Genomic DNA, 49,083 nt, shown 5'->3' with positions numbered 1-49,083 from the left:
GTTCCGCCCCTTCACTGCCCACGCTCAGCGTGCTCGCCGGGTTCGCCCCCGCAAACGCGTAGTCGGTGCCGCGCAGCGTCACCCCTGAGGTGCCCACCGCCGCTTCCGTCAGTGAGCCCGCGCCCAGCGCGATATCCCCGGCGTTGTTCGCCACCGCGCCCGTCCCGATTGCAACAGAGTCCAGCCCCAGCGCCTGCGAGTCAGTCCCCGTTGAATTGGCATGGAAGTACTTCGTGCCGCCGGTATAGACGTTCTCCACCGAATCGCCCAGTGCGCTGATGTTCTGCGTGTTCTGCGCGATATTCGTGGTGTTGGTCGTCACATTCTGGTTGGTGGCGTGCAGCTGGGAGCCGTTCACCGCGTCGGTGCTGGTGCTGCTCAGCTCCCCCGCCCCCACGTGGGTGACTTTCTGGTCGCCCGCGTTAACCCCTGCGGTGGTGATCGCCGGCCCGCCGCTGATCGTCAGCCCGCTGCCGTCCAGGGTGGTGGTGCCGCCGATGATCGCCGAAGTGAATTCCGGGCTGTCCGCCATCTGCACCACCAGGTCGCCGTGCGCATCCACCTCCGTGTTCAGGTTGACGGCCGAGTAGCTTCCCGCCGTGCTTTTATCGCCCCTGATGGTCAGCGTCTCACCCAGCTTTTTGCTCACCGTGCCGCTGTTGCCGGCAAAGTTCAGCGGGGTGCCGGCCAGGTTCGCGATGTCCGTGGTGTTCTGCGTGATATTTGTGGTGTTCTGCGCGATATTCGTGGTGTTGGTCGTCACATTCTGGTTGGTGGCGTACAACTGCGAGCCGTTCACCGCGTCGGTGCTGGTGCCGCTCAGCTCCCCCGCCGCCACGTGGGTGACTTTCAGGTCGCCCGCGTTAACCCCTGCGGTGGTGATCGCCGGCCCGCCGCTGATCGTCAGCCCGCTGCCGTCCAGGGCGGTGGTGGTGCCGATGATCGCCGAGGCGAATTCCGGGTTGTCCGCCATCTGCACCACCAGGTCGCCGTTCTGATCCACCTCTGTGTTCAGGTTGGCGGCCGAGTAGCTCCCCGCCGTGCTTTTATCGCCCCTGATGGTCAGCATCTCACCCAGCTTTTTGCTCACCGTACCGCTGTTGCCGGCAAAGCTCAGCGGGGTGGTCGCCAGGTTCGCGATGTCCGTGGTGTTCTGCGCGATATTCGTGGTGTTGGTCGCCACATTCTGGTTGGTGGCGTGCAGCTGGGAGCCGTTCACCGCGTCGGTGCTGGTGCCGCTCAGCTCCCCCGCCGCCACGTGGGTGATTTTGTTCACCGCCGTATCGCCGTGGCTCGCCGAGAAGGCCCCTTTATCTGCATCCCACAGCAGGGCATCGTTCTGCAGCCCGCCGACGCCGGCGTTCAGGTTCTCCACCGCCGTATTGGTGGCGTGCAGCTGGGAGCCGTTCACCGCGTCGGTGCTGGTGCCGTTCAGCTCCCCGGCCGCCACGTGAGTGACTTTCTGGTCGCCCGCGTTAACCCCTGCGGTGGTGATCGCCGGCCCGCCGCTGATCGTCAGCCCGCTGCCGTCCAGGGTGGTGCCGCCGCCGATGATCGCCGAGGCGAATTCCGGGTTGTCCGCCATCTGCACCACCAGGTCGCCGTTCTGATCCACCTCCGTGTTCAGGTTGCCGGCCGAGTAGCTTCCCGCCGTGCTTTTATCGCCCCTGATGGTCAGCGTCTCACCCAGCTTTTTGCTCACCGTGCCGCTGTTGCCGGCAAAGCTCAGCGGGGTGGTCGCCAGGTTCGCGATGTCCGTGGTGTTCTGCGCGATATTCGTGGTGTTGGTCGTCACATTCTGGTTGGTGGCATGCAACTGGGAGCCGTTCACCGCGTCGGTGCTGGTGCTGCTCAGCTCCCCCGCCCCCACGTGGGTGACTTTCTGGTCGCCCGCGTTAACCCCTGCGGTGGTGATCGCCGGCCCGCCGCTGATCGTCAGCCCGCTGCCGTCCAGGGTGGTGGTGCCGCCGATGATCGCCGAGGCGAATTCCGGGCTGTCCGCCATCTGCACCACCAGGTCGCCGTGCGCATCCACCTCCGTGTTCAGGTTGACGGCCGAGTAGCTTCCCGCCGTGCTTTTATCGCCCCTGATGGTCAGCGTCTCACCCAGCTTTTTGCTCACCGTGCCGCTGTTGCCGGCAAAGTTCAGCGGGGTGCCGGCCAGGTTCGCGATGTCCGTGGTGTTCTGCGTGATATTTGTGGTGTTCTGCGCGATATTCGTGGTGTTGGTCGTCACATTCTGGTTGGTGGCGTACAACTGCGAGCCGTTCACCGCGTCGGTGCTGGTGCTGCTCAGCTCCCCCGCCGCCACGTGAGTGATTTTGTTCACCGCACTGTCGCCATGACTGGCCGAGAAGGCTCCCTGTGTCTCATCCCACAGCAGGGCATCGTTCTGCAGCCCGCCGACGCCGGCGTTCAGGTTCTCCACCGCCGTGTTGGTGGCGTACAGCTGCGAGCCGTTCACCGCGTCGGTGCTGGTCTCTGACAGACGACCTGCTGCGACGTGAGTGATGGTGCGTTCCGCCCCTTCACTGCCCACGCTCAGCGTGCTCGCCGGGTTCGCCCCCGCAAACGCGTAGTCGGTGCCGCGCAGCGTCACCCCTGAGGTGCCCACCGCCGCTTCCGTCAGTGAGCCCGCGCCCAGCGCGATATCCCCGGCGTTGTTCGCCACCGCGCCCGTCCCGATTGCAACAGAGTCCAGCCCCAGCGCCTGCGAGTCAGTCCCCGTTGAATTGGCATGGAAGTACTTCGTGCCGCCGGTATAGACGTTCTCCACCGAATCGCCCAGTGCGCTGATGTTCTGCGTGTTCTGCGCGATATTCGTGGTGTTGGTCGTCACATTCTGGTTGGTGGCGTGCAGCTGGGAGCCGTTCACCGCGTCGGTGCTGGTGCCGCTCAGCTCCCCCGCCGCCACATGAGTGACTTTCTGGTCGCCCGCGTTAACCCCTGCGGTGGTGATCGCCGGCCCGCCGCTGATCGTCAGCCCGCTGCCGTCCAGGGTGGTGCCGCCGCCGATGATCGCCGAGGCGAATTCCGGGCTGTCCGCCATCTGCACCACCAGGTCGCCGTTCTGATCCACCTCCGTGTTCAGGTTGCCGGCCGAGTAGCTTCCCGCCGTGCTTTTATCGCCCCTGATGGTCAGCATCTCACCCAGCTTTTTGCTCACCGTACCGCTGTTGCCGGCAAAGCTCAGCGGGGTGGTCGCCAGGTTCGCGATGTCCGTGGTGTTCTGCGCGATATTCGTGGTGTTGGTCGCCACATTCTGGTTGGTGGCGTGCAGCTGGGAGCCGTTCACCGCGTCGGTGCTGGTGCCGCTCAGCTCCCCCGCCGCCACGTGGGTGATTTTGAGGTCGCCCGCGTTAACCCCTGCGGTGGTGATCGCCGGCCCGCCGCTGATCGTCAGCCCGCTGCCGTCCAGGGTGGTGCCGCCGCCGATGATCGCCGAGGCGAATTCCGGGCTGTCCGCCATCTGCACCACCAGGTCGCCGTTCTGATCCACCTCCGTGTTCAGGTTGCCGGCCGAGTAGCTTCCCGCCGTGCTTTTATCGCCCCTGATGGTCAGCGTCTCACCCAGATTTTTGCTCACCGTGCCGCTGTTGCCGGCAAAGTTCAGCGGGGTGCCGGCCAGGTTCGCGATGTCCGTGGTGTTCTGCGCGATATTCGTGGTGTTGGTCGCCACATTCTGGTTGGTGGCGTGCAGCTGGGAGCCGTTCACCGCGTCGGTGCTGGTGCCGCTCAGCTCGCCCGCGGCCACGTGGGTGACTTTGAGGTCGCCCGCGTTAACCCCTGCGGTGGTGATCGCCGGCCCGCCGCTGATCGTCAGCCCGCTGCCGTCCAGGGTGGTGCCGCCGCCGATGATCGCCGAGGCGAATTCCGGGCTGTCCGCCATCTGCACCACCAGGTCGCCGTTCTGATCCACCTCCGTGTTCAGGTTGCCGGCCGAGTAGCTCCCCGCCGTGCTTTTATCGCCCCTGATGGTCAGCGTCTCACCCAGCTTTTTGCTCACCGTGCCGCTGTTGCCGGCAAAGCTCAGCGGGGTGGTCGCCAGGTTCGCGATGTCCGTGGTGTTCTGCGCGATATTCGTGGTGTTGGTCGTCACATTCTGGTTGGTGGCGTGCAGCTGGGAGCCGTTCACCGCGTCGGTGCTGGTGCTGCTCAGCTCCCCGGCCGCCACGTGAGTGACTTTCTGGTCGCCCGCGTTAACCCCTGCGGTGGTGATCGCCGGCCCGCCGCTGATCGTCAGCCCGCTGCCGTCCAGGGTGGTGCCGCCGCCGATGATCGCCGAAGTGAATTCCGGGTTGTCCGCCATCTGCACCACCAGGTCGCCGTGCGCGTCCACCTCCGTGTTCAGGTTGGCGGCCGAGTAGCTTCCCGCCGTGCTTTTATCGCCCCTGATGGTCAGCGTCTCACCCAGCTTTTTGCTCACCGTACCGCTGTTGCCGGCAAAGCTCAGCGGGGTGCCGGCCAGCACGTCAATGCTCTGGTTGGTGGAATGCAGCTGCGAGCCGTTCACCGCGTCGGTGCTGGTCGCCGACAGGCGCCCCGCCGCCACGTTGGTAATGGTGCGTTCTTTGTCCACATCCCCCACGCTGACCGTACTGGTCGGGTTCGTCCCGGCAAAGGTGTACTGGATACCATTAATTGTGGTACTAATCGTGGCAACAGCTGCCTCTGTAACTGAATCGCCTCCCAGGGCAACAGCATTATCATGGGTTGCTCTGCTCTCAACCCCGATGGCAGTAGATTTTAAGCCTGTTGCTTGAGCACCCACCCCAATAGCAGCTCCCCCCTCACCACTTGCCTGACTATACCCCCCAACGGCAGTAGATTTTAAGCCTGTCGCTTCTGCTGTTACCCCAATAGCTGTCGTACCTTCATCATATGCCTTGCTATAAACCCCGATGGCTGTAGCGTGTAAGCCAGTCGCTTCAGCTACTGCGCCAATAGCCGTCGCCTTCTCATTACTTGCCTTACTGTGCATCCCGACGGCAGTCGCATCCTCATCATCTGCCTTGCTGCTAAACCCGACGGCAGTAGCGTGTATGGCGGTCGCTTCAGCTGCTGCGCCAATAGCAGTAGCCTTCTCATTACTTGCCTTACTGTAAATCCCGACGGCAGTCGCATTCTCATATTCTGCCTTGCTGTAAACCCCGACTGCTGTGGAGTTTGCTGCACTCGCTTCAGCTCCCCCACCGATTGCAGTAGCCTTCTCATCATTAGCCCTACTGCTCACCCCGACGGCTATAGAGTCTATGGCGTTTGCTTCAGCTCCCCTCCCAATAGCCGTCGCATTCTCATTATCTGCCCGGCTATCAAACCCGACTGCTGTAGAATTACTATCTGCATGGCTGTAAACCCCGATGGCAGTAGAGTTTGCGGCACTCGCCCAAGATCCCAGCCCAATAGCAATCGCACTACTATCAGTTGCCCTGCTGTTGGGTCCGACTGCAGTAGCGTTTATGGCGCTCGCTTCAGCCCCCGCACCAATAGCCGTCGCACTACTGCCGCTCGCTCCCGCAAGCCATCCAATAGCAGTCGCATAGTCTGCATTCGCTGCAGCTGATGCACCAATAGCGGCAGATAAGTCGGATATCGCTTCAGCTCTCTGCCCAATAGCTACCGAATACCCACGCACAGTAGTACCTGCCTTGCTGAGAAGCCCGATGGCAACAGAGGTGTAGCCACTCGCTTCAGCTCTGTCCCCAATAGCCGTAGCATACGTTTGACTCGCTGTAGCCTTTCTCCCAATAGCAATCGCATATGGTGCAGTAGCAGAGCTTTGATAGCCAACGGCTGTAGCATACCCGGAGGGATGCGTTGCGCTTGCGCCTTCACCAAGTGCAATATTAGTTGATATTCCGCCATCCGAGGCTGGCAATACTCCTGGGTTAGTAGGGTTCGTCACCAGCCATGCATCCGCCGCCTGAGGGATCCCTGCCAGGGTAACGCCCAGCAGACCTACGGATAGCATGCCCCTCGCTCTTCTTAAACCGGACTTACCTTTACCTTTGGCTTTCGCCAGCTCACTGACCGCGACCCATAGACCCAGGCTCGCGTTCCAGACTAAACGATATACTGTATTCATTGTTCCCTCCTGGTCTTTTTAATAAAAGACGGGTTTATTGCTTATTGAGATACGCGTAGAGACGCCTGCTCTTTCAGAACCAGAATTCGCTCAAGAGAATTTTTATTCAGATGTGATGCATAGTCGTGATATAACTTCTGAGCATTCTGCGGTTGGTGTATTACATACTGGTAATAGCCGCCGACAAAAAATACCGCCTGAGTGACGGCATCCGCCTTCTCCTCTGCATGGCTGAAAGCAATACTATCGATTAGCTGAAACACGGACTTTTCATCACCTTTCCCGGTGTAAATATCAGCAATGGCCGACTCATATGCCGAAAACCACTTATAATTAGCGACCTTATCAGCCAGTGTTTTTTGCAGTGCTGTTGTTCCTCCCTGCCATGTTCTGGCGGTTAACCATAAATCCCAGAGCAGGCCATAATCCCGCTCACGCCCGTTGCCGTTTTGGCGTAATAAAGTAAATGCGCTACGAGCCTCGTCGTAGCGTTCCAGAGCGGCCAGATTAACCGCTGAGGGTAAAACGATGACACTTGCCAGCATACCGCCATTCAAAGCATCATATTTTTTCCGGGCGTCACTGTGCCGACCGGACAAATGATCATTAATGGCTTTCTGGAAAGTAGCCTCTGAAGTTTCCCTTGCCGAAAGAATAGCCTGAGATGGCTTTATTGAAATGCTTTCAGCAATGGCAAAAACGCTTTTAGCACATATAAAAAGCAGGAGAATGGTTAAGCTTTTTTTCACAGAAAAGATATCAATTAACTTTCTCATAATATTTTTAACTTAAAATAGAAAAACAAAAAACCCATTAAACATAAAAACCACCACTCATAACTTCTGAATGGTTCTTATTATTGTGGGAAATGTAATCCGATATGCACCCCATGCTTTTATAACCTCCCCCTCCAAGCTGCATCTTTGCTGGCTGCCTGCACTTACTTCGGTCACATACCGTTTGTACGCTCCCGGGAATGCATTTAGTTGCCGCCTTCCTGCAACTCGAATTATTCATGGTATATATTAAAAAAGTACACGGTACATCTACAGTTCAGATTTTTAATCAGCGAATGGATGTCTATTCATATATTTGACTCATTGATATGATGTCCCTGCATGCCATAACGGTTATAGCATGGTGGCCTGCGAGTTGCTGCCCGCGAACTATTTTTCGTTTTAATGAATAAACCAAATTTTCTGTAAAGCCAATGCTGGGCGTCTTTACCAGTTGCGGTAAAGAAATCCCCTTACCCAGATAGCTGAAAAGAATCTGCTCGACTCTCTTAAAAGACTTTTGCAAAAGAGGACTGTCATTCGCCTTCATCAGGTATAACCAGAACTCATCTGGCCTGATATTGATAGGGATCAACCAAGGGAAAGGTCTTTGATAACTATTTAAATATCTTTCATTTTTTGGTTTATACATACTCAACAGAATGATGACCCGGCAACAGGTATTGCTCAATCCGGGCTGGCAGGCTATCGTCTCGCGTTCATGGATATCTAAAATATTCAGAACAACAATATCCTCTCTCTCAGGATAAAAATCAGAACTTATTTCATCTGGTGAATATGTGTATAAACGCACGTAATCGGTAGGCGTCTGAGCGGTTATACCAGCAAGGAAAAAACGATTATCAGATATTACGTGTATTTTATTCATGGTCTGCTCGCGATTAATTATTATAACCGCACAATATATTTTCCTGAAAACATCCCCTGTATTTAACCCGTAGATTATTAACCATGCGCAAGAAAAATTGACAATCGTTTAAAACGATCGAAATCAAAATATTAATAGCTGCGTTCTATTGTTTGATGTTGATCGATCGTTATTATCGATCAAAAGAATAATTTCCAAATTAACCGAACCCAATAAACCGTACAATAAATATAATCATTTCCCCAGCCCCTTGCTGTTGATTGCATTGAAACTTCAGATTATTAATCTGAAAACAACAAGAAACCGCAAGACACATAGATTAATCACACAAAGTTATACGAAGCACCAGAACAAACACGCATTTTTCAATTTCGTTTAACAAGCATTGAACTCAAGGAAAACCTTACATTGATAATATTCATTGCGTTTTAATTTTCCGAACTAACGTTGTATTGATGGGAATTATATAAGAAAAAGAAAAGAGTTACAGAGGAAAAAATCAGAATTTTATGTCTCGTTTTAGAGGTGCTTACTATATTGCAACCCACAGATTAAATGTGCGAACGCCAAAAAACATACGATTCCGGCATACCGAATCCCAATCACTCTCTGTACTGTTTCAGGAAATATCAGGCATCCGTGAACGCCTTCATCAACCCCGAGTGACGGGGCTGGGTTTTCATCTTTTCACGCAGCCAGCTTTCCGGGATTCAGCGGCGGTTTCGTTTTCCGCTGACGTTCAGCACGCCGTTGCTCTGTTAGCATTCCCCTGACATCCGCCTGGATAGCGTACCGTTTTGCATTCCGTCTCAGCGCTTCCTCCGTCAGAGCTGACGGAGTGCGAACAGTAAGCTTGCAGCGGCCACCAGAGAAGGACTCAGGGGCAGTTCAGCGTGGCATCATACACCCGGCTGTATGCACCCGGTTCTGCGTCCGGCGCCGCCACCATGGATATCGATGTGGATTGCCCCTGCTGGATAGTCAGACGCTCTGGCTCTTCCCCGGCATCGTTGAAACGTACAGTCATACCGCTCGTCGCCGCATCAGATACCCGCCGCAGCGTGCCGCTCCCCCCGGAAGGCGGAGGAATCAGTTGTGCTTCCGTTGTTTCGCCTGCGCTAATGGCCGGAAACATGTAGTTAACCCCGGTGTTCCAGGTTGCGGTTGTGATTTCCATCGAAGGTATATCACCAAGGGAGACCGAGAAAACATGTGAATAGGAGTCTTCTATTAATATACGATAAGGCGGGTTAGACGGTACCTGCCTGCTCTCATCAAACTGCAGACGCAGATGAGCCGTTTGTTCAGCAGATCCTCCTGGCTGCAGGTTATTGCTGCGGGTATAGGTTAAATGATGATGCTGATCGTCAAAAAATGCACTTCCTGTAATATGCGCACATCGCAGGTTCGTCGTTTCACTTGTACAAATTTTTGAGTCAGCTGCGATGCGCCAGGCATCCGCAGGCACTGCAGATGATGAGTTATCATAGACAACCGCCCGCAGATAAGCCGTATCGCGCAAGTTCAGCCAAGGAGTATCAGTATCAGTGTATGTCGCGTAAGCCTCTGAGACGCCACTCAGAACAAGCTTACTGCACGCCATATCAGCGAGAGCGTAATGCGGTGTACTCATTAGACACATTAGTAAAATACGGTTCACGGGAAGCCTTTATATCATTTGTTTATTCATAAGGCAGAGAGCGCTTCATCCTGCCCCCCGGCACTGACTGCACTGTCCGGCACTCAGTTATAGTTAAAATTCAACGTCACCTGGGACAAAAAACGCCCCCCGGTCACCGTACCCGGCGCTGTCGCCACATACCCGACCCTGAACGTGTAACTGCCCTTGCCCGAAGACGGGATCACACTGACATTCGTGCTGCCGGATGGCAGCATCGTTGTGCCCGACAGATCCTGCAGACGCAGCGCCACCCCCGTGGAGTCACCCGTGTTGCTGAACAGGGTGTCGTTCTGCTCGTCCGGCGTCCCTGATGGCACTATCTTTACCGACGTCACCCCCGCCCCACAGGTAATACTCACCGGCACATCCTTCAGTTTCTTCACCGCCGTATCCGTGAACTCACGCGTGCCAATGTCATCCAGCACCACCGTTGATGTCACATCATCAAACGTACAAGTCTTATTGACCACCATTCCTGTGAAGGCGACTATCTGAGTGGGATCGGCGGCCACCGCGTCAGTCTGTGATATCAGACTGACCAGCAGGCCTGCTGTCATCACTGACGCCATGTGTGCAGCGATATTCATCATCATTCTGTCTGTCCTCCCTTCTCTCACCGGCAGACGCCACTGGTCCGGATAACCGCATTCGCCCTGTCCGCTTCAGTCAGCTGATACTCAGCGCGGCACTGCTGCCCGGCACCGTCGCCCCAGCGAACCGTCACTTCACCTTTCTCTTCCAGCCCCGACAGATACACCTGACCGCCGTCTGCCACGATTCCGCTGCTCTCGCCGGCCGTGACCATCGTCCCGAACGGTAACGGTTTTCCGTTGTGGGTCATCGTCATCAGTACGCGGTAGCCCCGACGGGCCTTAAACTCTGCCCGCACCACCGCGCCCTTTGTCGGCACAATCCGGGCGACGCTGTTATCCACATCCGTATGCTCATCCAGTGATTCGGTATCCACCTGTATCCGGTTTTCCCGGTACGCCGACGCATAAGGCTTGATGGTGTATCCCCGCCAGTCGGTGAAGACGCCCGGCTCATTTTTCACCCCAACATTCGGGACGCCCGGCGTGGCGATCAGGACAGTGGTGTCCCCCAAAGGCTGGCCAATGGTCAGCCCGTTACGGTGCAGCAGGGCGCCCCCGGCCAGACCATAACTGATCTGCCGCCAGTCACGGCTGTGGCTGTAGCCCAGGTTCCCGTTACCGTAGATCCCCCGGTAATTCAGGCTGACGTTGCCGCTGGTTCCCTGGCTCCGGGAATATCCCTGCGAGACGTTCCAGTCCAGATTACCGTCCCTCAAAAACTTGCCGCTCAGCCCAGACTGCTGACTGACCTGATTGTTGCTGTCACGACGACTGCTGAACGTGGCGTACACCGGGTTTGCAGATTGCCTGCCCAGCAGCCTGTCAAACGGCACCGACAGAGAAAGGCTGATACTGCGGTCCGTATAAGACGGGGCGTTGTCGTTTTTGTAACGGGTGAGGCCGTAGTTCAGCGAGTAGTTCACCGGTCCGAGGCTGTTACTGTAACCGATGCGCAGTGACGCGTTGCCAGCAGAGGTGTTCCAGTAGGTCTGGCGCATCCCGGTCAGCCAGACTGAACCGTAATCCCCCAGAGACTGCGAGATATCCGCCTCAATACGCGCACGTTTGCTGTTGTTCAGGTTGTAATAGTCCGAACGGGTGTCTGTCACCGGGTTACCGTCATTATCCAGTCCCGTATGATCATACAAACGGCCGGACATCGTCTTCAGCGCCGTCTCATCCAGAGTGTGGAATCCCCGGGTGGAGTAGCGGTAACCGGTCAGACGGAAGGTGGTGCCCGTCGGGTTAAAGCCGAAGGCATACAGAAAGCGCAGAGACTGCCCCTGATGCCCGCTGCCGTCAGCCAAGGTGCTGTCTGCGTGGGTGATATCCACAGATACCCCCCCCGTTCGCCCCATATTGACGCCGACGCCGGACTGTACCGCCAGATAGTCTGATGAGAACTGCGCGCCGCCGTAGAGCGTCGTATCATGAGGCAGGCCCCATATCAGGGTGCCCTGGGCAAATGACGGTTTGTCATAATGGTCACTGCTGCCGCGATAGTTGCCCGCTGTCAGGCTGTATTTTATCCGTCCTTCACGCTGCAGCGTCGGCAGGGAGGTATACGGCACCGTAAACACCCGGACGCTGCCGCCAGCCTCCCGGATACTTACTTCCAGGTCACCGCTGGAGTTTACCGGGCTGAGGTCGGTTATCTCAAACGCCCCTGGCGCGATGGTGGTGCGGTAGATGATGTATCCATTCTGCCGAATGCTAACTTCCGCATTGCTTTCCGCCATGCCGCGCACTATCGGTGCAAACCCACGGAGGGTTTCCGGGTACATATTATCGTTGCTGGAAAGCTGCACGCCCGTGAAGCCCAGGGAATCAAATACCTCACTCCCGGTGGTGCTCTCGCCCAGTACCAGGGTGCTTCTCAACGGTGCAACGGTCCGCTCCGCGTAGGTCCTTATACGCTGCCAGCGATGGCGGTTGCCGTCATTACTGTCATAGTAGTTCCAGTTCCTGTCGTCACGCAGACGCCAGGCCCCCAGATTCAGCCCGCTGCCCAGACTAAGAAAATAACTCCGGTTGTCGCGGCGACTGCCGGAACGGTCGGTGCCGCTGAAACGGTAACTGAGCAGCGCGGCGTTAATCCCCTCGTCCCACTGTTCCGGATCAATATCACCGCGGGCCCGATTACGGGTTGCCCGTTGCGGCACGCTGAGGTCAAGGCGCAGTCGGGAAAAATCGAACTGACTGAAAGCGCCGGGGACATATTCAGCCGGGTTGACGCACTGTTCCTCATCGAGCGCCATCAGCGCCGGGAACATCTCCACCTTTACGCCAGCACTGCCCAGAAACTTTCGGCTCAGGCAGGGCGCCAGACCGGTGTCATCCCGGATGACACCGGTCGTCTCACCCGGTTTTATCGCATCAAAGCGCACGGACTGGCGTCGGGCAAAGGTCTGGTTCAGGTAAATATCAACGTCATACACACCGGGCAACTGGGAGCCGTCCGCCCGGAACTGCGACAAATCAGCAATTCCGTCACCGTCTGCAGAAATCATCTCAGGCGGGAAAAAAAGTTCAGCGCAGGCAGATGAGGTACACAGACCGGACAATAAAAATGCCAGCGGTGTTTTTTTTGGTAATAACATTATTTATCCACTGAATTCACAGAAAAACAGGCAATGACAACCTCATGACGCGCAAGGCTGCGCGGTTAAAAATGCCGGATTTGTTCATCCGTGATGCCGCCAAAGTCATTAATGGTACGAAAACTCAGGGTTCCGGCGCCGCCTGAAGGCAGGGTAAGGCTCGCCGTTCCGAAAGGCGGCGTCATCACCGTCTTTTTCACCGCCTTATTCCCGGCTTTTATTTGCGTGATGGTGATGTAGTAAGGGGTCGGATTGCGGATGACCAGTTGAGCCCCGCTGCGGCTGACTTTCAGTTGCGACGGCGCTTCTGCCGGAGAGGGCTTCAGGCCAGACGGGCGGACAAACAGCTTGATGCGGGTGGATGCAGACAGCATCAGGACGTTTTTGCCGCTGATTTCCGCTTTATCAACGGCCGGAATAGCTTTGGACGTCAGGTAATACAGGGACTCGCGGTCGGTTGGCAGGGTCGGACCGGCATACATCAAACGCAGAGTGTTCTCGCTGCCGGGATTACTGACGTAAAGGGGCGGCGTGACAATAAAATCGGAGGTTTTGTTGCCGTGCTGGTTTTCAGCCCAGGACTGCACCATAAAGCGCGAGGCACTCGAGGTGTTACGCACGGAAATGCTGGCCTCTTTCTGACCAGCCGGGTAGATAATGCGGGTCCCCCCCAGCACAATCCCCCCGGCGTGGACAGTAACAGAGAGAAAACAGGCCACCAGTAAAGCTGACGCAGCCAGGGCTCGGGTAAAAAAAGACATTGAAATCTCCTCGCAGGCTGATGATCTCCCCTGACCAGAGTCAGGGGAACGTTTCTGTTACTGATAGCTCACAGTAAAGTTCGCCGTGGCGTTGGCAGAACCAGCCTTCACTTTCTCTCCCATCGCCACATAACGGGCGGCGAATTCCAGTTCATTGGTGCCTTCTGTCAGAGTTTTAACGACTGTACCGCTCAACGACACTGGGACACTGTCGTCCAGGATTTGAACACCGACACCAGTGGTATCAATGTCGTCAGTAGACATCGCCGTATTGCCGAAACCCGCGATATTGCCGGTGAAAGAGATGACCGCGTCATTAGTGCCCAGAGGACAATCTTCCAGAGTAATCGTGAACGGTGCTTCCGTGCTGACGGAACCAGATCCGGTGAACGTGCTGGCCGCCACGTCTCCCAGAATGACGGTCTGGTCTTTGGAGATATCAGCCAGGCTGCAGGTTTGTTCCACGATATTACCGGTGAAATTAATTGTGCTGCCATCACCTTCAGCAGCCAGTACGGAAGACGCCATAAAAAGAGCCGGAACAGCAATAGCCAATAATTTCATTTTCATAAATAGACACTCTCTGTTGATTTACACAAAAATAAGCGCAACGACACGCCTATCTGAACTTCAGGCTCGCCTGAAGCATATTCCATAATTAATCCCCCAATAGTCACCATCATGTAACAAGAGGGTTACGTTGATAGATAGAAAACGTCAACCCTGATTATTTTCAGGCTCCTCCATGACCACTTTCCGCAATCAGGCTCACCACCGGAGAATATTAAGCTACAGCCATTCTCCTAATCGCCATAAAATAACACCAAAGTTATACCCCAGACATTTATCCACGACATAACCAGTTAACAATGAAAGGCCAGACAGAAGCAAAAAAACAAGCCTGTATTTTAAGGCTACAAAAATCTCCTTATTTTTACGCCCAACTTACCCTCCAGTCTCTGCCTGATGTTATATACAGCTTTCGTATCAACGACTAATTCTCTCGATATATCCGACACGCTATAATTACTCAGCGTCAGATAAAGAATTTCTTTTTCACTCTTCGTTAAGGGCCTTGCAGTTTGCCTGACCAGAGGTTGACCAATGAATACTTTTCGTAATGCTGTTTTTAAATTGCTGATATCATCAGAGAGATATATAACCCCCGACACCCTGGGCTCATTCAGGCTGTAATAAGCTGCCAGAGGCGTCATTTTTCTATCTGACAGCAAAATGATCTTCATCTCTGCACAACCCAGATAGTCAATCCATCGTTCATCCATAAAGAAACGGATACTTCTCCACGAAAAATCGACAAAAATAAACCCGGAAACAGGAAAAATAACATCAACAGAGTTGATTAACGATTTTAGTCCTGTTTCAAAAAAGAAGTTAACCGCAGGCCAAATACAAACTTGCCGATTAAGACACTGGGTGGAACTGAATTCTTTTGAGGGGAGTATCTCACACCTTATATTACACCCCAGACAATGCATTTCTCCATATTGCATAGTAAAGTCTCATCATATTACATATTAAAACCCCAGTTCTAAAACATTTCCCGTATAAATTAAGAAATTTCCCATATGATAATGATGTAATGGCTTATTACAACATTTTTTTTAGCCATTTACACTCCACTAAAAAAGAATAAAAATCCTAATAAAAAAATAAATATTAAGTCCTTAATTCGATTATGAATGAGAAAATTATCAGGTAATTAAGAATTTTACTCAGCCATTATCTTCGCAGTGGATTCATTATGCTTATTTTTTAGTAAAAAATAATAAAATTTAGATATATAAACCAATAAAAACAAATATTTCAGTATAATTATCCACTTTACTACTTATTAATGGCATTAAATAATTTAATTTAACATTAAAATTAGAATTTTTAACCATGAAAAATATCAAAACGCTGTGCCATTTACGCAAAAGGCAATATAAATACGAACTAAAATAACTATTTTCATTATCTATCGATCATACAGTTAACAAATTAGCAAAAAGAATTAATCACGCACCCAATGCGAATACTTCAATCTCAGTAGACTACTGATTCAACATGAGCTTGCCGTTCCGACATCAGCGACATCAGCAATTGGCTATTCCCGGTGTCATAAAAGGGGCTAACGACTTCTGGCATTATTTTGCGATAACGCAGGTGAAAATAGCCACGTGTTAGCCAGCATGCATCCGCGTCAATGGCATTAATATCGACAACAACCCGCGCGATTGCTGAACAATACTGACAGCGGCCCCTTTAAAGCGCGTGGAAAGTCCTTGTACCGCTCTCCCGTCACGCCGTCATGCAAAGCAACTTATGATAATGATTCTCATCTTTATTGTCGTACTGCCCGCGCAATGATAAGGTTGCATAACCCGATGACACCCCATCTCCAGTGCAGAAAACCGCATGAACAAGACGACGACGCAGGATGAACCCGCCCACCCGGCGCTGAGAAAAACATTCTCCGTCCGTGAGTTTATGGATTTTGGTGAACGGTACGGTATCGACTACCATTTTCCCGGGCTGATGAAAACGCAGGAGTCGCCGCACGCTATTCCTGTACTGCTGGGCGAAGTGGAAGAGATGAGGCTACCTTGCGGCATGTGTGTGACGCATTCCGATGTTCATGTGTTACAACCTTATGAGACAACGTCTCGTCATAGCAGCCCCCTGTATATGCTGGTGGTGATGGAAGGTTGCGTCAGCCTGAGCCTGAACGGCAAGCAGTATCTCGTATGCGCCGGAATGGCTTTTACGTCCCGGCTTAGCGAACAGCAGGCGATGTACGCCCGCCACGATGTGGACAGCAGATTACGCACGCTATCCCTGGGCCTCTACCCGGATGGCACATGGCGCAATGGTCTGCTTGATTCATTAATGCACGAATGGGAAAGATGCCAGACGCCAACGCTTATCTGGCAGGTACCGAACTTCCTGCTGGACGGATTACAGTTCGCGCAACAACGCGCGCTCGGGCGAGTGTCCCGGCAATTGATGCTGGAAGGCCTTATCCTGCAATTGTTCGGTCATGGTCTGAGCGTGTGTCAGGATGAAAGCACCAGGCAGGTTGTCCGGGCAAGCGGCGAGCAACAACGACTGGAGAGAGTTCGCCGCCTGCTGGAGCAATTCCCGGAAAATAACTATACCCTCGGTGAACTGGCTCAGAGAGCGGCGATGAGCTCCAGTAGCCTGCGCAGCAAGTTTCGCGACGCTTATGGCTGTTCGGTCTTCGATTATCTGCGTGACTGCCGCCTGGCGCGGGCGAGACGCTATTTGCTTGAAGGCTATAGCGTGCAGCAGGCGGCCTGGATGTCCGGCTACCAGCACGCGACCAACTTCTCCACCGCCTTTCGTCGGCGCTACGGCATCTCCCCCTGCAACGTGCAAAAATCGGGCTAATCAGATTGCTGACAACGGGCGCTGTTGTGCAATTTCCCGGCGGCGCGTCGCTTGCGCGGGCCTGTGCAAAATAATACCGCTGAGGTTGTAAGCCGGGCCAGACGGTAGCCTCCACCCGACAGAAATACGAGCGTCATGCCTAATACAGGTTTGTCATCAACCTCGTTAATACATTTTTTTCATTTTCGCGAAAAATAGATCGACGCTTTGGCAGCGTGCATACACATCCTGGCATTCTGCATAGCGAGATAAGACATCAAAAAGGTAATAATTCTTATTAACAATTAGAAACACCTTTGGAGATGCTCATGTTTGCGAAAACGCGTCTGGCGCTACTGACAGGATGGGTGACCAGCAGCGTCGCCTTCCCGCTGCTGGCTCAGGAAACAACACAAAACGAAACCATCGTGGTTACTCCACAGATGCAAAGCGGCGCCACCAAAATTGCCACGCCGGATCTGGAAACCCCACAGTCAGTGTCCATTATCACTCGCCAGCAGTTTGAAGAGCAGGGAGCCGTCAACGTCCGCCAGGCGGTTAGCTATACCCCTGGGGTTTATAGTAACCAGATTGGTGCGTCAAACCGTTTCGACTACATCGTCCTGCGTGGATTTTCCGATGGCAGCCTGGATAATGTCTATCTCGACGGTCTGAAGATGATGGGCGATACCAACTCGCACAGTTCTCTGGTGGTCGATCCCTGGTTTCTGGAAAATATCGAAGTCGTTCGCGGCCCGGCCTCGGTCCTGTATGGTCGTTCTTCACCGGGCGGCATCGTCGCCCTCACCTCGCGTAAACCCGCATTCGATCCCGGTGGTGAAATCAAACTCTTCGCCGGTAATAACAATCAGCGCGGCGCGGCATTTGATGTCACTGGCGCACTGGACGATAACGACCGGGTCGCTGGACGGTTAAGCGGGATGACCCGCTACGCGGATTCCCAGTTCGATACGTTGAAAGAGCAACGCTATGCGATTATGCCGAGTCTGACCTGGCGCATCACCGATAGGACACGCCTTGATTTAATGGCTTATCTGCATCGCGATCCGGAGGGCGGTAGCCACTCAGGACTCCCTTATGAAGGCACCGTGGTTCCGCATTATGGCAAGAAAATCGCGAAGACTTTCTTCGAGGGTGAAGATGATTACGATAAGTATGACCGTCGCGAAAATATGGTCGGCTACCATTTCGAACACCTGTTTGATAACGGCTGGTCAGTACGACAGAAACTGCGCTATCTGCATACCAACGTCAAACTGAATCAGGTCTACGCCGCTGGCTGGTTGAACGAAACCGAGCTGAATCGCGGTTATTCCGGCTCAGACGAAAAGATGAACGCTATTACGCTTGATAACCAGCTTGATGGCAGCATTGATACCGGGGCCGTTAACCATCGACTATTGGTGGGGATTGATTACCAGAATCGTAGCAACAATATCACCGGCTACTACGGTTCATTCCCGGCGATTGACGCCTTTAATCCACACTACGGCGCGCAGCCGGATAACATTACCCTGTACAGCCGCGAAAAACATAAGCTACGTCAGACGGGCTACTATCTGCAGGATCAGATGTCCTGGAACCGCTGGCGCTTCACCCTGGGCGGACGTTACGACCAGGTAAGTGTTTCAAATATCGATAAATTCAATAATTCACGCAGCGATCTGGATAAGAATAACTTCAGCTCTCGCGTCGCGCTGCTGTATCTGTTTGATAACGGTTTTGCGCCGTATGTTAGCTACTCTACGGCCTTTACGCCCACCAGCTTCGCCGATGAAAACGGCAACGTGCTGGACCCGATGAAAGGCAAACAGTGGGAAGCCGGGGTAAAGTATGAACCGGAGGGACTGAACAGCCAGTTCAGCGCCTCAGTATTCCGCATCAATCAGACCAATATCGCCACCAAAGAAGAGCCGACCGACCCTTACCGTTCAATTGGCGAGATTGAGTCAAAAGGCGTGGAACTGGAAGCGATCAGCCAGCTTACGGACAGTTTCCGCCTGCAGGCGGCGTATACCTACACCGATATCCGCTATAAAAAAAGCAGCCCGGAAGAACAGGGCAAACGGGCCGTTTATGCCCCGCGTAATCAGGCCAGCGCCTGGCTGAACTACGATGTGAAAAACGGTCCTCTGGATGGCCTGACGCTCGGTTCCGGTGTGCGTTACGTCAACGGTATTGTCAGCGATCGCCTGAATACGCATACCCTGCCATCCTATACGCTAGTGGATATGACCATCGGTTATGATCTGTCTAAAGTGGGAATCAATGGTCTCAGCGCCCAGTTGAACGTGAACAATCTGACCGATAAGCGCTATATTGCCGCCTGTAACTCGCTCTCTTATTGCTACTTTGGCGCGGAACGCAGCATCGTCGGCAGCGTCTCCTGGAGGTTCTGATACTGTTAAAAGTCCCCGGAGCCTTTTGCTCCGGGTAACGGGTTAATCTTCTACTTTATGGGTTTTCCGGGGTGTTATCGTCAAATTGCGCACGGCCAGCTTTCATCATGACTCCGGTACTCTCCTTAATGCTTCACCGCTCAAATAACCCTAAATAATTAACCGTTATGATCATATCAGCCAGCGCCGCACCCGCCTCCCTGAACCGCATTCGTCTACACTAAACAGAGACTGGTGTTTGATGCCGCAGCGTTTGCCGGGTACATCCATAAATTACAGACATGGCCGAATCGCGCGGCAAGCGAGAGAATCCTGAATCATTTACGTAAGTAAGTGATTCGGGCAAACACGCGTAACCCATACACCCGCAACCTGAAGTCTGACGGGTATCAACATTGAGACAGGACGCAACCATGCAACTTAACGATTCCACCCTTTTTCGCCAACAGGCATTGATTAACGGACGCTGGCGCGATGCCAGCAATGGCGAAACACTCGCGGTGACTAACCCCGCAAACGGCCAATTGCTGGGCAACGTACCCAAAATGGGCGCAGAAGAAACCCGCGAAGCTATCGACGCGGCCAGTCGTGCGTTGCCGGCCTGGCGCGCGCTTACCGCCAAAGCGCGCGCCACTCTCCTGCGCCGCTGGTTCGATTTAATGATGGAGCATCAGGACGATTTGGCGCGGCTAATGACCCTGGAACAGGGGAAACCGCTGGCGGAAGCAAAAGGCGAAATCAGCTACGCCGCCTCTTTTCTTGAGTGGTTTGCCGAAGAGGGTAAACGCGTCTATGGCGACACGATCCCCGGTCATCAGGCAGATAAGCGCCTGTTGGTGATTAAACAGCCGATTGGCGTGACTGCCGCCATCACGCCGTGGAATTTTCCCTCGGCGATGATCACCCGCAAAGCAGGCCCGGCGCTGGCCGCAGGCTGCACCATGGTCCTCAAACCCGCCAGCCAGACGCCGTTCTCCGCGCTGGCGCTGGCGGAGCTGGCTAATCGCGCCGGGCTCCCGGAGGGCGTATTTAACGTGGTCACGGGGTCTGCCAGCGCAATCGGCAATGAACTTACCAGCAATCCGCTGGTACGCAAACTCTCCTTTACCGGCTCAACGGAAATTGGTCGCCAGCTAATGGAACAGTGCGCGAAAGATATCAAGAAAGTATCGCTGGAGCTGGGCGGCAACGCGCCGTTTATCGTTTTCGACGACGCTGATTTAGATAAAGCCGTGGAAGGCGCGATGGCCTCCAAGTTTCGTAACGCAGGACAGACCTGCGTCTGCGCCAATCGCCTGTACGTCCAGGATGGTGTCTACGATCGCTTCGCTGAAAAACTTCAACAGGCGGTCAGTAAACTGCAAATCGGTGATGGCCTGCAGCCGAACGTCACCATCGGGCCGCTGATTGACGAGAAAGCGATCGCCAAAGTACAGGAGCATATCGCGGATGCTATTGACAAAGGCGCACGGGCAATGACAGGCGATAAAACCCACCCGTTGGGCGGTAATTTCTTCCAGCCGACGATTCTGGTGAATGTTCCCGCCAACGCGAAAGTAGCGAAAGAAGAGACCTTTGGCCCCCTCGCCCCGCTGTTCCGCTTCAAAGATGAGGCCGACGTTATTCATCAGGCGAACGACACCGAGTTTGGCCTGGCGGCCTATTTCTACGCTCGCGATCTGAGCCGCGTTTTTCGCGTTGGCGAAGCGCTGGAGTACGGCATTATTGGTATTAACACCGGGATTATTTCTACCGAAGTGGCTCCCTTTGGCGGCGTGAAATCCTCCGGACTGGGCCGTGAAGGGTCGAAGTATGGCATAGAGGATTATTTAGAAATCAAATACATGTGTATTGGGATTTAGCAGATTCAATGCGCAATAATATAATTTAACTATAGGGATGTTGTAACTATAGTATGAATTAAAAAATCCACGCTACTGAGGCGCAATGCCGTTCACTTAAGCAAATCATCGGTGTTGTCTTTTGTTTTATTTGCCTGTGGCAATCGTATTATCGGTGGTTCTGGCGAAAATGGCATTTTTCGTTTTCACCTGGTTTGGCTTAGTGGCCTGTTCCGTTCACTATAAATACGCGGATATTCGTTATATCCACAGCGTGTGAACGGGCAGGGGGACGTTTCGCCCGTCCCCCTGCACCCCCGGCATGGCGCTGAAAACCTGCCGCTGCGCGGTCCGCTCCACTCCGGCTTCATCTGGCGGACCGGGCGGGACTCGACGTCCCTGTCTCGACCCGCCCTCTGGCCGCCGTCCTGGCGGCCAGTCCTGGATGCGCGCCTGCGTTCTCGCCAGGTTTCCTTGATGCGCCCACCCCCCATGCGGTGAGTCCGTTATTCGTCAGTGGCTTTTCAGAGGCTGAAAATTATAAAAAAAGTTATATCCTTTATATTTCAGCCCGTATCAGCTCAGTAAGCGAATCAACCGAATCAGATTTTCGTTTAAACCACCGATCGACAGAACCGCTCTGCCAGCCATAAACACAACTGACACCCCTTAACTGACCAGCATTACGCTATTGAGGCGTGGATTTATCTACTGGCGATAAAATTGATAATTCAGATTAAGATTAGGCCCGAAGCTTAACCGGTTCGCTAAAATCGTCGGCTGGCTCAAGTTTAAGGCTAAATGTCGCCAGCAGCGCCTCGGCTCGTTCGTGAAAATCGCGTAGCGTCTTTGCGAGTTTTTCACTGACTTCAGGATCGTCGATGGCAACCGGGCGCCATTTCCCCTCTTTATCAAATAAACCAAACTGATAGCTATAAGTGAAACGAGAAGCTTGTGCTTCCATTTCCATCCACCATCCCCAGAACTCACGCTTTTCCGGCACGGGTTTAACATTGACGCAAACTGCCAGGCAATCGAAAAAGAAGCGGTTATCTTCACACTGCTCTTCACGGATATAAGGGCCAAGAGCCGTGAATTTCTTAATCAGCTTACTCTTCAGGTGTCCACTCGGTAACGTCATTGCGATCTCCTTTAGTGATACAATGACGTTATCAAATCAATAGAATTTCGCAATATATTAACTGAATCTATAACTAATCCAGCGAGCAATCTGCCGCAGAGCGTGATCGAAATTACGATAAACCGGATTAAACGGAATCTCCAGTAGCTTGCCATCTGTCGATGAAGAGGTAATTAAACGCGACTCTTCTTCCGGACTAAACGGATCGTCTTTCCAAAAACCTGAAAGCATCGGGGTTGGACAACGGCGCCCCAGCAATCCCTGGATCTTTAACGAATAGCGGTTCAGTTCCACACGCAGCGCCTCGTCAGAGGCATCATGCATTCCCAGACGCGAAGCAAAAACATCAAGATACATTTCCGGCACCCGCCCCTGATGCAGCGGGTCAACCAACAGCTCATGCACCACCGGCCCCAGACAGGCGACGGCCTTCAGACGCCGGGATTCAAGATAGCCCAGCCGTACGGCAATATTCGCCCCAAAGCGGAAACCAAATGCAGCGACTCGTGTATGATCGATCCAGGGGACATTTGACAGATGCTGCAGGACATACTGATGCAGCATACTGGTATCCTGAGTCAGCTTACATTTTGATGAGAAGCCAATTGAGGGCATATCCACGGTCAGCATGGCAATACCCAGTGGCGCAAAGTAGTGCTCATACAGGTTGTAATAATCCGTCTGGAGTGCGTCAAGCCCACCGCACATCAATACCGTCGGGAAAGGCCCCTCGCCAGGAGGCATATGCAAGAACCCCGTGATCGGCGCGCCGCCGGGGATGGAGAATTCCAGCTCGCGCAGCTTGCCCGGCAATCGTTGAGCCGCTTCCTCATATGCCCGGTATGCCAGCACCTGCGCCTGTTCAGCCAGTTCATCGCCTTTAATGTGCGGATAGGCGGCAATACTGTACAGGTTTGCCGCATGCAGCCAGTGACGCCCGCTCATCAGGAGATCCTCTTCCTGACCTGCCTTCTGTTGCCAGTCCATCGCCTGTCTGGACCACTCAAAGATCCAGTTGCCGCCGCGGTAGCCGATCACCGTATCGTAAAGCTCCGGATCGGTGCGTTCCGCATCGCTCATCACGATACGCGCCTGCACATCAAGGATCTCCTGTGGCGTAACGCCACGCCAGATCCACATCAAGCGGTTAATCAACCGATACCAGCGATCAACATTATTACCGCTCAACGCGGACTGGACAGGCTGCTGCAGCCCTGTATTAAACCGACGTACCAGCGTAGAGGTTTCCGGATGTTTGAATCGGGGTTTAAACAGCGTTTCGCTAAGGTTATCCTGGGACATGCGCAGTCTCCATCATGTTGCCACTGAAGCTATTGTAACCTGCACAAAGGTAAAAAAAACCACGCCCGGCAAAACCGGGCGTGGTCATTAGCATGTATTGAAAAATTAACGGCCTGCAATAGGCGGTACAAACACGACGCCCATATCCCACGGCTGTTCAATCCAGGTATCTTGTGGAATATCAACAATATAATCATCAACCAGAGGACGACCCGCCGGTTTTGCAAAGATGGTAACAAAATGCGCTTTAGGGTACATTTCACGGATGGCCACAGCGGTGCCTCCGGTATCGACCAGGTCATCAATAACGATGAAGCCTTCTCCGTCGCCTTCTGCACGTTTCAGTACTTTCAGTTCACGCTGGTTATCATGGTCATAGCTTGAAATGCAAACGGTATCAACATGACGAATACCCAGCTCACGCGCCAACAGGGCTCCCGGTACCAGACCTCCACGGCTAACGGCAATAATGCCTTTCCACTGTTCAACCGGCAGCAGACGGGTTGCCAGTTTGCGGGCGTGAATCTGCAACATGTCCCAGGTGACGACGTATTTTTCGCTCATGTGAAGTGTCCCAGCCTGTGTAATACGGCTTAAATAATGTTCGATGGGGAAATGGTTGCGCGAGATTATAGAGATCTGACGCGCTAAAAACCAGCGTTAAGCGGATACGGCAACGCTTTTTACGTGGTTTACGCTACCAGAGTACACGGAAAGTGGTATTCTCAACCGCATCGCGCAAGCCTGAGCTTGTAGTGTATTTAATTGCTAACCCCCGATCTGCAAATGACTTTTGCAGATGATTGTAAGGAGACTTACTCGTGTCTGAACTGTCTCAATTATCCCCACAACCGTTATGGGATATTTTTGCCAAAATATGCTCCATTCCCCACCCTTCCTACCACGAAGAACAGCTTGCTGAGCACATTATGGGCTGGGCAAAAGAAAAAGGCATACACGCGGAACGCGACAAGGTTGGCAACATACTACTTCGTAAAGGCGCCACTGCCGGTATGGAAAACCGCAAGCCGGTCGTACTGCAGGCGCACCTTGATATGGTGCCGCAAAAAAATAACGATACTGTTCATGACTTTACTAAAGACCCGATTCAACCCTATATCGACGGTGAATGGGTCAAAGCACGCGGCACCACGCTCGGCGCGGATAACGGTATCGGCATGGCGTCCGCGCTGGCGGTACTGGCTGACGACAACGTGGCTCACGGTCCGCTGGAAGTGCTGCTGACCATGACGGAAGAAGCCGGTATGGATGGTGCGTTTGGTCTGCAGGCTAACTGGTTGCAGGCGGATATTCTGATTAATACCGACTCCGAAGAAGAAGGTGAAATCTACATGGGCTGTGCGGGAGGGATCGATTTCACCTCCGATCTGCCGCTGACCCGCGAGGCCATTCCGGCCGGTTTCCAGAGCGTTAAGCTGACGCTAAAAGGCCTGAAGGGTGGCCACTCAGGCGGTGAAATTCATCTCGGTTTAGGTAATGCCAACAAACTGCTGGCACGCTTCCTGGCAGATCATGCTGCGGATCTGGATCTGCGTCTGGTCGATTTCAACGGTGGTACGCTGCGTAACGCGATCCCACGTGAAGCCTTTGCCAGCCTGGCTGTAGCCGCGGATAAAACAGAGGCCCTGAAAGCACGGGTCAATGATTATCAGCAGGTCCTGAAAAACGAACTGGCGGCCAAAGAGAAAAATCTGCTGGTGCTGCTGGAACCGGTCGCTAACGACCAGGCTGCGCTGACGACACAATCCCGCGATAGCTTTGTCCGCCTTCTTAATGCGACGCCGAACGGCGTCATCCGTAACTCTGACGTGGCAAAAGGCGTGGTAGAAACCTCTCTGAACGTCGGCGTCGTCACGATGACCAGCGACAACGTACAGATTCATTGCCTGATTCGTTCGTTGATCGATAGCGGTAAAGATTATGTCGTGAGCATGCTGGATTCTCTGGGCAAGCTGGCTGGGGCGAAAACCGAAGCCAAAGGCGCCTATCCGGGCTGGCAACCGGATGCCAACTCTCCGGTAATGCATCTGGTGCGTGAAACCTATCAGCGTCTGTTCAACAAGACGCCGAACATCCAGATAATCCACGCAGGCCTGGAATGCGGCTTGTTCAAAAAACCGTATCCGGAGATGGATATGGTGTCTATCGGCCCAACCATTACCGGCCCTCACTCCCCGGACGAACAGGTTCATATCGAAAGCGTTGGTCAGTACTGGACGCTGCTGACAGAACTGCTGAAAGCCATTCCGGCTAAGTAAGCGATAATCCGGCGGTTACACGCCGCCGGATCTCTTCCGCGCGAATCTACCGTTCCCGTCCCACATTTTTTCCATACGAAAGTGGGTAATCCATTCACCGCGTGGAAAAATATCGCGCACAGCACCGGGAAATCCTCTTCTGTGTAAAGCCTGATGGTTGGCATCATTACAGTCCCAGCACCAGTTGTCTCTCAAGCTGCGGATCAAGTAACGTCACGTGCAGCCCCACCAGCCTGACTCCTCTCCCTCCCCGCCGCTCATGCCAGGTTTTATAGGCGGTAGCGATCAAATCATCTTTATTTAACCGGGGCCAGACATGTTCCTGCGTGGTGAGCTGGAAATCGTTAAATTTTAGTTTGATCCCTTGACGAGCGATCAGCAAATCGGGTTTTACCTTCGCCAGACGTCGTTCCAGTTCCGGATAGAGACTCTCAATAATCGACTGGCACAGATCCCACTGATGGATATCCTCCGCCAGAGTACGTTCCACACCAATCGATTTACGCTGCCGCTCGCTGCTGATTTCTCGTTCATCGATCCCATGGCTGCGCTCCCATAATATCCGACCGAATTTACCAAAACGCTTAAGCAACATCGCCAGATCGCTCTTCTGCACATCTTCGCAGGTTCGTAACCCCATGCTTTCCAGCTTCGCTGCTGAAACTCTACCAACACCCGGGATCTTCGATAACGGCAATGTTTTGACAAATTCTGCGACCTGATGTGGTGCGATGACAAACTGACCGTTGGGTTTGTTCAGATCCGAGGCGATTTTGGCAAGAAATTTTACTGGTGCAACCCCGGCGGAAGCGGTCAAATTTAACTCGCGCTGAATTGTCTCACGGATCTCCTGCGCCATCCGTGTCGCGGATCCCTGGCAATGAACGCTGTCGCTAACATCAAGATAGGCTTCGTCCAGCGATAACGGTTCAATTAACGAGGTATAGCGGGAAAAAATCTCCCGGATATGATTCGATGCCTCTTTGTAAGCGTCAAAACGGCCGGGCAGCAAGGTCAAATGCGGGCAAAGCTTGAGGGCGGTGGCGGTCGGCATGGCGCTGCGCACGCCGTATTTACGCGCCGGATAGTTGGCCGTACTGATGACGCCGCGCTGCACCCGGCTACCGCCAATAGCAACAGGAATATCGCGCAGGGTCGGGTTGTCACGCATTTCAACCGCCGCGAAGAAACAGTCCATATCAACATGGATGATTTTGCGCATAGTTAACCCTCACTCACAACTGTATAAGTATACAGCATAAATCAGGTCATTGAGAAGGGAGGCATTGTAAGAGGCGAGGGATATCATGGGGTGAATAACCCGGCGTCGCTATGACTGACCGGGTTAAGGGAACGGAAGAGACTAGAGAATGCGCTTTTGCTGACGCTGCGACTCAAGAGCAATGCGTTTTTTACGCGCATCACAGGGCTCAGGGCAGTCGCAGACTTTTTCCATCCCCAGCGAGGCGATCCCGCCACAGCTCCCCTGAATGCTCTTGCGCTTGATCAGGTATCCCAGCGACATTCCCAGAATAACCAGCGCAAAAATAACAAAGGTCGCCACAAAAATCGTCAGCATCATCAGCCTCCAAAATCGTCCAGCATGATGTTTTCATCCTCAACGCCCAGATCTTTGAGCATTTTAATCACCGCGGCGTTCATAACCGGTGGGCCACACATATAAAATTCACAGTCTTCCGGCGCCGGATGATCGCGAAGGTAATTTTCATACAGGACGTTATGGATAAAACCGGTATACCCGGTCCAGTTATCTTCCTCCAGCGGATCGGAGAGTGCCACATGGAAGGTAAAATTTGGATTATCCCGCGCCAGCTGTTCAAATTCTTCGCCGTAGAACATCTCGCGCAGGGAGCGCGCACCATACCAGAAACTAATTTTACGCGTGCTGCGCAGTCGTTTGAGCTGATCAAAAATATGTGAGCGCATTGGTGCCATCCCTGCCCCACCGCCGATAAACACCATCTCTGCATTGGTCTCTTTGGCAAAAAATTCGCCAAACGGCCCGGAAATCGTAACTTTATCGCCAGCTTTCAGTGACCAGATATAGGAAGACATAATACCCGGCGGTGCGTCCGGCACTTGCGGCGGCGGCGTCGCAATACGCACGTTGAGCATAATGATGCCTTTCTCTTGCGGATAGTTGGCCATCGAATAGGCGCGCAACGTGGGTTCTTTCACCTCGGAAACGTAGCGGAAAAGATTAAACTTTTCCCAGTCATCCCGGTATTCGTTCGGGATATCAAAATCGGCATACGCCACCTTATGTGACGGACACTCAATCTGAATATAGCCGCCTGCGCGGAATGGCACCTCATCACCGTCCGGTACACGCAGCTTCAGCTCTTTGATAAAAGTGGCTTTGTTATCGTTGGAGATTACCTCGCACTGCCACTTTTTAACCCCAAAAATCTCTTCCGGCAGCTCGATTTTCATATTTTGCTTTACCGCGACCTGGCAAGCCAGGCGGCAACCTTCTCTCGCCTCACGTTTGGAGATATGAGAGAGTTCGGTTGGCAGTATATCGCCGCCGCCTTCTTTCACCATCACCCGACACTGACCGCATGAACCGCCGCCACCGCAGGCTGATGAGACGAAAATACCGTTGCTGGAGAGCGTATTCAGGAGCTTATCCCCCGCAGGAGTACGAATCTGCTTATCCGCTTCGTTGTTGATTTCAATGACCACATCGCCCGCATTCACCAGCTTTGCACGCGCAGCAAGTATCAGCCCCGATAGCACCAGGACGATCAGCGTGAACATCACTACGCCAAGAATAATTTCCATACTTTCCGCCCTTATAGCTGCACACCGGAAAATGACATAAAGCCCAGCGCCATCAGACCCGTGGTAATAAAGGTGATCCCTAACCCACGCAAACCAGCAGGCACGTTCGCGTACTTCATTTTTTCACGGATGCCCGCCATCGCCACAATCGCCAGCATCCAGCCAATGCCTGAGCCGAAGCCGTAAACGATGGATTCAGTGAAGTTATAGTCACGCTGGACCATGAAAGAAACGCCGCCAAAAATCGCACAGTTAACGGCAATTAACGGTAAGAAGATCCCCAACGCGTTATAGAGCGCCGGGAAATACTTATCGAGGATCATCTCCAGGATCTGTACCAGCGCCGCAATAACACCAATAAAAGTGATAAAGTTAAGGAAACTTAAGTCGACGCCTTCCACCAGTGCGCCGTCGCGCAGCACCAGGTTATACACCAGATTATTAATCGGTACCGACAATCCAAGCACCACGGTAACCGTCAGCCCAAGGCCAAACGCGGTCGAGACCTTTTTCGATACCGCAAGAAACGTACACATTCCCAGAAAGAAGGCCAGAGCCATGTTTTCCACAAACACAGCGCGGACAAACAGGCTAATGTAATGAGCCATAATCGGTTACTCCTTTTCCTGCTGCTCAGGCTTCCAGCTGCGCACGGCCCAGATCAACAAACCGATAATGAAGAACGCGCTCGGCGCCAAAAGAAACAGGCCATTTGGCTGATACCAGCCGCCGTTCTGCACCGTCTCCATAACCGTTATTCCAAACAGCTTGCCAGTACCAATAAGTTCACGCAGGAAACCGACAATCATCAGAATCGCGCCATACCCCAGGCCATTGCCAATACCGTCCAGAAAGCTCGCTAACGGCGGTGACTTCATGGCATAGGCTTCCGCTCGCCCCATCACAATACAGTTAGTGATAATAAGCCCGACAAATACAGACAGTTGTTTGGAGATCTCATAAGCAAAAGCGCGCAGCAACTGGTCAACCACAATGACCAGCGAGGCGATAATCGCCATCTGCACAATAATGCGCACACTATTCGGTATGTGATGACGGATCATCGAGATAAACATGCTGGAAAATGCCGTAACCAGCGTCACCGCGACAGTCATAACGAAAGCAGTTTCCAGTTTGGTGGTCACCGCCAGCGCAGAACAAACGCCAAGAACCTGCAGCGTGATAGGGTTATTCGCGAGAAGCGGCCCCACCAGCACACGCTTCATTTCTTTCGTATCGACCAAATCAGCCATTATTCAGCTCCCCCTCGCGCACTTTATGCAGGAATGGCCCAAAGCCCAGTTCCCCCATCCAGAAATCAAAACTATGCTGTACACCATTCGAGGTGAGTGTTGCGCCTGACAACCCATCAACCGCGTGTATATCGCCAGGGCGCGCCCCGCCTTTTACGATTCTCAGCGCAGGCATACCTTTATCATTGAGTACCTGCTTACCAACAAACTGCTGACGCCAGTTCGGGTTTTCTATTTCTCCCCCCAAACCTGGGGTTTCGCCATGATCGTACCAGGTAACCCCTTTGAGCGTACGTCCATCTGTTTCCAGTGCCACGAAGGCATACATTACCGACCACAGACCGTTACCGTAAATCGGCAGCACTATTTCCTGGATCCGCTGCTTTTCATCGCGCACCAGATAAATTTCGACAATATTACTGCGGCGTTTGATGCCGGCAGGATCCTGGCTGGCCGCCAGTTGGATGCTCTGCTGTGGATCTTTCAGCGCCAGGGACTGATTGAACTTGCCCGGATCTTTATCCAGCAATTCACCGGTGGATAAATCGACTAATCGCGGAGAAATTCGGGCGTTAAAGACGTCAGCGATGTTATCTTCATCCATCCCCGGCGTCATCAGACCAGCAACCGACAGAATATTTCGCTGTTTATCCAGAGCGCGCTGTTCTTGCTGGCGCGATTTCAACCCCACGGCAGAACCGGCAACCACGATGGAGCAGACCAGGCAAAGCACCAGCACCACCAGCAGCGTTTTGCCGATGCTATCGTTACTTTTATGCTCAGCCACGCAACTTCCTCCGCTTAATATTGGCCCGCACCACCAGGTAATCGAATAGCGGCGCAAAGAGGTTGGCGAAAAGGATCGCCAGCATCATCCCTTCCGGATAAGCCGGATTGACCACCCGAATCAGTACGCACATCACGCCAATCAGCAGGCCATAGCTCCATTTACCTTTATCCGTAAACGACGCCGATACCGGATCTGTCGCCATAAACATCATGCCGAAAGCAAAACCGCCGAGCACCAGATGCCAGTACCACGGCATAGCAAACAGCGGATTGGTATCAGAACCAATGAAATTAAACAGCGTCGCGGTAGCAACCATACCGATCAGGACCCCGGCGACAATGCGCCAGGAGGCCACGCGACCAAAGATAATGATTGCACCGCCAATCAGAATCATCAGCGTCGAAACTTCGCCAATCGAGCCCGGTATATTCCCCAGAAAGGCGTCCATCCAGCTCACCGGCTGACCGGTAGCAGCGTTAACCAGCGATTCACCACCGCCACTCGCCCACTGAGATAGCGGTGTCGCGCCGGAAAAGCCATCAGCAGCGGTCCACACCAGATCGCCGGAAATCTGTGCCGGATAAGCGAAGAACAAAAACGCACGTCCCGCAAGAGCAGGGTTAAGGAAATTACGTCCGGTTCCCCCAAAGATTTCCTTTGCAATGACAACCCCAAATGAAATTCCAAGTGCGGCCTGCCAGAGCGGCAACGATGGCGGAACAATCAGAGCAAACAGAATTGAGGTAACAAAAAAGCCTTCATTGACTTCGTGTTTACGCACGATAGCGAAGAGAACTTCCCAGAATCCGCCGACAACAAACACGGTGATGTAGATAGGCAGGAAGAATATCGCTCCCAGCGCCATCATACTGAGCCAACCGGCATCAGCGGTGAAGCTAACCCCCAGCCACTGCGCAATGCTGTAGTGCCAGTTCCCGGCGATAACCTGCGGTAGTTGTTCGGCGCCATATAGCTTATACAGCGCCGGAATGGTCTGCTGGCCAACGTTATACATTCCCCAGAACATCGCCGGGAACACCGCGAACCAGACCAGAATCATCATCCGCTTCAAATCGATGGCATCTCTGACATGCGCCGCACCGCGCGTCACCTGCCCCGGAGTGTAAAACAACGTCGCCGTCGCTTCGAACAGCGGGTAGTATTTCTCCAGCTTGCCACCCGGCATAAAGTGCGGCTCAAGTTTTTCGAACAGTTTCTTTAAGCCCATCCTTATCCTTCCTGCTCAATTCGGGTTAACACACTGCGCAATACCGGGCCATATTCATACTTGCCGGGGCAGACATAGGTGCAAAGCGCCAGGTCTTCTTCATCCAGCTCCAGACAACCCAGCGCTTGAGCGCTATCGGTATCGCCTGCCAGCAAATCACGCAGCAACATTGTTGGCAGGATATCCAGCGGCATCACGCGCTCATAGTTGCCAATTGGCACCATCGCGCGCTCTCCACCGTGAGTATTGGTCGAGAAGTTGAACAGTTTATGCCTGAGGAAATGGCCAAAGGTGGTGCGGGTGATGGAGAATTTATCTTTCCCCGGCATCACCCAGCCGAACAGCTCCTTCTCACGCCCCTCTTTCACCACGCTGACCTGTAAATGAAAGCGCCCAAGAAAAGCATGAGGCCCACACGCGTGAGTTCCGCTAAGGACTGAACCGGAAATGACGCGGTTTTCATCATTCAGCAATTCATCTGCCAGTAGTTCATCAAGGCAGGCGCCTAAGCAGGTTCGCACCAGACGAGGTTCTTTGACCTGTGGGCCGCCGAGAGAGATGATGCGTTCGCTGTACAATTCCCCTTCGAGGAATAATTTCCCAATGGCGATAACATCCTGATAGTTGAGATGCCAGACCTGTTTTTTCAGGCTGACAGGCTCGATAAAATGGATATGCGTCCCCACCAGTCCGGCCGGATGCGGCCCGGCAAACTGGTTGAATGCCACTTGCCCGCTGGGATGCCCGCCAAGCTTGCCGCCGCTGGCCTGACACACATGGACTTTACCGTCAGTCAGCCGCGTCAGCAGAGTCAGACCGGCATCAAAAGCCTCACGCTGCAGCAATATGATTGGCTGAGGTTCGGCCGCCAGTGGGTTCGTATCCATCGCGTTAACGAAAATAGCCGCCGGCACGCTGCCCGGTACGGGGGTTTTACTGAAAGGACGGGTACGGAACGCCGTCCACTGTCCGGACTCCAGCAGTTGTCTCTGCACGCTCTCACGGGTTAATCCAGCAAGTTCGGCTAAGTCAAAACGGGGGAAATGGACGGCATCATCGCCATTTACTTCGATAACCACCGATTGCAGAACCCGCCGCTCGCCGCGATGTATAGCGCTGACGATACCGCTGGCGGGGGCAGTAAAGCGCACCCCAGGTGCCTTTTTATCTTCAAACAGGAGTTGCCCTTTCTGGACCCGATCGCCCTCTTGCACAGCCATAGAGGGACGCATGCCGACATACTCTTCCCCTAACAGAGCAACATGTCTGGCAGCGCTCTTCGAAAAAATTTGCTGTGATGGCATGCCAGCTATGGGCAAATTCAGCCCTTTCGTGATTTTAATCATATCGTTAGCAGGTATCCCGTAACCTAAACTCCGACATCGTGCCAGAGCCAACATCAGTGATGGAAAATAAGAGAAAAAAGAACACCATAGTCCAGGTGATTCATATGACGGGAGAGAAGCATCCCTTCTTACCCTGATGGTTTAGCGGGTCAAGTGTAACATTTTATGAGCGAAGCCTGTAGACAAACTGCCATTAAGTCATTCTAAAATGCGAGCTATTACGCAAAGTTCAGGCTGTGTTTTACCGTGAAATGGGCTGTAACGAAAAACTAAAATGTAAACGTAGCATATCGTGCTTGCGAAAAACTGCCGTGATGCTAATGTGAGCGTTCTAACTCCAGAAAACTCTGATTTCGGGTCTCTTTTGCCGTCCTGGCAATGTGGTTGTTTGTTTTATCAAGGAACAAGTAGTATGCGCAAAATCGCATTTTTTATTGCGATGCTCCTGTTGCCATGCGTGTCATTCGCAGGGCTACTCAGCAGTAATAGCTCGACAACGCCGATGAGCAAAGAATATAAGCAGCAATTAATGGGCTCACCGGTCTACATTGAGATCTTTAAAGAAGAGCGCACGCTCGATCTTTACGTCAAAATGGGCGAAACCTGGCAGCTTCTTGATAGCTACCGAATCTGTAACTACTCCGGCGGTCTTGGTCCCAAACAGCGTCAGGGCGATTTTAAGAGCCCCGAAGGGTTCTATACCGTTACCCGCAGCCAGCTAAAACCTGACAGCCGTTTCTATAAAGCTATCAATATCGGCTTCCCAAACGCTTACGACCGCGCACATGGTTATGAAGGTAAATACCTGATGATCCACGGAGCTTGCGTATCCGTCGGCTGTTATGCCATGACGGATGCCAGCATTGATGAGATTTTCCAGTTCGTCACCGGCGCGTTAGTCTTCGGCCAGCCCAGCGTTCAGGTGAGCATATATCCTTTCCGCATGACCGATGCCAACATGGCGCGTCACAAGTACTCCTATTTTGCCGATTTCTGGAAACAGCTGAAACCCGGGTATGACTACTTCCAGCAGACGCATAAGCCGCCTGTGGTTTCCGTCGTCAATGGCCGCTACGTGGTGAGCAAACCGCTCAGCCACGACGTTGTTCAGCCGCAACTTGCCTCAAACTACACGCTCTCCGAGGCGAAATAACGCCCATTCGCCCGGCATAATTTTATGCCAGGTTTCATTGCCGGTGAGCGGCTGAGTAGCGATAACGGAGACCACATCATTCGGCGTGGTCTCGCGTTGAAAGTCAATTTCTACATCCTGATCCAGCAATGTCGCTACGCCGAATGGTGCCCGTCGCGTAATCCAGTACAAATTAGTTGAGCAAAACGCCATAATGTAGCGGCCATCGGATAGCAGCATATTAAATACGCCTTTCTCACGCAGCTCGCCCGCCAGGGTGGCAATAAACCTGAAAACCTCAACCCTATCATCCGGCATTTTTGGATAACGCTCGGTTATGCTGTGCAACAACCAGCAAAAGGCTTTTTCGCTGTCAGTCTCACCAATCGGATGCAGATTTCCCGTCTCCAGGGACTCATAGCCTGTCAGTTGACCGTTATGCGCATAAGTCCAGTTGCGCCCCCACAGTTCGCGGGTAAAGGGATGGGTATTTTCAAGCGCAACGACACCGCGGTTAGCCTGGCGAATATGGGCGATGACCGAGCAAGACTTGATAGGATACTCCTGCACCAGCTTCGCAATCGGCGACTGAAAGCTAGGCTGCGGATCTTTAAATGTGCGACAACCTTTACCTTCATAGAAGGTAATGCCCCAGCCATCTTTATGCGGTCCGGTTCCGCCACCACGCTGAACCAGTCCAGTAAAACTAAAGCAAATATCTGTTGGCACATTCGCGCTCATCCCGAGCAATTCGCACATACATCACCTCATACAACACAACTGAAACAGAAAAGGCGTTATTGGTGCAGTCAGTCTGAACACCGACCAGCGCGCAAAAACCGGGCGAACTTAATATACCGGAGGATTTGACTCGCTACGCTCGCCTTCTCCGGGCCACCGCAAGCGGCCCCCAAAATGCGGCAACGCTTTGGGAGGCCCGCTGGCGTACAAAATGGCTAACAAGATAGCCTTTTACGCCTTAACCATCTCTTTTTCGATTAGCATAATCAGGATATGAATCACTTTAATATGGATTTCCTGAATGCGATCGGCGTAGCCAAAATGCGGTACGCGTATTTCAACATCGGCAGTTCCCGCCATTTTACCGCCATCCTTACCGGTCAGAGTAATTACTTTCATCCCCTGAGCACGGGCAGCTTCAATCGCTTTAATAACGTTACCGGAGTTACCGGAAGTGGAAATCCCCAGTAACACGTCGCCCATACGGCCAACCGATTCGACATAGCGAGAGAAAACATATTCATAACCAAAATCATTGCTCACACAAGAGAGATGGCTTACATCTGAAATCGCAATGGCCGGATAGCCCGGGCGATTTTCCCGATAGCGCCCGGTCAGTTCTTCCGCAAAATGCATCGCATCGCAGTGCGAACCGCCGTTCCCGCAGGAAAGCACTTTACCGCCAGCCTTAAAGCTATCCGCCAGCAGCACCGCTGCACGCTGAATCGCATGAATATTAGCTTCATCCTGCAGAAAATTAGCCAGCGTTTCGGCGGCTTCGTTCAGTTCGTTACGAATAAGATCCTGGTACATGAGGATAATCCTTCAGTATTTGTGGGATAACCCAGGCAGTTTACCGGATAGCCGTCGCAGCGAGAAGCAGCAGACACTCTGATCCCTTGTCCCTTTGATTTTATGTGCCGCTTTTACATACAACAATGTGAGCACCGTTGTAATTATTTTGTAAACACATTGCTAAATCAAATGACATCCACTACAACCATATCATTACAAGTGGTCAGACCTCCTACAAGACAGGGAGCCTTTTCTATGATGATTTTGAGTATTGTTGCAACCGTTGTTTTACTCGGCGCGCTCTTCTATCACCGAATCACTCTGCTGCTCAGTAGTACAATTTTGCTTGTCTGGACCGCTGCACTCAGCGTCGCCGGGTTATGGAATATCTGGCTGTTGATCCCACTGGCCATCATTCTGTTGCCGTTCAACCTGGCACCAATGCGCAAGTCGATGATTTCAGCCCCGGCTTTCCGCGCTTTCCGCAAAGTCATGCCACCCATGTCGCGTACAGAGAAAGAAGCCATCGATGCCGGAACCACATGGTGGGAGGGCGACCTGTTTCGTGGTAACCCCGACTGGCAAAAGTTGCACAATTATCCGCAACCGCGCCTGACCGCCGAAGAACAGGCCTTTATTGATGGTCCTGTAGAAGAAGCCTGCCGGATGGCGAATGATTTCGCCATTACCCATGAAATGGCCGATCTGCCGCCGGAACTTTGGGCTTATCTGAAAAAGCATCGTTTCTTCGCGATGATCATAAAAAAAGAGTACGGCGGCCTGGCGTTTTCCGCTTATGCCCAGGCTCGCGTGCTGCAAAAACTGTCGGGCGTCTCAGGGATTCTGGCGATTACCGTTGGTGTGCCTAATTCATTAGGCCCCGGAGAGCTGCTGCAACATTACGGTACTGAAGAACAGAAGAATCACTATTTGCCTCGTCTGGCAAGCGGTCAGGAAATTCCGTGTTTCGCGCTAACCAGTCCGGAAGCAGGCTCCGATGCAGGGGCCATTCCGGATACCGGCGTGGTTTGCATGGGCGAATGGCACGGCGAACAGGTGCTGGGTATGCGCCTGACCTGGAACAAACGCTACATCACGCTGGCGCCAATCGCCACGGTACTGGGGCTGGCGTTTAAACTCTCCGATCCCGATCATCTGCTGGGGGAGGAAGAAGAGCCTGGTATCACCTGCGCCCTGATCCCGACAACCACGCCGGGCGTTGAAATCGGACGCCGCCATTTCCCGCTGAACGTTCCGTTCCAGAATGGGCCGACCCAGGGGAAAGATATTTTCGTTCCCATCGACTACATTATTGGCGGCCCGTCGATGGCCGGCCAGGGGTGGCGGATGCTGGTGGAATGCTTATCCGTGGGCCGTGGCATCACTTTGCCGTCAAACGCCACGGGCGGCCTGAAATCCGTCGCCATGGCTACCGGCGCCTACGCGCATATTCGCCGCCAGTTCAAAATCTCTATCGGAAAAATGGAAGGGATTGAGGAACCGCTGGCGAGAATCGCTGGTAACGCCTACGTGATGGATGCCGCGGCTTCGCTGATTACCAGCGGTATTATGCTTGGCGAAAAACCGGCGGTGCTTTCGGCGATTGTGAAGTATCACTGCACTCACCGCGGTCAGCGTTCGATTATTGACGCAATGGATATTACCGGCGGTAAAGGCATTATGCTCGGCACCAGTAATTTCCTGGCGCGCGCCTACCAGGGCGCACCGATAGCAATCACCGTAGAAGGGGCGAATATACTTACGCGCAGCATGATGATCTTCGGCCAGGGGGCCATCCGTTGTCATCCTTATGTATTGGATGAAATGGCAGCTGCGCAGAATAACGATCTTAACGCTTTCGATAAGCTGCTGTTTAAACATATCGGCCACGTGGGCAGTAACAAAGTGCGCAGTTTCTGGCTGGGCCTGACCCGCGGTCTCACCAGCAGTTCGCCGACCCGAGATGTCACCCGTCGCTACTACCAGCATATGAATCGCCTGAGCGCCAACCTGGCTCTGTTGTCAGATGTCTCAATGGCTGTACTGGGCGGTAGCCTGAAGCGTCGAGAGCGAATTTCCGCCCGTCTCGGCGATGTGCTGAGCCAGCTCTACATGGCCTCTGCGACCCTGAAACGTTATGACGATGAAGGGCGTAATGAAGCCGATTTGCCACTGGTTCACTGGGGCGTGCAGGATGCGCTGTATCAGGCTGAGCAGGCGATTGACGATCTGCTGGTCAATTTCCCAAATCGGCTGGTGGCCGGTGTGCTTCGCGTGGCTATCTTCCCTACAGGCCGTCATTATCAGGCGCCATCAGACAAGCTGGATCACAAAGTGGCGAAAATACTGCAAGTTCCGAGCGCGACCCGTTCGCGTATCGGCCGTGGTCAGTATCTGACGCCGAGCGAGCATAACCCAGTCGGCCTGCTGGAAGAGGCGTTGCTCGATGTTATCGCAGCGGAGCCGATCCATCAGCGCATCTGCAAAGAGTCAGGCAAAAATCTGTCGTTTACTCGTCTTGATGATCTGGCCCATAACGCGCTGGCAAAAGGATTCATCAATCAGGACGAAGCGGATATTCTGCTGCGTGCCGAAAGAAGTCGTCTGCGCAGTATTAACGTTGACGATTTTGCGCCAGATGCGCTGGCGACACGTCCGGTAAAGCCAGCAGAGAAAGTACGCGAAATTGAGGCCGCTTAGAAAGCAGAACATAACAACATCACGACCGAGGCGGGCATTCCCCGCCTCTTTTTTGCTGGCGAACGGCCATAATACATTTCCAGACTTATCATTTTTTTTGCAAAATATTCCGCGAGCTATCCACCGGCTGATATGGTGTTAAAGTCATTATTATTCATCTCATCATACTGGAGTTCACCACTGTGCCCGGACTGAAAATCACTCTTTTACAACAACCACTGGTATGGATGGATGGTCCCGCCAATCTGCGCCATTTCGATCGTCAACTGGAGGGGATTACCGGGCGTGATGTCATTGTTTTACCTGAAATGTTCACGACGGGTTTCGCCATGGAGGCGGCCGGGCGCTCGTTATCGCAAGAGGAAGTGGTTGCCTGGATGGAAGCAAAAGCCACGGAGGCTAATGCGTTGATTGCCGGCAGTGCGGCGCTGCAAACAGAACGCGGGGCTGTTAACCGATTTTTGTTGGTTGAACCTGATGGTAAAACCTATTTCTATGATAAACGGCATCTGTTCCGCATGGCGGATGAACATCATCATTACGAGGCCGGTAACCAGCGGGTGATTTTTGAATGGCGCGGCTGGAGAATCCTGCCGCTGGTATGTTACGACCTGCGCTTTCCCGTGTGGTCGCGCAACCGTAATGACTACGATTTAGCACTTTATGTGGCTAACTGGCCTGCCCCACGCTCGATACACTGGCAATCGCTACTGCTTGCCAGAGCAATCGAAAATCAGGCCTATGTTGCGGGCTGCAATCGCGTCGGTACCGACGGCAACGGCCATCATTACCGTGGCGATAGTCGGATCATTACCCCGCAAGGGGAAATTATTGCTACCGCAGAACCGCATCAGGCGACCCGTCTTGATGCGGAGCTATCGTTAACCGCGCTTAATGAGTATCGTGAAAAGTTCCCGGCCTGGCAGGATGCCGATCCTTTCAGGCTGGAATAACCCAATAGCCAAAGGGAGAGCGGAACACTTTGAGATGGCTGATAAAGAGGGAAAACCACGCCTTTCCCCCTCTTTGTTTTTTTGTCTATCGCAAATAGCCAGTGCTCAGAAAAATACAGCGTTAACAATCAATAACGTGACAGAACCGACAGCCCACAGAATGGTGGTAGTGATGCTCCATACCCGAATTTGCTCCTGCACTTCAGTTACGCCAAGTGAACGGTTTACCACCCAGAAGTAAGCATCATTAAAGTAAGAAAACATAAATGATCCTACTGTACATCCAAGACCAGCGATCACGGGATCGACACCAAGTGTACCGATCATCGGCGCAGTAATGCTGGCTGCGGTGATCATTGCCACTGCGCCCCCTGCCACACTCCTGCCTGGCTCTCCGCTATTCCGGTTTCGCGACAAAAAGTAGCCGCCAGGATTAACACTATCGGCACCAACAATGGCGCGAATGAAACCGTTACCCTTGGCAGTTTCTCATCTTCCTGCATGTCGATCGCTTCCGGTAGCAAGCGCTCCCTTAAAAAGCCTTCGTCATCAGCCATCGGCACGATATAAATGCGTTTGCCCAACCATGTGGTATACAGAAAACCACAGAGAGTTACCGGGATCGCCACCAGCATGCTCCAGAGCATGAAAGTGCCGATCGGCATATCAAACGGCGAGGCTACCCTCGCCGTTATCCTGATGCAAATCCGAAAATTCAACAAAGAGGATTTTGCCTTTTATCATCCGGGCGGCTCACTGGGAAAACGCCTGTTGACCTACGTCAGGGACGTGATGAAATCCGCGAAAGATTGCTGTGCCGTTCAGCCGACGACCACTATTCTCGATGTTTTATTCGCCATGACATCCAGCAAAACTGGTGCGGCTTCTGTCATCAACAAACAGCAGAAATTAATCGGCATCGTCACCGACGGAGATATTCGTCGTTATGTGATGTATAACAATTTACATTTGACCGATCCGATCAGCGAGGTGATGACTCACTCCCCGGAATGGGTATTTGAAAATGAACTGGTTGAAGTCGCTTTGCGGAAAATGCAGCAAAAGCGCCCCTCTTCGGTCACCGCCTTACCTGTTGTCGACCGGGAAAGAAAAGTATGTGGGATGCTTAATATTTCAGACCTGATGAATCAGGGTTTTTTATAACAAAGCCGCGTTCGTCCTGTTGGTGCTGCCTGCGATTATCACAGCAGGCTTTGAGATAGGGGAAATCAGCAATCCGAACAACGATTCAGGACGAAAAAAACCGCACAATATAAATTGTGCGGTTCTTAAATCAGAATGTTTGAAACACTCTGATGAAATGTGGCGGAACGGACGGGACTCGAACCCGCGACCCCCTGCGTGACAGGCAGGTATTCTAACCGACTGAACTACCGCTCCACATACTGTCCCCTTGGGAACGAGGCGAATATTACGGATTCCCCTCTACGGCGTCAACGCTTTTTCTTCATTTTATAATTGCTTGCTGCAAAAATCGCCCGCCAGACTATTTTTAATACATTTAACAACGCGTCAGGCCCGCCACAGGCAGTTGCCGCCTTTCTTTTGTACCAAATCGAGCCGTGATTCATGATTAACCAGCTCTTCATCGGAGGCATAAATCACGCGAAGTTTACTGGCAGCACGAACAAGACGCTGTATCCCCATTTCTCCGGCCTGCTGCTGCTCTTCTCCTTCCATTGAAAAAGCCATGGTGGTCTGACCGCCGGTCATCATCAGATAGACATCGGCCAGGATCTGGGCATCGAGCAATGCGCCGTGCAGCGTTCGTTTACTGTTATCTATTTCATATCGCGAGCACAGCGCATCAAGACTGTTACGCTTGCCGGGAAACATTTTTCGCGCCAGGGCGAGGCTATCGGTAACTTTGCAAAACGTATCCGTTTTCGGAATTCCGCGGTTCAGTTTAGCGAACTCATAGTCCATAAAGCCGATATCGAACGATGCGTTATGGATGACCAGCTCCGCACCGCGAATGTAATCGAGGAATTCATCGACAACATCAGCAAACACGGGCTTATCCATAAGAAATTCGTCCGCAATACCGTGGACGCCAAACGCTTCAGGATCCACCAGTCGATCCGGCTTTAAATAGACATGGAAGTTATTCCCGGTCAGGCGACGGTTGATTACCTCCACTGCGCCGATCTCGATTATCTTGTGCCCCTCATAGTGCACACCAATCTGATTCATACCGGTGGTTTCAGTATCGAGAACAATCTGTCGAGTAATTGCAGTGCTCATAGCGGTCATTTATGTCAGACTTACCGTTTTACGTATCGATTTCAATTACAGGAAGTCTACCAGAGATGCTTAAACAGGTAGAAATTTTCACCGATGGTTCTTGCCTGGGAAATCCAGGCCCCGGCGGCTACGGTGCAATTTTACGCTATCGGGGGAAGGAAAAAACCTTCAGCGAAGGTTTTTTCCTTACAACAAATAACCGCATGGAGATGATGGCGGCCATCGTCGCCCTGGAAGCGCTGAAAGAGCAGTGTGAAGTCATTCTCAGCACCGACAGCCAGTATGTAAGACAGGGGATTACTCAATGGATCCACAACTGGAAAAAACGTGGCTGGAAAACTGCGGACAAAAAGCCAGTCAAAAATGTCGATCTCTGGCAACGCCTGGATACCGCCCTGGGGCAACACAAAATAAAATGGGAATGGGTCAAAGGCCATGCCGGACACCCTGAAAACGAGCGCTGCGACGAACTGGCGCGCGCAGCAGCAGCAGCACCTACTCAGGATGATACCGGATATCAGACACAGACAGAGGGTTAATTCTGCCTCTTGCGCCACTGTCGTGTGGCGCCCACCACCTGGCGTATCCGGTTTTTCGCTTTGCTTGATTTCATGGGATTCAGCGTCAAGGGGATCGTGCGCTTACGCGCGATAATCAATTGCAAACATCCCAACGCAGGGAGATGCGTACTAAGCAATTTTCCCCCATAACGAGACCACGGCAGAACCTGATGACGACCATAGTGTAAAACCTCAAAATTAAGTAACGCCAGCCAGTCCATCTGGCGCATTAGCGTAAACATGCGACTGTTATACGGACACTTATTGCGTAATACAGGTGCCAGCTTGCGCAACCCCATCAGACTCACAGGGTTAAAACTGGTTAAAATTATCCAGCCATCATCAATTAACACTCTGTCAGCTTCTCTCAGCAGACGATGCGGATCATTACACCATGGTAAAGTGTGCGCCAGCAGGCAGGCATCAACGGATTTCTCCGCAAAGGGGAGATGGAGAGGATCCGCCATTACCTGCATCGGATTGCCCTGTAAAGAGACATTGACCTGATGAGAAATAGCGCAAGACTCAGTATTGATTTCCGCGCTCAGATTGCCAATCTTAAGTAAATGAAAGCCATATAATTTAGCCAGCCACGGTTTCATCTGCCGTTCCAGCGATTCGCGATAATATTCGCCCCACGGCATGCTGGACCAATGTTCAGGCGCTGTAACTGTATGAGGTATCCTTGCCGGCTTCATCGCAACCTTCCGCTACGCTTTAAGAGGTAATTTATGAATCTTATCAGTATTCCCGCATTGCAGGACAACTACATCTGGGTTCTTAGTGAGGATAGCGGACGCTGTCTGATCGTCGACCCAGGTGAAGCCGCTCCCGTACTGGCAGCAATCGAACAACATCACTGGCAACCGGAAGCTATTTTCTTAACGCATCACCACCACGACCATGTGGGCGGCGTAAAACAACTCTGTGAAGCGTTCCCGGCGATCACGGTTTATGGGCCAGCGGAAACCCAGAATAAGGGAACGACCCATGTCGTGGCTGACGGAGAAAGCATTTCCGTTTTGGGGCACGAATTTTCAATTTTTGCCACTCCAGGTCACACTTTAGGACACATCTGCTTCTTCACAAAACCTTATCTATTTTGTGGCGATACCCTGTTTTCCGGCGGCTGCGGCAGATTATTTGAAGGGACAGCAGAGCAGATGTATCAATCATTTAAGAAGATTAATGCGCTTCCTGAGGAAACGCTAATATGTTGCGCACATGAGTATACTTTAGCAAATATGAAGTTTGCATTAAGCATCCTGCCCCATGATAGAGATATAAATGATTACTATCGCAAAGTTAAGGAGTTACGCGCAAAAAAACAAAAAACGCTCCCCGTAACGCTGAAAAACGAGCGCCGTATAAATTTATTTTTACGCACAGATGATCATGATTTGATTCAAGAAATATCCAAAGAAACAAATTTGCAACACTCTGCAAAAAGATTTGCCTGGTTAAGGTCAAAGAAAGACGACTTCTGATATTTAATTCTTGTCTTCAGTCGACTTCACCGTTATCCTTGCTCGTCTTTTAAGCAACTATTGACACACACATGAAGGCACGAGCGATTTTACTCGCCTCTGTCCTGCTGGTGGGGTGCCAGGCATCTAAACATGATGGCACGGTACAACAGCGCGCACAGAGCCTTTCTGCAGCGAGTCAAGGGGATGCAGGCAAGTTCACAAGTCATGCGCGCTGGTTAGATGATGGAACCTTCTACGCGCAAGACCAGGATCTGTGGACGGCCATAGGCGACGAGCTAAAGATGGGAATTCCGGAAAATGCCCGGATTCGCGAACAAAAACAGAAATACTTAAGAAACAAGAGCTATCTCCACGATGTAACTTTACGGGCAGAGCCGTATATGTACTGGATAGCCGGGCAAGTTAAGAAACGTAACATGCCTATGGAGCTGGTATTACTACCCATAGTGGAGAGCGCTTTTAACCCATATGCGACATCTGGCGCTAATGCTGCCGGCATCTGGCAGATCATTCCGAGTACCGGGCGCAATTATGGTTTGAAACAGACTCACAATTATGATGCCCGTCGTGACGTCGTTGCCTCGACAACGGCAGCGTTAAACATGATGCAACGTCTGAACAAAATGTTCGACGGAGACTGGTTGTTAACCATCGCAGCCTATAACAGCGGCGAAGGCCGGGTAATGAAGGCTATCAAAGCGAACAAATCTCGTGGCAAGCCCACTGATTTCTGGTCGCTCTCATTACCACGGGAAACCAGAATATATGTTCCGAAAATGCTGGCACTGAGCGATATTCTCAAGAACAGCAAGCGTTATGGTGTGAAGCTGCCCACGGCAGATGAAAGTCGTGCACTGGCGCGCGTGCGCCTCGACACGCCGGTTGAGATTACACAGCTAGCCGATATGGCAGGAATGCCAGTAAGTAAGCTGAAGCGCTTCAATGCGGGCGTCAAAGGGCCAACACTTGGCGCGAATGGGCCAAAATACGTGCTGGTGCCGCAGAAACATGCAGCACAGTTGCGTGAGTCTCTGGCCTCCGACGATATTGCCGCTGTGCAGCCGACTCAGCTTGCGGATAACAGCGCGTTGATCAGCCGTAGCTACCGGGTGCGTTCTGGCGACACGATTTCCGGTATCGCATCGCGCCTCGGTGTATCGACGAAAGATCTGCAGCAATGGAATGGCATTCGCGGTTCAAACATCAGAGTGGGTCAGAATCTGGTGATTGGCGCAGGTACCAGTGCAGAGCGACTGGCAAGCAACAACAACGGCAGCATTACCTATCGCGTGCGTAAAGGTGATTCGCTGTCGAGTATTGCCCGGCGCCACGGCGTAAACATCCGTGATGTGATGCGCTGGAATAGCGATACTGACAACCTGAAGCCGGGCGATCAGTTGACGCTATTTGTGAAAAACAGCGACAGCCCAGAATCCTGATGATTCAGTAAACACAAAAAAGGCACCCACCCGGTGCCTTTTGTTTTTCTCTGCTTCAGAGAGCCTTGTGAGCCTCAAACATAATCGTATCGCTGGTAAACGAACCATCCTGCTGCAACGCAAAGTAAGCTTTAACCTCCGCCGATGCGCTCTCCTGATATAAGCGAATGGCTTCCACCAGCGCCGCAGGCGTTCGCATCCGTGCCACCCATGAACTGAACGCCAGCGGCAAACGGTCGGTCAGCAGATGATTAATCGCCAGTCCCGCCTCGTTCGCCATTGCCAGCCATTCACCGCTGGAATAGTTACGGACATGGGAAGTATCGCGCAGCGCCTCGACGGTCTGTAACCAGACATCGCGAACCGGATGCCCGGGGGACATAACATCCATAATAATCAGCACACCGCCTGGTTTCAGTACCCGCTTCACTTCACGTAATGCCTGTCCAACATCATGCCAGTGATGTGCAGAATAGCGGCTAATCACCACATCAAAGCTGCTGTCAGCAAAAGGCAAAGACTCGGCATACCCCTGCTGAGTCACAATATTAGCCAGACCTTTATCCCCGGCGGCCTGAACCACAACGTCCAGCATCTGTCTGGATAAATCATACGCCGTCACCTGCGCAACCTTCCCTGCCGCAGCAAAACTGGCATGTCCAGCGCCGCATCCCATATCCAGCACCTGTGCCTGCGGGAAGTCAGCCAGCCTTTCGGCCAGGCGTTGCAGATCGCGCCCGGATGCGTGTACGGCGCTGGTCAGATAAGCGCTGGCCTGTGAACCAAACTGTTTTTCGACGTTGTCATGATGAGAGCGTGTTGTCATTGCATTTCCTTCGGCTATTTGAGTAATAAAGGCAGCACCAGGCTTACGCCGGCCTGCCCCGTGGCAGGCCTGACATACCTTAATTAATCAGGCTTGCCGGGACTAAATTCGACGAGTAGCGGGTTGTGATCGGAAGCACGCGTCACCAGGACGGAAGCATCGTGTACGCTTAATCCCCGGTAGAACACGAAATCGAGCGGACGGCCAAAAGTGCGGCGGCGCTGATCGTCAGAGAAGCGGACCTCACGCAGCGACATTTCACGCGCAAAGCGATATAAGGCGTTCATTCGCGGACGGCTCCAGGCATTAAAATCGCCCGCCATAATCACCGGCCCACTGTGATGGGCAATCTGGTCGCCAATCGGCAACAGTTGCTTACTGTAAACATCAACACCAATACTGAAGTTAACCGCATGAATATTCACTACCATCAACAGACGAGAATCCGGCAACGGATAAACGGTAACTAACGCCGATTTCGCCAGCCGAAGTATCGGCTCCCGTTCACGTAATGGGCAGCAATACACAGGGTGCGCAGAGGCTAACGTCATCACGCCAGAAGGGTGTTGAGGCAATACCAGCGCCGGAACCTGATCAGCGGCCAGATAATTAGAGGTGGCGAATTTTACTAATTCAGGCGTGGTTTGCGCTTCCTGTAACAGCACCAGATGCGCATCTTTGCCAAAATTATTAAGCACCGATTTCCACTCAGCGCGCTGCTGTTTGAAGATGTTCCATACCAGCACGCGGATTTTTTCATCCGAACTTAACGGCTCTCCGGCAGGAAAAACCGGCATCATGCCTGCAAACGCCCCCGGAGGTAAAATCCTCTCCGCTGGCTGTCCGGCAACAAAGCGCATGGCATAGGTATTCTTTCGCAATTTAGGCATCAAACCTCGATAACAGGAAACCAGCCTGACTGCGACTGGTTCTTCTGTTATAGGGATTTTTGTATACACTTTCAATGCAATTCACCAGAAACCTTGAATCTTCCACGTAAAAGCGCATAGCTCCCGACCAGGGCTTATTAAACGACACCTTTCATCCTTCCCGACACACAACACCCTAACGTTTTCGCCAAATTATATTCAGGGCGGAAGTATGGACAGTCGCCACCGAGGGATAGTGCTCCACATTGTCAGGATTCAGGTGACACCAGGTATGAAGAGGTGTTTAAATAACAAAACTAGTCAAAATAACCGTGTCGTTTTGCCACAAGAGCAATAATGAGAGCTACCTCAGAAGAAATCGCTATCTTTGTCGCCGTGGTAGAGAATGGCAGCTTTAGCCGCGCAGCGGCACAGTTAGGACAAGCCAATTCCGCAATCAGTCGGGCGGTGAAAAAGCTGGAAGCAAAACTCGGCGTAAGCTTGCTTAACCGCACTACACGCCAGCTAAGGCTGACTGAAGAGGGAGAGCGCTATTTCCGACGAATGCAGGTTGTACTTCAGGAGATGACCGCCGCCGAAAATGAGCTTCTGGAGAGTCGGACGACACCGGGAGGATTGTTACGCGTTGATGCGGCTACGCCAGTGATATTGCATTTCCTGATGCCATTGATAAAGCCCTTCCGTGAACGCTACCCGCAGATCAGCCTTACGCTCGTCTCATCCGAAACCTTCATCAATTTGATTGAACGAAAAGTTGATGTCGCCATTCGCGCCGGTACGCTGACTGATTCCAGCCTGCGCGCCAGGCTATTGTTTAATAGCTACCGAAAAATTATCGCGTCTCCGGACTATCTTGCACGTTACGGAACACCACAAAGAGTCGCTGAACTAAAAAATCACCAGTGTCTGGGTTTTAGTGAACCTGTTTCATTAAATACCTGGCCGATCTCCTGTTGCGATGGTCAGTTACTGGAGATCAAAAGCGAGATATCGTCGAATAGCGGAGAAACAATCAAGCAGTTGTGTTTGGCCGGTAATGGTATCGCCTGCCTGTCCGATTATATGGTAGATAAAGAAATTGCCGGAGGTGAGTTTGTTGAGCTACTGGCCGACAAACGACTGCCGATTGAAATGCCGTTTAATGCTGTTTACTACAGCGACAAAGCCGTAAGCACGCGAATAAGGGCATTTATCGATTTTCTCAGTGAACATGCGAAACAACTCCCTAAAGCGCTATAAAAGGGTTTTAGCGTACAGGGAACGCATGATGCGAGTTTCCGGTTTAATCAAGCAATCGTTACCCGCCAGCACGGCACTCAAGTTGCTATCATCGAGTGACAAAATCCAGGTATTAATATGATCGCTAAATGGTATGCAAAAAGCAAAAAAGCCCTGAACAAACGTTCAGGGCTTTTAATAAGTGGCGGAACGGACGGGACTCGAACCCGCGACCCCCTGCGTGACAGGCAGGTATTCTAACCGACTGAACTACCGCTCCACCGAATACTTCTGCAACCACCGGTTTTATGCCCCGGTGTGACTGCTTAATTTGATGCCTGGCAGTTCCCTACTCTCGCATGGGGAGACCCCACACTACCATCGGCGCTACGGCGTTTCACTTCTGAGTTCGGCATGGGGTCAGGTGGGACCACCGCGCTACGGCCGCCAGGCAAATTCTTGTGCTCTGTCCTGTGTCTTTCGCACTGATATTGCGTTGGCTGCTCTCGTAAAGTCAGTCACATACCTCAGTATGCTCCTTCCTTTCCTTCGTTTGCCGCCTTGTCTCAGCGCAAAATCCTTCGGACTCTGAATCTAAGCTGAAAATCGTCTCTCAGTCCGCCAAAACATCTTCGGCGTTGTAAGGTTAAGCCTCACGGTTCATTAGTACCGGTTAGCTCAACGCATCGCTGCGCTTACACACCCGGCCTATCAACGTCATCGTCTTTAACGTTCCTTCAGGAGACTCTAAGTCTCAGGGAGAACTCATCTCGGGGCAAGTTTCGTGCTTAGATGCTTTCAGCACTTATCTCTTCCGCATTTAGCTACCGGGCAGTGCCATTGGCATGACAACCCGAACACCAGTGATGCGTCCACTCCGGTCCTCTCGTACTA

40 protein-coding genes, 2 tRNA genes, 2 rRNA genes and 2 pseudogenes are annotated in these 49,083 nt (G+C 52.6%); 12 read left to right on the top strand and 34 right to left on the bottom strand.

What is annotated here, in order from left to right; genetic code table 11:
* The 11 genes and pseudogenes from FE839_RS24725 to FE839_RS22720 form a co-directional block, all read right to left on the bottom strand.
* The coding region (locus FE839_RS24725; RefSeq protein ID WP_241675668.1) for a beta strand repeat-containing protein at nt 1-4,579 on the bottom strand (4,579 nt) is incomplete at its 3' end.
* 111 nt (nt 4,580-4,690) lie between these two features.
* Nucleotides 4,691-6,085 (bottom strand): annotated as a pseudogene (locus FE839_RS25155) (ESPR-type extended signal peptide-containing protein); the annotation flags it as partial.
* 41 nt (nt 6,086-6,126) lie between these two features.
* Nucleotides 6,127-6,861 carry a hypothetical protein gene (locus FE839_RS22760; protein ID WP_138363029.1) on the bottom strand — a complete coding sequence of 245 codons (735 nt, stop codon included), beginning with the start codon at nt 6,859-6,861 and terminating at the stop codon, nt 6,127-6,129.
* 304 nt (nt 6,862-7,165) lie between these two features.
* Nucleotides 7,166-7,750 carry a hypothetical protein gene (locus tag FE839_RS22755; protein ID WP_138363028.1) on the bottom strand — a complete coding sequence of 195 codons (585 nt, stop codon included), beginning with the start codon at nt 7,748-7,750 and terminating at the stop codon, nt 7,166-7,168.
* A gap of 632 nt (nt 7,751-8,382) precedes the next feature.
* Nucleotides 8,383-8,596, bottom strand: a pseudogene (locus FE839_RS24970) (IS66 family transposase); the annotation flags it as partial.
* 31 nt (nt 8,597-8,627) lie between these two features.
* Nucleotides 8,628-9,383, bottom strand: a complete 756-nt coding sequence (locus tag FE839_RS22745; protein WP_138363027.1) for a hypothetical protein — start codon at nt 9,381-9,383, stop codon at nt 8,628-8,630.
* Between the two features lie 110 nt (nt 9,384-9,493).
* Entirely contained in the window at nt 9,494-10,024 is a 531-nt protein-coding gene (locus tag FE839_RS22740) for a fimbrial protein (protein ID WP_138363026.1), read from the bottom strand.
* A 20-nt stretch (nt 10,025-10,044) separates the two neighbouring features.
* On the bottom strand, nt 10,045-12,624 hold the full coding sequence (locus FE839_RS22735) for a fimbria/pilus outer membrane usher protein (protein WP_241675667.1): 2,580 nt from the start codon (nt 12,622-12,624) through the stop codon (nt 10,045-10,047).
* A 65-nt stretch (nt 12,625-12,689) separates the two neighbouring features.
* The gene (locus FE839_RS22730; RefSeq protein WP_138363025.1) at nt 12,690-13,385 is read right to left on the bottom strand and encodes a fimbria/pilus periplasmic chaperone; all 696 of its coding nucleotides are present in this window, start codon (nt 13,383-13,385) and stop codon (nt 12,690-12,692) included.
* 57 nt (nt 13,386-13,442) lie between these two features.
* Nucleotides 13,443-13,955 (bottom strand): fimbrial protein, encoded by a 513-nt coding sequence (locus FE839_RS22725; RefSeq protein ID WP_138363024.1) that lies wholly within the window; start codon nt 13,953-13,955, stop codon nt 13,443-13,445.
* Nucleotides 13,956-14,299: 344 nt separating this feature from the next.
* Nucleotides 14,300-14,896, bottom strand: a complete 597-nt coding sequence (locus FE839_RS22720) for a helix-turn-helix transcriptional regulator (RefSeq protein WP_138363023.1) — start codon at nt 14,894-14,896, stop codon at nt 14,300-14,302.
* Between the two features lie 907 nt (nt 14,897-15,803).
* On the opposite strand from FE839_RS22720, the gene FE839_RS22715 reads away from it, so the two are divergent.
* The 3 genes from FE839_RS22715 to gabD all read left to right on the top strand — a co-directional run bounded on the left by FE839_RS22715 (nt 15,804) and on the right by gabD (nt 21,057).
* Nucleotides 15,804-16,796, top strand: a complete 993-nt coding sequence (locus FE839_RS22715) for a helix-turn-helix transcriptional regulator (protein WP_138363022.1) — start codon at nt 15,804-15,806, stop codon at nt 16,794-16,796.
* Between the two features lie 308 nt (nt 16,797-17,104).
* A complete protein-coding gene (gene foxA, locus FE839_RS22710) occupies nt 17,105-19,195 on the top strand; it encodes a ferrioxamine B receptor FoxA (RefSeq protein WP_138363021.1) in 2,091 nt (696 codons plus the stop codon).
* 413 nt (nt 19,196-19,608) lie between these two features.
* Nucleotides 19,609-21,057 (top strand): NADP-dependent succinate-semialdehyde dehydrogenase, encoded by a 1,449-nt coding sequence (gene gabD / locus FE839_RS22705; RefSeq protein ID WP_138363020.1) that lies wholly within the window; start codon nt 19,609-19,611, stop codon nt 21,055-21,057.
* Nucleotides 21,058-21,778: 721 nt separating this feature from the next.
* Here the strand turns inward: gabD and crl are convergent.
* The 3 genes from crl to gpt form a co-directional block, all read right to left on the bottom strand.
* Nucleotides 21,779-22,177, bottom strand: coding sequence for a sigma factor-binding protein Crl (crl, locus tag FE839_RS22700; protein ID WP_138363019.1), 399 nt, complete (start codon nt 22,175-22,177; stop codon nt 21,779-21,781).
* A gap of 57 nt (nt 22,178-22,234) precedes the next feature.
* The gene (gene frsA / locus FE839_RS22695) at nt 22,235-23,479 is read right to left on the bottom strand and encodes an esterase FrsA (RefSeq protein ID WP_138363018.1); all 1,245 of its coding nucleotides are present in this window, start codon (nt 23,477-23,479) and stop codon (nt 22,235-22,237) included.
* 105 nt (nt 23,480-23,584) lie between these two features.
* Nucleotides 23,585-24,043 (bottom strand): xanthine phosphoribosyltransferase, encoded by a 459-nt coding sequence (gene gpt / locus FE839_RS22690; protein ID WP_138363017.1) that lies wholly within the window; start codon nt 24,041-24,043, stop codon nt 23,585-23,587.
* Nucleotides 24,044-24,300: 257 nt separating this feature from the next.
* Between gpt and pepD the strand changes: the two genes are divergently transcribed.
* Nucleotides 24,301-25,758 carry a cytosol nonspecific dipeptidase gene (gene pepD, locus FE839_RS22685; RefSeq protein WP_138363016.1) on the top strand — a complete coding sequence of 486 codons (1,458 nt, stop codon included), beginning with the start codon at nt 24,301-24,303 and terminating at the stop codon, nt 25,756-25,758.
* Between the two features lie 166 nt (nt 25,759-25,924).
* Here the strand turns inward: pepD and dinB are convergent, their stop codons facing one another.
* The 8 genes from dinB to FE839_RS22645 form a co-directional block, all read right to left on the bottom strand.
* Nucleotides 25,925-26,980 carry a DNA polymerase IV gene (gene dinB, locus FE839_RS22680; protein ID WP_138363015.1) on the bottom strand — a complete coding sequence of 352 codons (1,056 nt, stop codon included), beginning with the start codon at nt 26,978-26,980 and terminating at the stop codon, nt 25,925-25,927.
* A 141-nt stretch (nt 26,981-27,121) separates the two neighbouring features.
* On the bottom strand, nt 27,122-27,337 hold the full coding sequence (gene nqrM / locus FE839_RS22675; protein WP_171034948.1) for a (Na+)-NQR maturation NqrM: 216 nt from the start codon (nt 27,335-27,337) through the stop codon (nt 27,122-27,124).
* A gap of 2 nt (nt 27,338-27,339) precedes the next feature.
* Nucleotides 27,340-28,563: an NADH:ubiquinone reductase (Na(+)-transporting) subunit F gene (nqrF, locus tag FE839_RS22670; protein WP_138363013.1), complete on the bottom strand. Its 1,224-nt coding sequence runs from the start codon at nt 28,561-28,563 to the stop codon at nt 27,340-27,342.
* A gap of 11 nt (nt 28,564-28,574) precedes the next feature.
* Nucleotides 28,575-29,171 (bottom strand): NADH:ubiquinone reductase (Na(+)-transporting) subunit E, encoded by a 597-nt coding sequence (gene nqrE / locus FE839_RS22665; RefSeq protein ID WP_138363012.1) that lies wholly within the window; start codon nt 29,169-29,171, stop codon nt 28,575-28,577.
* Nucleotides 29,172-29,177: 6 nt separating this feature from the next.
* Nucleotides 29,178-29,816, bottom strand: a complete 639-nt coding sequence (locus FE839_RS22660; RefSeq protein WP_138363011.1) for an NADH:ubiquinone reductase (Na(+)-transporting) subunit D — start codon at nt 29,814-29,816, stop codon at nt 29,178-29,180.
* Nucleotides 29,809-30,603, bottom strand: a complete 795-nt coding sequence (locus tag FE839_RS22655; protein ID WP_138363010.1) for a Na(+)-translocating NADH-quinone reductase subunit C — start codon at nt 30,601-30,603, stop codon at nt 29,809-29,811. The genes FE839_RS22660 and FE839_RS22655 overlap by 8 nt, the downstream gene beginning before the upstream one ends.
* Nucleotides 30,596-31,834 (bottom strand): NADH:ubiquinone reductase (Na(+)-transporting) subunit B, encoded by a 1,239-nt coding sequence (locus tag FE839_RS22650; protein WP_138363009.1) that lies wholly within the window; start codon nt 31,832-31,834, stop codon nt 30,596-30,598. The genes FE839_RS22655 and FE839_RS22650 overlap by 8 nt, the downstream gene beginning before the upstream one ends.
* Before the next feature lie 2 nt (nt 31,835-31,836).
* Nucleotides 31,837-33,180, bottom strand: coding sequence for a Na(+)-translocating NADH-quinone reductase subunit A (locus tag FE839_RS22645; RefSeq protein WP_138363008.1), 1,344 nt, complete (start codon nt 33,178-33,180; stop codon nt 31,837-31,839).
* Between the two features lie 412 nt (nt 33,181-33,592).
* On the opposite strand from FE839_RS22645, the gene dpaA reads away from it, so the two are divergent.
* Nucleotides 33,593-34,333: a peptidoglycan meso-diaminopimelic acid protein amidase gene (gene dpaA / locus FE839_RS22640; RefSeq protein ID WP_138363007.1), complete on the top strand. Its 741-nt coding sequence runs from the start codon at nt 33,593-33,595 to the stop codon at nt 34,331-34,333.
* On the opposite strand, the gene FE839_RS22635 is transcribed toward dpaA, so the two are convergent.
* Both FE839_RS22635 and lpcA read right to left on the bottom strand, forming a co-directional pair.
* Nucleotides 34,304-35,071, bottom strand: a complete 768-nt coding sequence (locus tag FE839_RS22635) for a class II glutamine amidotransferase (RefSeq protein WP_138363006.1) — start codon at nt 35,069-35,071, stop codon at nt 34,304-34,306. The genes dpaA and FE839_RS22635 overlap by 30 nt on opposite strands.
* A gap of 213 nt (nt 35,072-35,284) precedes the next feature.
* Nucleotides 35,285-35,866, bottom strand: coding sequence for a D-sedoheptulose 7-phosphate isomerase (gene lpcA / locus FE839_RS22630; protein ID WP_138363005.1), 582 nt, complete (start codon nt 35,864-35,866; stop codon nt 35,285-35,287).
* 237 nt (nt 35,867-36,103) lie between these two features.
* Between lpcA and fadE the strand changes: the two genes are divergently transcribed.
* Entirely contained in the window at nt 36,104-38,548 is a 2,445-nt protein-coding gene (gene fadE / locus FE839_RS22625) for an acyl-CoA dehydrogenase FadE (RefSeq protein WP_138363004.1), read from the top strand.
* A 182-nt stretch (nt 38,549-38,730) separates the two neighbouring features.
* Entirely contained in the window at nt 38,731-39,501 is a 771-nt protein-coding gene (locus FE839_RS22620; protein ID WP_138363003.1) for an amidohydrolase, read from the top strand.
* 105 nt (nt 39,502-39,606) lie between these two features.
* Here the strand turns inward: FE839_RS22620 and FE839_RS24965 are convergent, their stop codons facing one another.
* On the bottom strand, nt 39,607-39,858 hold the full coding sequence (locus FE839_RS24965) for a GntP family permease (protein ID WP_241675669.1): 252 nt from the start codon (nt 39,856-39,858) through the stop codon (nt 39,607-39,609).
* Nucleotides 39,855-40,148 (bottom strand): GntP family permease, encoded by a 294-nt coding sequence (locus FE839_RS24960; RefSeq protein ID WP_241675666.1) that lies wholly within the window; start codon nt 40,146-40,148, stop codon nt 39,855-39,857. The genes FE839_RS24965 and FE839_RS24960 overlap by 4 nt, the downstream gene beginning before the upstream one ends.
* On the opposite strand from FE839_RS24960, the gene FE839_RS22610 reads away from it, so the two are divergent.
* Complete coding sequence (locus FE839_RS22610) at nt 40,135-40,665, top strand: CBS domain-containing protein (protein WP_241675665.1); 531 nt, start codon at nt 40,135-40,137, stop codon at nt 40,663-40,665. The two genes, FE839_RS24960 and FE839_RS22610, sit on opposite strands and share 14 nt — an antisense overlap.
* 160 nt (nt 40,666-40,825) lie before the next feature.
* Here FE839_RS22610 and FE839_RS22605 read toward each other — a convergent pair.
* A tRNA-Asp gene (locus FE839_RS22605) sits at nt 40,826-40,902 on the bottom strand.
* A 132-nt stretch (nt 40,903-41,034) separates the two neighbouring features.
* Nucleotides 41,035-41,766, bottom strand: a complete 732-nt coding sequence (dnaQ, locus tag FE839_RS22600; protein ID WP_206665984.1) for a DNA polymerase III subunit epsilon — start codon at nt 41,764-41,766, stop codon at nt 41,035-41,037.
* Nucleotides 41,767-41,831: 65 nt separating this feature from the next.
* Between dnaQ and rnhA the strand changes: the two genes are divergently transcribed.
* Nucleotides 41,832-42,305, top strand: a complete 474-nt coding sequence (gene rnhA, locus FE839_RS22595; protein ID WP_138363000.1) for a ribonuclease HI — start codon at nt 41,832-41,834, stop codon at nt 42,303-42,305.
* Here rnhA and FE839_RS22590 read toward each other — a convergent pair.
* On the bottom strand, nt 42,302-43,024 hold the full coding sequence (locus FE839_RS22590) for a class I SAM-dependent methyltransferase (protein WP_138362999.1): 723 nt from the start codon (nt 43,022-43,024) through the stop codon (nt 42,302-42,304). The genes rnhA and FE839_RS22590 overlap by 4 nt on opposite strands.
* A 33-nt stretch (nt 43,025-43,057) precedes the next feature.
* Here FE839_RS22590 and gloB point away from each other — a divergent pair, with 33 nt between their 5' ends.
* Together gloB and mltD are read left to right on the top strand one after the other, a co-directional pair.
* A complete protein-coding gene (gene gloB / locus FE839_RS22585; RefSeq protein WP_138362998.1) occupies nt 43,058-43,813 on the top strand; it encodes a hydroxyacylglutathione hydrolase in 756 nt (251 codons plus the stop codon).
* A gap of 71 nt (nt 43,814-43,884) precedes the next feature.
* Nucleotides 43,885-45,255 carry a murein transglycosylase D gene (mltD, locus tag FE839_RS22580; RefSeq protein WP_138362997.1) on the top strand — a complete coding sequence of 457 codons (1,371 nt, stop codon included), beginning with the start codon at nt 43,885-43,887 and terminating at the stop codon, nt 45,253-45,255.
* 55 nt (nt 45,256-45,310) lie between these two features.
* On the opposite strand, the gene FE839_RS22575 is transcribed toward mltD, so the two are convergent.
* Together FE839_RS22575 and FE839_RS22570 are read right to left on the bottom strand one after the other, a co-directional pair.
* Complete coding sequence (locus FE839_RS22575) at nt 45,311-46,081, bottom strand: class I SAM-dependent methyltransferase (RefSeq protein WP_138362996.1); 771 nt, start codon at nt 46,079-46,081, stop codon at nt 45,311-45,313.
* Nucleotides 46,082-46,164: 83 nt separating this feature from the next.
* Entirely contained in the window at nt 46,165-46,962 is a 798-nt protein-coding gene (locus tag FE839_RS22570) for an endonuclease/exonuclease/phosphatase family protein (RefSeq protein WP_138363030.1), read from the bottom strand.
* A 345-nt stretch (nt 46,963-47,307) separates the two neighbouring features.
* Here FE839_RS22570 and yafC point away from each other — a divergent pair, with 345 nt between their 5' ends.
* Nucleotides 47,308-48,210: a DNA-binding transcriptional regulator YafC gene (gene yafC, locus FE839_RS22565; protein WP_138362995.1), complete on the top strand. Its 903-nt coding sequence runs from the start codon at nt 47,308-47,310 to the stop codon at nt 48,208-48,210.
* Between the two features lie 182 nt (nt 48,211-48,392).
* On the opposite strand, the gene FE839_RS22560 is transcribed toward yafC, so the two are convergent.
* From FE839_RS22560 to FE839_RS22550, 3 genes are all read right to left on the bottom strand, one after another.
* A tRNA-Asp gene (locus FE839_RS22560) sits at nt 48,393-48,469 on the bottom strand.
* A 56-nt stretch (nt 48,470-48,525) separates the two neighbouring features.
* Nucleotides 48,526-48,641 (bottom strand): 5S ribosomal RNA (gene rrf, locus FE839_RS22555).
* Nucleotides 48,642-48,831: 190 nt separating this feature from the next.
* Nucleotides 48,832-49,083, bottom strand: a 23S ribosomal RNA gene (locus FE839_RS22550); the annotation flags it as partial.

The sequence above is a fragment of the Klebsiella indica genome (genome assembly GCF_005860775.1).
In the GTDB taxonomy this organism is placed as follows: Bacteria; Pseudomonadota; Gammaproteobacteria; order Enterobacterales; family Enterobacteriaceae; genus Klebsiella; species Klebsiella indica.
This window is presented reverse-complemented; position numbering and strand designations above follow the sequence as displayed.

Excerpts from the sequence above, each read along its gene's own strand:
- FE839_RS22760 (WP_138363029.1), bottom strand. The coding sequence starts at position 6,861 with ATGAGAAAGTTAATTGATATCTTTTCTGTGAAAAAAAGCTTAACCATT.
- FE839_RS22755 (WP_138363028.1), bottom strand. The coding sequence starts at position 7,750 with ATGAATAAAATACACGTAATATCTGATAATCGTTTTTTCCTTGCTGGT.
- FE839_RS22745 (WP_138363027.1), bottom strand. The coding sequence starts at position 9,383 with ATGAGTACACCGCATTACGCTCTCGCTGATATGGCGTGCAGTAAGCTT.
- FE839_RS22740 (WP_138363026.1), bottom strand. The coding sequence starts at position 10,024 with ATGATGATGAATATCGCTGCACACATGGCGTCAGTGATGACAGCAGGC.
- FE839_RS22735 (WP_241675667.1), bottom strand. The coding sequence starts at position 12,624 with ATGTTATTACCAAAAAAAACACCGCTGGCATTTTTATTGTCCGGTCTG.
- FE839_RS22730 (WP_138363025.1), bottom strand. The coding sequence starts at position 13,385 with ATGTCTTTTTTTACCCGAGCCCTGGCTGCGTCAGCTTTACTGGTGGCC.
- FE839_RS22725 (WP_138363024.1), bottom strand. The coding sequence starts at position 13,955 with ATGAAAATGAAATTATTGGCTATTGCTGTTCCGGCTCTTTTTATGGCG.
- FE839_RS22720 (WP_138363023.1), bottom strand. The coding sequence starts at position 14,896 with ATGCAATATGGAGAAATGCATTGTCTGGGGTGTAATATAAGGTGTGAG.
- FE839_RS22715 (WP_138363022.1), top strand. The coding sequence starts at position 15,804 with ATGAACAAGACGACGACGCAGGATGAACCCGCCCACCCGGCGCTGAGA.
- foxA (WP_138363021.1), top strand. The coding sequence starts at position 17,105 with ATGTTTGCGAAAACGCGTCTGGCGCTACTGACAGGATGGGTGACCAGC.
- gabD (WP_138363020.1), top strand. The coding sequence starts at position 19,609 with ATGCAACTTAACGATTCCACCCTTTTTCGCCAACAGGCATTGATTAAC.
- crl (WP_138363019.1), bottom strand. The coding sequence starts at position 22,177 with ATGACGTTACCGAGTGGACACCTGAAGAGTAAGCTGATTAAGAAATTC.
- frsA (WP_138363018.1), bottom strand. The coding sequence starts at position 23,479 with ATGTCCCAGGATAACCTTAGCGAAACGCTGTTTAAACCCCGATTCAAA.
- gpt (WP_138363017.1), bottom strand. The coding sequence starts at position 24,043 with ATGAGCGAAAAATACGTCGTCACCTGGGACATGTTGCAGATTCACGCC.
- dinB (WP_138363015.1), bottom strand. The coding sequence starts at position 26,980 with ATGCGCAAAATCATCCATGTTGATATGGACTGTTTCTTCGCGGCGGTT.
- nqrM (WP_171034948.1), bottom strand. The coding sequence starts at position 27,337 with ATGCTGACGATTTTTGTGGCGACCTTTGTTATTTTTGCGCTGGTTATT.
- nqrF (WP_138363013.1), bottom strand. The coding sequence starts at position 28,563 with ATGGAAATTATTCTTGGCGTAGTGATGTTCACGCTGATCGTCCTGGTG.
- nqrE (WP_138363012.1), bottom strand. The coding sequence starts at position 29,171 with ATGGCTCATTACATTAGCCTGTTTGTCCGCGCTGTGTTTGTGGAAAAC.
- FE839_RS22660 (WP_138363011.1), bottom strand. The coding sequence starts at position 29,816 with ATGGCTGATTTGGTCGATACGAAAGAAATGAAGCGTGTGCTGGTGGGG.
- FE839_RS22650 (WP_138363009.1), bottom strand. The coding sequence starts at position 31,834 with ATGGGCTTAAAGAAACTGTTCGAAAAACTTGAGCCGCACTTTATGCCG.
- FE839_RS22645 (WP_138363008.1), bottom strand. The coding sequence starts at position 33,180 with ATGATTAAAATCACGAAAGGGCTGAATTTGCCCATAGCTGGCATGCCA.
- dpaA (WP_138363007.1), top strand. The coding sequence starts at position 33,593 with ATGCGCAAAATCGCATTTTTTATTGCGATGCTCCTGTTGCCATGCGTG.
- FE839_RS22635 (WP_138363006.1), bottom strand. The coding sequence starts at position 35,071 with ATGTGCGAATTGCTCGGGATGAGCGCGAATGTGCCAACAGATATTTGC.
- lpcA (WP_138363005.1), bottom strand. The coding sequence starts at position 35,866 with ATGTACCAGGATCTTATTCGTAACGAACTGAACGAAGCCGCCGAAACG.
- fadE (WP_138363004.1), top strand. The coding sequence starts at position 36,104 with ATGATGATTTTGAGTATTGTTGCAACCGTTGTTTTACTCGGCGCGCTC.
- FE839_RS24965 (WP_241675669.1), bottom strand. The coding sequence starts at position 39,858 with ATGATCACCGCAGCCAGCATTACTGCGCCGATGATCGGTACACTTGGT.
- FE839_RS22610 (WP_241675665.1), top strand. The coding sequence starts at position 40,135 with ATGCTCCAGAGCATGAAAGTGCCGATCGGCATATCAAACGGCGAGGCT.
- FE839_RS24960 (WP_241675666.1), bottom strand. The coding sequence starts at position 40,148 with ATGCTCTGGAGCATGCTGGTGGCGATCCCGGTAACTCTCTGTGGTTTT.
- dnaQ (WP_206665984.1), bottom strand. The coding sequence starts at position 41,766 with ATGAGCACTGCAATTACTCGACAGATTGTTCTCGATACTGAAACCACC.
- rnhA (WP_138363000.1), top strand. The coding sequence starts at position 41,832 with ATGCTTAAACAGGTAGAAATTTTCACCGATGGTTCTTGCCTGGGAAAT.
- FE839_RS22590 (WP_138362999.1), bottom strand. The coding sequence starts at position 43,024 with ATGAAGCCGGCAAGGATACCTCATACAGTTACAGCGCCTGAACATTGG.
- gloB (WP_138362998.1), top strand. The coding sequence starts at position 43,058 with ATGAATCTTATCAGTATTCCCGCATTGCAGGACAACTACATCTGGGTT.
- mltD (WP_138362997.1), top strand. The coding sequence starts at position 43,885 with ATGAAGGCACGAGCGATTTTACTCGCCTCTGTCCTGCTGGTGGGGTGC.
- FE839_RS22575 (WP_138362996.1), bottom strand. The coding sequence starts at position 46,081 with ATGACAACACGCTCTCATCATGACAACGTCGAAAAACAGTTTGGTTCA.
- yafC (WP_138362995.1), top strand. The coding sequence starts at position 47,308 with ATGAGAGCTACCTCAGAAGAAATCGCTATCTTTGTCGCCGTGGTAGAG.